The following is a 56,066-nucleotide window of genomic DNA, read 5'->3' as shown; positions in this document are numbered from 1 at the left end:
CGGCTGGCGACGGTGTTCGACACCGTCGTCGACGAGGCGCGGGCGTGGGCCGAGCAGATGGTGCGACCGAACTTCTTCTTCTCGGAGGCCGATCTCCCCGACGGCTACGTCCCGGAGCCGATCGGCGACCCGGACGTCCCGGTGGTCTACGACATCGAGCTCGTTCCCGTGGGCGGCGCGTGGCACCGGGACCTCGGCCCGCACCGGCTGCTCGTCAGCGTCCAGACATGGGAGGACCCGGCGGTGATGGACGCGCTCCTGAGGCCGCGGATCGAGCGGCTGCAGAGCCGTGTCAGCGCTGCACCTCGGAGGTCACCTCAGGTGTGGCACCTGACGGTCGACGGTCAGGAGTTCACGGTCACCGACAGGCCCCACGAACCCGGGAGCTACGACTTCTCCTGGCGGAACGGGCCGATCGAGGGATATGGGTTCTCGATCGGTAGCTCGAGGGGAGAGCCGATGACCGAGGACGACCTGCGACGGGAGATCCGAGGCTTCGTCGAGGGCTACGAACCCTGACGGTTCGCGGACCCGTCCGGGCTTCCAGAGTCCTCAGGGGCAGACGGCAGCGGTGCTGCCTTTCCGTAACCGGGGCGGCGTTTGCCGGCCCGCTCGGCGAAGTCGTCGAGTGCGCCAAGGATCTGCAGGGCTGACCACACGACGCCCTTGCGGTGGACCCGTGTCTCAGTGACGATCCCGGCTTGGGTGAGCGGGTCCATGTGACGCCGGACATTCGTCGGCCCGATCCCAAGCACCTCTTTCAGGACCTGTGCGTTGATGATCGGCTGGCGGGTGAGGAGGTCGGCGACCTCGTAGGTACGCGCACCCCGGCGCGCCGTGATTCGAGAGTCCCACTCGGCACGGATCGAGCGAACTTCCTGTACGAGGCGGCGTCCGTTGTCGACCGCGCGAGCGCTGGCGTGGACGAACTGACTGATGAGGTCCTCCGGGTGCCCTTGCCGGTAGGTATCGAGTGCGGCGTAGTACGAGCCGACGTCCGCGAGGAGGCCCGCGGACAGTGGCATCGTGACATTCCGTGTCAGACCGGAGCTGTGCATCATCGCTTGGACAAGAGCGCGCCCGGTGCGCCCGTTGCCATCGGTGAAAGGATGGATCGTCTCGAACTGCGCATGGGCTATCGCGGCGTGTGCCAACGGAGGGACATCGTCACGCTTGATGAATGCGATGAGGTCGTCGATTGCCCCCGGCACCCGCTCGTGGTGCGGAGGGACGAAGTCGGCTCCCGCCGGCGAGTGGTCTACTCCGCCGATCCACACCTGCTCAGTCCGCCAACGCCCTGCCTGTTCTGGGTCGTCATGCTCCATGAGGGCGTGGTGCATGTGCAGGACCGTGTCCTGGTCGGGCTGGTGGGCCAACGCGAGTGCTGCGCGCATCGCGCGCGTGTTGGCAACGATGACGGGCGCGTTGGATCCAAATCTTGCCGCTCCGAGCTCGGCCATGGCGATCTGGCGGGCGGACGCAGTCAGTCGTTCGATCTTGGACGACGCGGCGGACTCGCTGCGCAAGAGGACTGCCGTGAAGGGGGCGAGCTCGCTGCCCATCTCAGTGTCGAAGCGCGTGATCTCACGGGATGCGTCCTCGACCTCGGTGGAAAGAGGGGCGGGGAGCACTACGGGCAGCTCGGCGATCGGTGGGACGATTGAGGCTGTGTAGCGGCGCGCAGGTCTCCTGCCCGTCGTGCTCTCGCGTACGGAGAGCCACTCAAGTTGTTCGGCGGCCAGCGAGGGCCAGCGCATCTGATAACTCACCACCTCGATAAGTTATCACTTACGCGGTAACTGATAACTCACGGACAGGTCGATGATCAGTTGACGGTCACGCACGGCCGTCCCCAGGGTCCTCCTCACCGCCTCCACCGTGCACCTTGACCTCAACCCTGGTTGAGGACGTACCGTCGAAGCGTGCGGCTGCCGACCCCGGCGTGGACCGCCCCTCCCCTCCTCGACCGGAAGGCGTTCTTTCCTGTGAGCAGCTCTCGTCCTTTGCGTGTCGCCATTGTTGGCGCTGGTCCTGCTGGTATCTATGCGGCGGACATTCTGTCGAAGACGGGTGTCGAGGTCGGTATCGACCTGTTCGAGCGTCTTCCTGCGCCGTTCGGGTTGGTGCGGTACGGGGTGGCTCCGGATCATCCGCGGATCAAGCAGATCATCGTGGCGTTGCACAAGGTGTTGGCGCGTGGTGATGTGCGGTTGTTGGCGAACGTGGAGTACGGGGTGGATCTCAAGCTGGATGATCTGCGGCAGTTCTATGACGCGGTGATCTTCTCGACGGGGTCGATCCGGGATGCGGCGTTGGCGGTCGAGGGGATCGATCTGCCGGGTTCGTTCGGTGCGGCGGACTTCGTGTCCTGGTACGACGGTCACCCTGACGTGGCGCGCACGTGGCCGTTGGAGGCGCAGCAGGTCGCGGTGCTGGGGGCGGGGAACGTGGCGTTGGACGTGGCGCGGGTGCTGGCCAAGCATGCTGATGATCTTCTTCCGACGGAGATCCCGGAGAACGTGTACCGGGGGCTCAAGGAGTCGCCGGTCACGGACGTGCACGTGTTCGCGCGCCGTGGTCCGGCGCAGGCGAAGTTCTCCCCGCTCGAGCTGCGTGAGCTGGGGCACGTGCCGGACGTGGACGTGATCGTGTATCCGGAGGACTTCGAGTTCGACGAGGGGTCGATGGCGGCGATCAACTCGTCGAACCAGACGAAGCAGGTCGTCAAGACCCTGACGGACTGGACGTTGAAGGACCCGTCGGAGTTCACGGCGTCGCGGCGGTTGCACCTGCACTTCTTGCACGCGCCGGTCGCGGTGCTGGGGGATGGCAGGGTCGAGGGGTTGCGCACCGAGCGGACCCGGTTGAACGGGGACGGGACCGTCAGCGGGACGGGGGAGTTCTTCGAGTGGCCGGTGCAGGCGGTCTACCGGGCGGTGGGGTACTTCGGGTCGCCGTTGCCCGAGATCCCGTTCGACGATCTCAAGGGTGTGATCCCCAACCGTGAGGGTCGGGTGATCGACATCGACGGTGCGCAGATCCCGGGTGTGTACGCGACGGGGTGGATCAAGCGTGGCCCGGTCGGGTTGATCGGGCACACCAAGTCCGACGCGTCCGAGACCGTCCGCCACCTCGTCGAGGACCTCGCCGACTCCCGCACGGCCGCCCACCCCGAGCCGGAGAGCATCGTCGAGTTCCTGACCGAGCGCGGGGTGGACGTGGTCCAGTGGGCCGACTGGGAGGTCCTGGACGCCCACGAGCGCACCCTCGGGGAGCCGCACGGGCGCGAGCGCATCAAGGTCGTGCCCCGCGAGGACATGATCCGCATCGCCCGCCGCCAGACCGAGGCGGCTACCGAAGCCTGAGGCAGCCACGCACCTCGACGGCGCCCCGCCCACCCGGGCCGGGCGCCGTCGTCGTCCCTGCGAAGCCCGCCGCGCTCAGGCCTGACGCCCCGCCAGTCCGAGCAGCCTCGTGAGGTCGGACGCGTCGTCGGGCACGGGGAGCGGACCCGCGAACAGGCGGCTCGCCGCGAACATGCCCTTGCGGCGCCGGGCGTAGCCCAGGACGAACGACACGAGCTGCGGGCCCAGGTCCGCGTCGACGCCGATGCCCTGCGCGAGGTCCCACGCGTGGACCGTGAGGTCGAACGTCATCTGGTGCGCGTACTCGGTCGCCGGGGCGTCGCCGTACGACAGGTGCACCACCCGGTCCAGGGCGCCTGGTGCGAGGAACGCCTCGCGCGACTGGGTCGACGCGTCGATCCACGCGTCGACCGGGTCGTCGCCCAGGACGTCGCCGTCGAAGACCGTGCCGACATCGGCGACCGTCCGGCCCGCGAGGAGCTCGGGCGCCCAGAGCTGCTCGGAGACCAGGTGGTTGACGAGGTCGTGGACGGTCCACTCGTCGTCGGGCGTGGGCAGGTCCCACTGGTCGTCCTGGACCCGCCGGACCAGGTGGTCGAACGCCCCGATCGCGTCGCCGTGCGCCGCCAGGAGGTGCTCGTGCGACGAGACCGCGGTGCTCACAGGTTGCTCAGGATCGCGAGGACGTTGCGCGCCGGGTCCTTGAACCAGGCGATCGCCGGGCCCTCGGGGCCGCGGGCGATGCCCTTGTCGTCCTGGTCGAACCCCACGTAGCGCTCGAACTCGACGCCCTTCGCGGCGAGCTCGTCGACGGCGGCCTCGACGTCGTCGACCCCGAAGTTGAGGACCGTGAACGACGCTGCGACGTGGTTCTTCTTGGGGTAGACGAACACGTGGCCGCCCGACCCGAGGCGCAGGTCGAGACCCATGGGCGTCTGGTCGACCTCGACGCCCACGACGTCGGCGTAGAACGCCCGCGCGGCGTCCAGGTCGTTCACCGAGAAGCTGCTGAATGCGTTCGTCGTCGAGACCATCGGGTGCTCCTTGTCCACGGCAGATCCACAGGGGGTGGCGTCGTCGGCGCCTCTTCCACGATGGCACGGAACGCCGACGGTGACGAGGGGAGCGCCTCCGCTTGCGACGGACCCCGTCGGCGCGCGAAGGTACGCGGGTGCCTTCGACCCCCCTCGTCCGTCATGTCCTCTTCCCGGGACGCCACCACCTCGTGACCCGTTTCCAGGTCGACTACCTGCGGGCGCTGCGCGCCGGGCTGGTGAGCGACCTCGACGGCGTGCCTGTGCGCTGCTCCCCGGACGCGGTGGTGGTGTGGGCCGTGACGTCCGCGAACCATGCGGGCACGCGCCGGAACCCGGTCCCGGGGCACCGGCGCGAGGCGCTCATCGAGCACGTGACGGCGGTCGAGCACCTGCCGAGCCTCGTGGTCCCGGTCCCGGACGTGGCGCCGCACCCGCGGTTCGCGCACCTCGTCGCGACCACCGTCGAGACGGCGACCGGTCACGCCGTGACGCTCGACCCGCACGACACGGTCGTGGCCTGCTCGACCCCGGAGGTCATCGCGGCCTACCAGGAGCTCGGGTTCCGGGTCGTGGGCGTCGAGCTCGACGCGACCGACGCCCAGGGCGAGGGGCCCGCCCGCCCGTGGGACGCCGTCGGGCGCCTGGCTGCGGGGGACCCGACGTGGACCGACGTCGCGCACCCCGTCGTGCCGGGCTTCTTCCGGCGCTACGGGCTCGAGGCGCAGATCGCCCAGGTCTTCGCCGACCCGGTCGTCTCGGGCGACGGCGACCTCACTGCGACGCGCGACTACCGGACGTACGCCGCGGCGTTCGAGGACGCCTCGCGCCGCAAGTGGGAGCAGGTGCGCCCGTACGTGCTCCCCGGGCGGATCGTCGACATCGGCTGCGCGACAGGAGGGCTGCTCGAGCTCGTCGCGGCCGAGCCACGCCTGCACGAGTCGGACCTCTTCGGCGTCGACGTCGCGCGCCACCTCGTGGCCGAGGCCGAGCACAAGAAGACGCAGGGCGTGTTCGCGAACCCCAACGTGTGGTTCGTGCAGGCCAACATCCTGCGCGGTGAGGTCATGCCCGAGCGCAGCGTCGACACGACCGTCACGATCGCGCTCACGCACGAGATCTCCTCGTACGGCGAGGGCGTCCTCGACGTCGGACGGTTCGCTCACCGCACGTTCGTCCACACCCGCCCGGGCGGGGTCTGGATCAACAGCGACGTGTGCGGCCCCGCGGGCGGCGCCCGCGTGGTGCACCTGACCCTCCGGGACGACGACGGCGCGAGCCCGGGCGTCGTGACGGACCTCGACGAGTGGGCGCGGCCCGACGTCGCCGCGCACGTCCGGGCGTTGTCGACGGCTTCCAGGATGCGCCAGTTCGCCGTCGACTTCCCGCGCCTGTCCGGTGCGTCGTTCGCGGTCGAGGAGGTCGAGCCCGCGACGTTCCGGCTCACGCTGCGCGACGCCATGGAGTTCCTCACGACCAAGGACTACGCCGACAACTGGCTGTCCGAGTGCCACGAGCGGTTCTGCGACCTGGACGGCGACGCGTGGGCCGACCTGCTGGCGGGTGCGGGCTTCGAGCTGGGGCCCGAGAGCGGTGCGTGGCGCAACGAGTGGCTCGTCGAGCACTCGTTCGCGCCCGTGGCGACGCTGACGGACGCAGCGACGGGTGAGCCGGTCGACTGGCCCGACACGCACGTGCTGACGGTCGCGCGCCGACCCGTGCTCGGCGCGTAGGGGTCAGTCGGCCCTGCGCGCGCTGACGACCTCGACCGTCCCGACGGCGGCGGCGAGGGCTGCCACGACGGCCGCGAAGACGAGGCCCGCCTCGCGGAGACCGACGACGCTCGTGAGCAGCCCGACGCCGATCGCCGGCACGGCGAGCATCAGGTAGAGGCCCGCGAAGAAGGACGAGGAGACCTCGCCGCGCTGGGTGGGAGGGACCTGCTCGACGGTCGTGGCGATCCCCGCGTTCAGGCACAGCCCACCGGAGACGCCCAGCACGGTCGCGGCGACGATCAACGGGACCAGCGTCGCACCGGCGAGCGCCGTCGCGAGGGCTGCGGACGCCAGGACGAGCCCCGCGCACCCCACCGGAAGCGCGACGCGGGGCCGCATCCGTCGGGCGACGAGCTGGCCGACCGCCATGCCGGCGAAGGCGAGGAACACGACGGATCCGGCGAGTGCGTGGCTCTCGAGATGCAGCTCCCTGGCCAGGAACAGCGCCGTGACGGCGGTGAGCACGCCGGTGACGGCGAATCCGGTCCCGGCCGCGAGCACCGCGCGGGCGAACGCACCCCGGATCGAGGCGGGGACGCGGAGGCGGCGCGGTTGGACGCGCAGGCGACCGAGGTGGGCAGGGGCGGGTGCCCAGGCCAGGAGGCCGACGAGCGCCACGACGCACAGCACGAGATGGACGGCGTACGGAGTCGTCAGGGGCGAGGGGGCGGCGGAGGCGAGGACGCCCGCGAGGAGCGTGCCCAGTGCGAGCCCGCCGGTGTTCGCGGCGACGGCGAGCGTCCCGGCCGCAGCCTTCTTCTCCGCCGGGAACAGGTCGATGACCGTAGCGGTTCCCGTGCCGCTCATGAGCCCTGCGCCGAGGCCCGAGATCACGCGTGCGACGACGAGCAGCGGGAGCGATGGTGGCAGGAGGAAGAGGGCCGCGCTGAGGAGCGCGAGGCCTGCGGCGACCAGGAGCACGGGGCGCCGACCGACGTCGTCGGAGAGTCGGCCGAAGAGCGACAGGGCACCGACGACGCCGACCGCGTACACCGCGAAGAGCACGGTCACGGTCAGGGGGGAGAACGCGAGCTCGGCCGAGTAGATCGAGTAGAGCGGGGTGGGAAGCGTGGTTCCCATCATCGTGACGAGGAAGGCGAACGCCGTCGCGGTGATCGCGCGCCGGGACGGTCCGCGCGCGGGCTCTGCCGTGGTGGGTGACATGGACGGCACTCCTTGGTATCGAGTCAATGTGTCTCGAAAGGCTAGCAGGTTTCGATACACCGAGTCTCGTTATGGTGGGTCGGACTGCTGTCGTCGAAGTTTCGGTACAGCGAGCATCGAAACTGGTAGCGTCGGTGCATGGTTGACCCCACGCGACCGCTCGGCCGCCCACGCAGCGAGGACGCACGCCTGGCCGTGCTCCGCGCCGTCGACGACATGCTCGTCGAGGACGGCTATGCCGCGATGACGATGAAGGGCATCGCCGAGCGGGCGAAGGTCGGCCGCCAGACCGTCTACCGCTGGTGGTCGTCGAAGGCCGAGATCCTCCTCGAGGCGAGCGCGGCCGACGCCGCTCGCGAGCTCTCGGTGCCGCCCGGTCCCGACGCCGAGACCCAGGTCACCAGCTTCCTCGCTGCGCTCTCCGCCTTCCTGACGGGCTCGGACGCCGGGCTCGCCTACCGTGCCCTGCTGGGCGAGGCGCAGCACGACCGGCAGGTCGCGGAGCTGCTGCGCGGCACCGACGTGCTGGGCGACGCCGCGCGTGCGGTCATCCGTGACGCACAGGAACGCGGCGCCCTGGACGAGAGCGACGACGTCGGCGCGCTGGTCGCCGAGCTCGTCGGGCCGCTCGTGTTCCGCATCCTCTCCGAGGACTGGAGGGCGGAGCAGGGCGAGCTGCAGGCGATGGCCCAGCGCTTCCTCGGCCGTTGACCCGGCGGCGCGGCCCCAGGCGTGATACTCCTGATCCCTCCCGTCTCTCGCACCCCCGTCGCTTGGAGTCCTCTGCATGAGCGCGACCCTGCCCACGCGCTGGACCGCCACGCTCGACCGCGACGCGCCGCTGCCCGAGTACCCGCGCCCGCAGCTCGCCCGCGACAGCTACCTCAACCTCAACGGGGTGTGGGAGTACGCCGTCACGGCGCAGGGTCCCGGTCCGGCGGGCTCGCTGGGCGGCACCGTGCCCGACGAGTTCGACGGCGAGATCGTCGTGCCCTTCTCGCCCGAGTCGCCGCTGTCCGGGGTGGGGCGCCAGCTCCAGCCCGACGAGGCGCTCTGGTACCGCCGCGACCTGTCGCTCCCGGACGGGTTCGTGCCCGACGACGGCCGCGTCCTGCTGCACTTCGGTGCGGTCGACCAGTCGTGCCGCGTCCTGGTCGACGGCGTCGAGGTGGGGCGTCACACCGGCGGCTACCTGCCGTTCGCGTGCGACGTCACGGACGCCCTCGCCGGTGCGCCGGGCGCGGCGCACGAGCTCCTCGTCGAGGTCACCGACGTCAGCGACACCAGCTTCCACGCGCGCGGCAAGCAGAACCTCGCGCGGGGCGGCATCTGGTACACGGCGCAGTCGGGTATCTGGCAGACCGTGTGGGTCGAGGCCGTGCCCGCCCTGCACGTCGCACGGCTCACGCTCGTGCCGGACCTCCCGGGCGGCCGCCTCGACGTGACCGTCCACGCGGGCGAGACGCCCGCCGGGGCGGGCGGCGGCGTCGGGCAGGACACGCCCGTGGCGCGCATCCAGGTGCACGACGGCGCCACCCTCGTCGCGCAGGTCGACGCGCCCGTGGGCGTGGTCGCCCGCGTCCCCGTGCCCGACCCGCACCTGTGGACGCCCGCGGACCCGCACCTGTACGACGTGACGGTGACCCTCGGCGACGACGAGGTGCGCAGCTACGCAGGGCTCCGGTCGTTCGGCGTCGGCCCCGACGCGCAGGGGGTGCCGCGCCTGCTGCTCAACGGCGAACCGTACTTCCACGCCGGGGTCCTGGACCAGGGGTACTGGTCCGACGGGCTGCTCACCGCACCGTCGGACGAGGCCATGGTCCACGACATCGCGACCATGAAGGACCTCGGGTTCACCATGCTGCGCAAGCACATCAAGATCGAGCCCCTGCGCTGGTACCACCACTGCGACCGGCTCGGGATGCTCGTGTGGCAGGACATGGTCAACGGGGGCGGCCCGTACCGGCCCGCGGTCGTCAAGGCGCCCGTGCTCCTGCCGCTGCGACTGAGCGACCGGTTCCACGCCCTGTTCGGCCGTGGCGACGCCGAGGGGCGCGAGGAGTTCCTCCGCGAGGTCGACGCGACCGTCGAGCACCTGCGCGACGTCGTGAGCCTCGCGGTCTGGGTGCCGTTCAACGAGGCCTGGGGGCAGTTCGACGCGGCCAAGGTCGCGGCCCGCGTCAAGGCCCTCGACCCGACGCGGTCGGTGGACCACGCGAGCGGCTGGCACGACCAGGGCGCGGGGAACCTGCGGAGCCTGCACGTGTACCTCAAGCCGTTCCGCGTACCGCCACGGCGTGACCGGCGGGCGCTCGTGCTCTCGGAGTACGGCGGCTACAGCCTGCGGGTCGAGGGGCACGTCGCCGGGGAGAAGGACTTCGGGTACGCGACGTACGCCGACGCAGGCGCGCTCGGCGCCGCGTTCGAGGCGCTGCACCGCGAGCAGGTCGTGCCCGCCATCGCGCGCGGCCTGGCCGCGACGGTCTACACCCAGGTCTCGGACGTCGAGGACGAGACCAACGGGCTGCTGACCTACGACCGGGAGGTCGCCAAGCTCCCGGCCGACCTGGTGCGCGCGGTCAACGTCGAGCTGCGGCTGGGCTGACGACGGTTCAGCCCGCGGCATCCGGGAGGGGCTGCGGGCAGGTGCCGCCCGGCGTGGTGGCCAGCTCGAAGTGCCACATCTCGTTGGCGTACGTCTGGCACAGCCCGTACCGCGCGCCCTTGCGGATCGTCCAGTCCGCGCCGTCGGTCGGCCCGATGTCGACCGCCCGTCCCTGCACGTGCTCGGACGTCTCGGGCGTGCTGACGAACTTCCGGGCCTCGGCGAGCGAGCCGTACCGGTCGACCGCACGGTCGAGGAGGCTCTGCTGGTAGTTGGTGCTGCGCCACCCGGACGTGACCCAGAAGTCGACGCCCGCCGCCTGCGCGTCGCGTGCCGCGGACTGGAGCGCTGTACGCAGGTCCTCGTCGAGCCCGGCGATCGCGGGGTGCTGGTCGTCGAACGGGTCGATCGTGTCGTCCTCCTGGCGCGGGTCGTCCTGGGCGGGGAGGTCCGGCGCGACGCCGGCCCCGGGCTCGGCGCCCGCTGCGCCGGCCCCGGTACCCGCGTCCTCGGTGCCGAGCGTGTCGGCGACGAGCGTGCGCAGGCCGCGGTCGGCGTCGGGCAGGAAGGCCCACGTGAGCGCCGCCACCACGGCGAGGACCGTGACGGCCGTGGCGAGGACGGCGGTGCGGCGCCGGCGGGCGCTCGGGCGGGGAGGTCGGGGCGCGCCGTCCTGCGGCGGTGCGGGGGTGGGCACCGGGGCGAACGAGGGCGGTGGGGTACGTGTGTCCATGACCACCACTGCACCCGTCGGCATGTTGTCCCGGCGTCTCACTTTTCGCAGACGTTTTCGACACACCCCACTTCCTAGACTGGCGGGGCGGGCCCGCCGTCGGAGGGGCCGGGCCGACGAGCGGGTGGAGGATCGATGCGGGTGCTGGTCGTCGAGGACGAACCGTTCCTGGCCGAGGCCGTGCAGACCGGGCTGCGGCGCGAGGCCGTCGCCGCCGACGTCGCGCTCGACGGGGAGGTGGCTCTCGAGATGCTCGGCCACACCGCGTACGACGTCGTGGTGCTCGACCGGGACCTGCCCGGGGTGCACGGCGACGACGTCTGCCGGTCGATCGTGGCCCGAGGCCTGCCGACCCGGGTCCTCATGCTCACCGCGGCGGGCACGCTCGACGACAAGACCCGAGGCTTCGGGATCGGCGCCGACGACTACCTGACCAAACCCTTCCTGCTGCCCGAGCTGATCCTGCGCGTGCGGGCCCTGGGGCGCCGCCCGGCTCCGCTCCCGCCCGTGCTGGAGGCCGCCGGTGTGCGGCTCGACCCGTTCCGCCGGGAGGTCTACCGGGACGGCGAGCACGTGCGCCTGAGCCGCAAGCAGTTCGCCGTCCTGGAGGTCCTGCTGGCCGCCGACGGCGGCGTGGTGAGCGCCGAGGACCTGCTCGAACGCGCGTGGGACGCGAACGCCGACCCGTTCACCAACGCCGTGCGCGTCACGGTCTCGACGCTCCGCAAGCGCCTGGGCGACCCCTGGGTCGTGCACACGGTGCCAGGCGTGGGGTACCGCGTCGGCGCGCCGAGCGGCGAGGCGTCGTGAGGTTCCTGCGCCAGACCGCCCGGCTCCGCCTGACGCTGAGCTATGTGGCCTTCCTGCTCGCCGCGGGGCTCGCGATGTCCGTCATCGTGTACGCCGTCATGCGCTTCGTCCCGAACTACCCGCTCACGGCGGCGAACCCGTCGGACGCCCATCTCTTCATCGCGTCGCGGGGCCAGATCCTGGACTCGCTGATCCAGGCCTGCGTCGTGGCGATGGGCGCGCTCGCCGTCGTCGGGACCGTGGGTGGGTGGCTCGTGGCCGGGCGGGTGCTGCGTCCGCTCACGGACCTCAACACCGCCGCGCAGGCTGCGGCGTCGGGCGACCTGTCGCACCGCATCTCGGCCCGGGGCACCAGGCGCGGACGGGACGAGTTCACGGACCTGGCCGACACGTTCGACACCATGCTCGAACGGCTGGAGCGCGCGTTCGCCGCGCAGCAGCGGTTCGCGGCCAACGCGTCGCACGAGCTGCGGACACCGCTCGCGGTCACCCAGACCATGCTCGACGTCGCGCGCGAGGACCCCGACGCCGTCGACCTCCCGCGCCTGCTCGAACGCCTCGACGTGACCAACCGACGCGCCACGGACCTCGTCGCGGCCCTCCTGCAGCTCGCGGCCCTCGACAGGTCGCCGATCGTCCGAGCGCCGTTCGACCTCGACGTCGTCGTCGAGGACGCCGTCGACGACGTCGCGCGCGAGGCCACCGAGCGCGGCGTCCGCGTCGAGGTGGACGTCGCGCCCGCGGTCGTGCCGGGCGACGAGGTCCTCCTCGCCCGTGTGGTCGACAACCTGCTGCGCAACGCGATCAGGCACAACCTGCCCCAGGGCGGGTGGGCCCGCATCGCGCTGGTCGACGCGGGGCTCGTCGTCCTGACCGTCGAGAACAGCGGCCGCGTCCTGACCGACGACGAGCTCAGGATCGCCCTGGAGCCGTTCGCCCGCCAGATCGGCTCCGTCGCGAGGACCCGCGACGACGTGGTGACCGACCGCAGCAGCAACGGTCTGGGGCTCGCGATCGTCTCCCGCATCGTCGAGCTGCACGGCGGGAGCCTGAGCCTGACGCCCCTTCCCGGCGGGGGAGTGAGCGCGCGGGTCGTGATCCCTCGCGGGGCGCGTCCGGTCGCCGCGGTCCGCGCCGCTCCCTGAGGCCGCGTGCGGCGGCCGGCAGGCCTGGCGCGCCCCTGCGCGCCGCGGCCCGTCTTCGTACCCTGGAGGCATGCTGCTCACCCGGCAGACGCTCAGCGGGCTCGAGGACGGCACGGTGTCCCTCGCGTACCGCCGCTGGCTCGCGCCGCGCGTGCGCGCGGGCGGCCGGATGAGGACGCGGATCGGGGTCGTGGAGGTCACGTCGATCGACCGGGTGGCGGAGGTGGACGGGGTCCCCGTCCTGCCCGACGACGACGCGCGCGCCGCAGGGTTCCGCTCGGCCGACGCGGCGCTCGCCTGGGCCGCCGCCAAGGGCGAGGGGGACCTGTACCGGATCGGGCTGCGGCACGTGGGGGAGGACCCGCGCGTCGCGCTGCGCCAGGAGGCCGACCTGTCCGCCGAGGAGGTCGAGGCGCTCCGGGAGAAGCTCGCCCGCATGGACCGGGCGGCGCCCGAGCCGTGGACGAGGGACTACCTCGACCTGATCGTCGCCCGACCCGAGGTCGTGGCTCGCGAGCTCGCGACCTCGATCGGCGTCGAGCGCGACTACTTCAAGATCCGGGTCCGGCGGCTCAAGGAGCTCGGTCTCACCGAGAGCCTGCCCGTGGGCTACCGCATCTCGCCGCGTGGGCGGGCGTACCTCGACGCGACGTAGGTCAGGCCAGCGGCGCGATGTCCACGCCGGGCAGCCCGTCGATGCTCGTCGCGTTCTTCTTCTGCCAGTACGCGTCGAAGTACTCGGGCTCTCGCCGGTCGTGCGCCCGGTCCAGGACGTCACGGTCCGCCACGAAGTCCATGAGCGGCACCGAGAACCCGCACGAGTCCGAGACCCGGTCCACCTCGACCACGACGATGCCGCGCTGCCCCGACTCGCGCTCCTTGGCGAACAGCGGGCGCAGGTCGTCGAACTCGTGCGTGCGGGCGAGGACGTACCGGCCCCGGCCGTGGAAGCGCACGATGTTCGGCGGTCCCTCGAAGGCGCAGAACATGACCACGATGCGCCCGTTCTCCTGCAGGTGAGCCGCGACCTCGGCCCCCGAGCCCGTGTAGTCGAGGTACGCGACCCGGTGCGGGTCGAGCACCACGAAGGTGCCCCCCATGCCCTTGGGTGAGACGTTGACGTGCCCGTCACCCGCGAGCGGGGCCGTGCCCACGAAGAACACTGGCTGGGACAGCACGAAGCGGGAGAGCCGGGGAGTGATCTCGTCGTGGACGGTCGCCATGGCGGCAGTCTGGCACCGAGGCGAGCGTCGCGAAGGTGCTGTCCACGTCCGAGGTGAGCGGCGCCGTCGGGCCTGCGGAGACCCCGTGCGGCTACCAGCGCTGCCGTGCCTCCTCGGCCCAGCCGACCAGCCCGTCCAGGTCCACCCACGCGCCCTCGTCCGTGCGCGCATGGCCCGACCACGTGCCGAAGCACTGGTGCGTCTCGCTGCCCACGACGAGCAGCTCGGTGCGTGCCACCCGCTCGTGGAAGGGCGTGAACACCGCCTCGACCCCGTCGCCCGAGACGTGCCACGGGGCGAGCCAGTCCGTGCGGTCGTACGTCCAGTCGAGCGTCGCGCCGATCTTGTGGATCCGCCCGTCCACCAGGAGCGCGTTCTCCGTGGCGCCCGTGCCGTCCGTCCACCCGCCGCCGAGCTGGATGCCGCGGCCGTGCCCGCTGCCCGCGGCCCAGTTCCACGTCATGGCGTAGGGCCATCGGCCGCGACCGTGGTCGAGCACCGCGAACGAGTCGTCGGCGCTGACGTCGTGCCGTGTGCCGCGCACCGTGAGCGCGCCGTGGACCGGGCGGGCGACGTCCTTGACCGTGTACTGGAACAGCCGGTCGCTCCACGGGACGACGACCCCCAGCGACTCGTGCCCGGGCGGGAGCGGGACGGTCAGGTCGAGGCTCACGTCGCGCGACGCCGCCCTGATGCGGGTGGACCCGGGGCGCTGCTCGATCACGATCGCGAGGTCCTTCGCGCGCGCCCCGACGCGGCCGACGCCGCTGCGCCCCGGCATGAGCACACCCCGCGCAAGAGGCACGACGACGTCGGTCACCGTCTCCTCGCCCGTCGCCCGGTCCAGGACGTACAGACCGTGGACGCCCGCGTAGTCGATCGAGGACGCGACGATCCCGACCACGTGGGTCGGCGTCGTCACGCCCCAGTACTCCCAGCGCTTGGTCCGCCCCCACCCGCGCAGGTTCGCGCGGTGCAGCGGGGTGCGCGTCCACCCGACCGCGTCCGGGTTCAGCCGGCCGTCCGGCAGGCACAGGTCGACCGAGGACGTGATCTCGCGCTCGTGCGTCGTCATGCGAGGAGGCTACTGGCCGGTGGCCGGCCGGAGCGTCGTGCGGACGACACCTCGATGTCCTGCGCTCGCAACACGGACGAAACGACAGTGCTTCAGGATCGACACCACGGCCCCGGCAGCGGGGCGGTGACGACCCGAGGAGAGCCCATGAGCACCCAACGCCCCTACTTCCTCGCCCCGAGCACCCCGCACCGGCGCTCCCGGTCCACGCGGGCGGCCGGCGCACCCGGCATGCCCCGCACCGTCGAGTCCGGCGACCGCGCAGGCAAGCCCGTGCGCCGCGCCAACCCCGGGGACGAACGGACGATCGACCCCGCGGACCGCAAGCGTCGGGCGCTCGCGGCCCTCGGAGACCTGACGCGGGGGAACGCGGGGCTCGGCAGCTGAACCCGCTCGACCACGCCGGCGCTGACGCCGGTGGCTCGGCCGGGGTGTCAAGGGCGACACCTCTCCACCCGGCCCGACGGCGGCGCTCCCGTCCGGGCGGTCAGCGCGGCTTGCGCGCGTCGACCAGGAAGCGCGTCGTCGTCGCGACGAAAGGCCCCTCGGCCTCGACCTGCTCGTGCAGCGAGGCGAGCTGCGGGCGGTACTCCTCAGGAAGTAGATCACCGCGCCGACGTCGAAGAACTCGGTGCGCAGCTCCTCGAACCGCAGGTCGACGACCTCGAGCCCGGCCGCCTCCGCCGCGGCACGGTCGTCGTCGGGGTGGCGGCCGTTGCGGACCTCCTCGGGCTGCGGGCCCAGGAAGTGCTCGACGAGCTCGAACACGCTGTACGGGCCGACGTGCTGCGCGAAGTACGTACCGCCCGGGGCGAGGACGCGCGCGATCTCGGACCACCACGGCTTCACGGGGTGGCGGCTCACGACGAGGTCGAAGGCCTCGTCCGCGAACGGCAGGGGCGGCTCGTCCGCGTCGGCGACGACCGCGACGCCGAGCGGGTGCAGGAGCCGAGTGGCCTGGGTGACGTTCGGGGGCCAGCCCTCCGTCGCGACGGCCAGTCGCGGGAACCGAGGGACCGAGGCGAGGACCTCGCCGCCGCCCGTCTGGAGGTCGAGGGCGGCGCTCGCGGTGGCCATGCGCTCGCCCATCGAGCGGGCGTAGCCCCAGGACGGACGTTGCTCGGTCGCGCGGCCGTCGAGCCAGGAGAAGTCCCAGCCGTCGACGGAGACGGAGGCTGCTTCGGAGACGAGGTCGTCGAAGGATCGCTTCATGCGTTCGATCCTGACAGGTCGGAGCAGGAGGTGGTCAGCTCATTCGGAGGTCAGCTGTTGTTGACGATGAGCGCGATCGTGGTGATCACAGCTCCCCAGAAGGCGATGCCGGCGCCGAGGGCGATGCCCATGCCGTGACCGCCGGAGCTGGAGTGCCCGCGCTGCTCACCGGCACGCACGGCCCACGCGGCGCGCACGGCGAGCGATACGCCGAGCACCACGAGAACCAGCCCCACCGTAACCCATACCATTGTCCCACTCTGCACATAGGAGGCCGCTGCCCGCAATTCGAAGAACCTCCTGGTACGTGGTGTTTTATGCCACACAGGGGGCGGGCGTAGGGCAAACCCTAGGTGTCGATCCTGGGAATGCCGACGGTGCTCACTGAGTGGGACGTCACCCCCTCTATGCATGGGACGTGCGAGTCAGTCGTCATGCGCGCACGGTCCCGGCCGGAGCCTGGTCAGAAGCCGAGCCACGGGCTCGTCGCGGCCCAGATCGCCGATGACGAGGGGAGTCCCGACGTCGAGCGCGAGGGGCGAGATCGGAAGGAGTGCGTCCGATCGCCCGCCATCCGAACGCGGTTCGTCACCACCCGCTCGTAGGGGGTAATGTCTTCCTCGGTGGCGCGAAGTACCCCCTGCATCGCGCCACCACCTAACGTTCACGAAGCCCCTGCTCAGCCCCGGCCGGCAGGGGCTTCGTCGTTCCCGGACCGGTTCGCTGCGCACGGATCGTGCCCGCTCGACGGGCGGTGCGCCGTCGGGCCGTCCTCGCAGGTGAGGCAACGGATCCGGGCTAGTATCACCGAGGAGTCTGGAAGTAGGCCCGCTCCTTTCCCATGCCCTGGGGGCCTACTTGACCACTTCGTACAACCCGTCTCGCCGATTCGACCCCGAGCTCGCCGAGGCCCTGCTGCGCGGTGCGCCACAGATCGTCGGCCAGTTCATCCTCGACCTGTCCGACCAGAGCTGGTGGTGGTCCGACGAGCTGTACGCCATGCACGGCTTCCGGCCCGGCGAGATCATGCCCACGACCGCGCTCATGCTCGCGCACAAGCACCCCGAGGACCGCGAACGCGTCGAGGACGTCCTGCTCGCCGCCGTCGCAACGGGCGAACCCTTCAGCTCCGTCCACCGCATCGTCGACGCACAGGGACGGACGCGGACGCTCGGCGTCGTCGGACGCGGACGGCTCGACCGCCGCACCGGCGAGACCACGCACGTCTCGGGCTACTTCATCGACCTCACGACGACCCAGCGCGAGCTCGCCCAGCGCGAGGCCACGGCCGCGATCCGGGCGTCGTCCGCGAGCCGCTCCACGATCGAGCAGGCCAAGGGCGCCGTCATGGCGATCTACGGTCTGCCCGCCGACGAGGCGTTCGACCTCATGTGCCACCACTCGAGCATCAACAACGAACCCCTGCGCGACCTGTCACGGCGGCTCGTCGCAGAGCTCACCGCCGGCGGGGTCGCAGGTGCGCTGCGTCGGGCAGACCTCGACCGGTTCTTCGAAGGGAAGCGGCCGGTGCGGTGACTCAGGACGGTGGGCCCCGTGGGACTCGAACCCACAACCTACGGATTAAAAGTCCGCAGCTCTGCCATTGAGCTAGAGGCCCGGGCACCGTGCGCGCGCCTCGTCCGAGGCGGCACCAAGGCCCGCGCAGAGTCTACGCGCCGAGTCCCCGCCCACGGCGAGGTGCCCACGGGTGGTGCGCGGCGCCGTCGGGCCTGGTGAGTCCCGGCGGCGCGTCCGCGCGGGGCGCGCACCCTACGTGCCCCGCGGGCGCCTGTCGCGCTCGATCCCACTGGGTGAGAGACACGCCGTGAATCGGCCCCCGACCTTGCGATCGGGCCCGATCCTTGTTTGGTTGGAGGCAACCGAAAGGCGCACGCCGAGGGTTCGTCGCAAGACTGCCCGTGCGTCCCCAGGCAACCGAGAGGAGCTTCCATGCTCACCCTGACCGACAACGCCCGCGATGCAGTCCAGGACCTCACCACGCGGGCCGGAGTGCCCGACGGTGGCGGCCTCCGGATCGCCGAGTCGGCGCCGCAGTCCGGCGACTTCGAGCTGGCCCTCGTCCCGAGCCCGCAGCCCGACGACACGGTCGTCGAGAGCGGCGACGCGCGAGTCTTCGTCGAGCCGACCACCTCGATCGCGCTCGCGAACCTCACGCTGGACACCGACCCTCGCGCGACCGAGGGACCTGGGTTCGTCCTCACGCCGCAGGCCTGACCGGCCCGGCACCACCTGCGGGGCCTGACAGCCCGCACCACGTCTCGACCGGCTGCGCGGCCCGCCCGTCCCGGGAGCCGACCCCCTCCTCCTCGGAAGGTTCCCGGCCCGGCCAGGGCTACGCACCCGATCACCCCGACGGGCCGTCCGCGCACAGCGGGCGGTCCGTCGTCGTGCGCTCTGACGACGTCGACGGCGAGGGGCGCTCAGCCGTGCCGCGCGACCCCCAGCGCCCACGCCACGAGCGGCACCTGGACCGGTAGGCGTCCCCAGGCCACGACGGGCTTGCGGGCCCACGACCGGGCTCCGGGGTGCGAGTCGAGCGCCATCTTCACGTTCCCGGGGAAGACGGCGACCAGCAGTGCGGCGCTCGCGAGGCCGCCGGCGCGACGCGTCGCGGGGACGAGCAGCGCCGTCGCGCACGCCAGCTCCGCCACGCCGCTCCACGTGACCCACGGGCCAGGGGGCCCGAGGGCGTCGGGTATCAGCGGCTCGAAGACCTGCGGGCGCGCCAGGTGCACGACGCCGGAGGAGCCGAGCAGAGCGGCGAGCGAGACCGCCGAGAACGCGGGGGAGAGAGCCATGCCCCGATGCTAGGCAGGGTGGGTGAGGCTCGCTCTGGGGGCCGTCACCCGCTGCGGTGGGCCATCAGGCTCACGCAGCCGCCGGCGACACGATCCAGTACCCGCCCAGGACGGCCGCGCCGACGGTCACGAGCAGGAACACCCCGACCCACACGAGCCCGGGGATGCCGGTGAGCCGCGCGAGCATGTCAGCGTCGGACTGGCGGGCCTTGCCGCGGCTGCGGGAGATCTGCAGCTCCAGGACGGGCCGGATCGCGCCCAGCAGCAGGAACCACGTCACGGCGTACGCGACCGCACTCTGGACGGGCGGCGTCGCGGCCCACGACACGACGACGAGCGCCACACCGCTCACCAGCACCGACCACAGGCCGAACCAGTTGCGGATCTGCAACAGCATCAGGGTCAGCAGCAGCACCAGGAGCCACAGGAGCCCGACGGCGTAGCCCGCCCGCAGCAGGGCGGCCGCCCCGAGCCCCACGAGGCCCGGGCCGACGTAGCCCATGAAGGCCGTGAGGACCATGCCGAAGCCGCGCGGCTTGCCGTAGGAGACCGTGAGGCCCGACGTGTCGGAGTGCAGGCGGATACCCGTCAGGCGCCTCCCGGTGAGCAGCGCCGCGATGGCGTGCGCGCCCTCGTGCGCGATCGTCACGACGTGCCGAGCGACCCGCCACACGGGCGTGAACACCACGACGATCAGCGCGACGAGCGACATCGACAGCACGACCGCCGAGGCCGGTGCGGGCACGGGGGTCGTGGCCGCCGACCAGATCTGACCGATGACGTCGCCCACGGAGCTCATGAAGTCCACGGGCGACATTCCACCACGCCCGCACGTGCGGGAGGTGAGAGGTCCGGGCGAGCCCCTGGGTGAGCCACCGGGAGGTGAGGGATCGGTGAGGGATGTGGAGACGTCGATCACCATCGACGCACGTGCGCCCCAGTCATGAGAGAGTGGTGACCGTGGCTGCGCATCTCTGCGCGCCCAGCGTCGTGGAGTTCCCTGGATTTCTTGCGGCGAACCCCGACCCTACGCCCGAGAGGCAAACCCTTGAACAACCCCATCCGTGCTGCCGTGCGCCCGAACGCCGCAGCCCCCCGCACCAGCTCGTCGCAGGGACAGCAGTCCCGCGACACCAACCGCCCGGCTCGTGACGACCGGGCCCGTCCGGCCCGCGACTCCCGCGACGAGCGTGACAACCGTGACTCGCGTCCCGCCAAGGTGACCCGCGACGGTCGCCCGGTCCGTGAGCGCGACTCTCGCGACGGCCGCGGCGCCGGCCAGGGCCGCCCCGCCGGTGGCAACCGCGAGCAGCGCGCTCCCCGTGAGCAGCGCGAGCAGCGTCCCGCCCCGGTGCGTTCGTCGGTCCCGACCGTCGTGCCCGAGGGCCTGACCTTCAACGACTTCGCGATCCCCACCACGGTGGTCCGCGAGCTCTCCAGCCAGGGCATCGAGTCGCCGTTCCCCATCCAGGTGGCCTCGCTGCCGGACACGCTCAAGGGTCGCGACGTCCTGGGCCGTGGCCGCACGGGCTCGGGCAAGACCCTCGCGTTCTCGCTGCCGGTCGTCACGCGCCTGTCCCAGTCGGACACGCGCCGCGCCGCCCGTCGCCCCCGCGCCCTGGTCCTGTGCCCGACGCGTGAGCTCGCCAACCAGATCAACGCCACGATGGAGCCGCTCGCGAAGGCCCTGGGCCTGAACACGACGACCATCTTCGGTGGCGTCGCGCAGAGCCGTCAGGTCAGCGCGCTGAACGCGGGTGTCGACATCGTCATCGCGTGCCCGGGCCGCCTCGAGGACCTGCTCAACCAGCGCGTCCTGTCGCTCGACGGCATCGAGATCACGGTCCTCGACGAGGCCGACCACATGGCCGACCTGGGCTTCCTGCCCGGCGTCAAGCGCATCATGGACAAGACCCCGACGCGCGGCCAGCGCCTGCTGTTCTCCGCGACGCTCGACAACGGCGTGGACCAGCTCGTCAAGCGGTACCTGAGCAACCCGGTGAGCCACTCGGTCGACTCGGCCGAGTCGCCCGTCTCCAACATGACGCACCACATCTTCGCGGTCCGTGACGCGGACGCGAAGAAGGACGTCGTGCAGCAGCTCGCGTCGGGCACGGGCCGTCGCGTCCTGTTCACGCGCACCAAGCACCAGGCGAAGAAGCTCGCGAAGCAGCTCACGGCACAGGGCATCCCCTCGGTCGACCTGCACGGCAACCTCGGCCAGGGCGCGCGTGAGCGCAACCTCGAGGCGTTCTCGAACGGGTCCGTCCGCGTGCTCGTCGCGACCGACATCGCCGCGCGTGGCATCCACGTCGACGAGATCGAGCTGGTCGTCCACGTGGACCCGCCGGCCGAGCACAAGGCGTACCTGCACCGCTCGGGCCGTACGGCTCGCGCCGGCTCCGAGGGCGTCGTCGTGACCGTCATGCTCCCCGAGCAGCGCAACGACGTGAAGGACCTGACCCGCAAGGCGAAGATCACGGCACAGCCGCAGCCCGTCGCCCCCGGTGACGCGGCCATCACGGCGCTCGTCGGCCAGGTCGCCGAGTACGTCCGTCCCGCGGACATCACGCCGCCGCAGACGCAGGCCAAGCGCGGCACGCCGTCGCGCAACGGTGGGTCGCGTGCGGCCCGCACGTCGGTCCCGGCCAAGTCCGCAGGCCCGACGGCGCAGCGCGCCCAGGGTGGTCGCGGCCAGTCGGCGCAGGGCGGTGAGGGCGGCGCTGGTGCGCAGGCTCGTCGTCGTGGCGGCCGTGGTCGTGCGCAGCGCGGCGGCGGCTCGGCGACGGTGTACTCGTCGTCGTCGTACTGACGGCCGGTTGCTCGTCGCTCGCTCGCCCGCCGAGGGTGACGCGTTCTGTCGCCGAGGGTGACGGACCAGCCCGCCGAGGGTGACGACACGACTCAGGACCCCGGTGGTGATCTTCGGATCACCACCGGGGTCCTCTGCGTCCCGGCCGAAGCGCACCGTCGAGCCCCGTCACCGTCGGCGACCGTCAGCGTCACCCTCGGCAGGCAAGTCCGTCACCCTCGGCGACGGGTTGACGGGAACACCCGGACATCCGTCACGGTTGTCGCAGTCGGAGGTGGAGCATGACCAACGAGACCCACGACACGACCGGAAGCCTGTTCTCGCAGAAGGTGTACCCGGTGGCCAAGCCCGACGCCCAGTGGCGAGAGGAGCTGGCTCCTGACGAGTACGCGGTGCTCCGGCAGGCCGGCACCGAGCGCCCCTGGACGGGCGAGCTCCTCGACGAGAAGCGCGAGGGCGTCTACCGGTGCCGGGCCTGCGGGCACGAGCTGTTCCGCTCGGACACCAAGTTCGACTCGCACTGCGGGTGGCCGAGCTTCTACGCGCCCAAGGAGTCGGACGCGGTCGAGCTGATCCAGGACCGCAGCCACGGCATGGTCCGCACCGAGGTGCGGTGCGCCAACTGCGGCTCGCACCTGGGTCACGTGTTCGACGACGCGCCGCAGACCCCGACGGGCGACCGGTTCTGCATGAACAGCCTCAGCCTGACGTTCGAGGACGCCGGCGCCTGAGCAGCAGGACCCCAGTCAGAGCGAGCGTGACCCCGGGGTCACGCTCGCTCTGACACCCGCGAGGTTCTGACGGCTACGAGCACGTCGAGACCGACCGCGAGCAGCGCACCCAACAGGTAGAGCACCAGGTCGCGCGGGTTGAACGTGCTCCCCAGCACCCAGGCGGCCGCGGGCACCACGTCCAGCACGGCCGCCACGACGGGCGTCGCCTGCAGGATCTCCACGAGCCAGCACCACACGAGCACCACGGCTCCCGCGACCCACGGCCGCAGCCGAGGAGCCACGAGCACGAGCGCCGCGTAGACCGCGACGGCGTACAGCAGGTCCCCGACCACGTCACCGACAGGGTCGGGGACCTGCGTCGTCACCACGAGGCCCAGGGCGACCACGGCCGCGAGGACGGCCAGGACGCGAGGGCGGCTGCGCCGTCGGGCAGGCCAGGGCGACAGCGCGCGACCCGGCCGCCCCGCCGGTGCGTCCCCCGACGTCATGTCAGCGCGACGCCTGCCAGCGCACGACGTCCTCCGAGTACCGGTGGAGCAGGGCGGCGAGGGCCGCGACGTCGTCGGGTGACCAGTCGCTCAGCGCCTGGGAGATGGAGTCGACGCGACGCTCGTGCGTGGTCCGCAGCAGCGTCTCCCCGGCTTCGGTGAGGGTGATGATCTGGCCGCGGGAGTCGTCGGGGTCGACCTCGCGGTCCACCATCCCGACCGACTCGAGCCGTGCGAGCTGCCGCGAGATGGTCGCGCGCCCCACCCCGAACTGCTGGGCGAGGTCCGACCCGCGCACGCCCGGGTTGGCCCAGATGTGGGCGAGGAGCGGGTACGCGCTCGCGTCGAGGTCGGGGTGGATGCGCTTCGCCATCGCGTTCGCGGACGAGCCCGCCCGGCGCGTCAGGACGCGCAGCTCGCGTTCGAGCGCGTAGAGCGGCGAGTCGTCGGCGGCGGGCGTGGTGGGCGTAGAGGACACAGTCGGCTCCGGCTGGTCGGTCGGCGAGGGCGGGATCACACGCCCCATCATGGCGTGCGGCGGGGCCGCCGTGGAACATGCATCCACGACGGCCCCGGGTGAGGTCCTGCGAGAGGAGGTCAGCGCGAGGTGCTGCCCCCGCGAGCGGGGCCGTCGGCGGCCCGCTCGGTGCCCTGCGACGACGAGGCGCCCGGTGCGCCCGCCCCCGCGAGGACCGAGCCCTCGGCGGCCGCGAAGTCGCCCTCGTGCTCCTGCTCAATCTCGTCGGTCAGGTCGGGCAGACCGGCGGCGAGCTCGCGCTCGAGGCGCTCGTCGAGGCCGGACTTGGTGCCGAGCGGCACCTCCTTGAGGAACAGCACGCAGATCAGGCCGATGACCGCGAGGGGCACTGCCACGAGGAAGATCTCCGCGATGCCCTCGCCGTACGAGCGCTCGACGAGGTCGCGCATCGGGGCGGGGAGGGTCGAGACGTCCGGCACGGTGCCGCCGGTCCCGTCGCTCGGCACGCCCATCTTGGCCAGGCCCTCCTGGATGGAGCTCGTGACCTTGCTCGCGAGGACCGCGCCCAGGACGGAGACGCCGATCGCGCCGCCGAGCGTGCGGAAGAACGCGACGGTCGAGGTGCCGGCGCCCATCTCGGACACGTCGAGGGTGTTCTGGACCGCGAGCACGAGGTTCTGCATGAGCATGCCCATGCTCGCGCCGAGGAAGAACAGGTAGACGCTGATGAGGACGAAGCTCGTGTGGTAGTCGATCGTCGAGAGGGCGAACAGCGACCCGACGAGCAGCACGCCGCCCGTGACCATGAAGGCCTTGTAGCGACCGGTGCGCGTGATGAGCTGCCCGATCAGGGTCGACGCGACGAACGTCCCGACGATCATCGGGATGGTCAGCAGACCCGACTCGGTCGCCGTCTTGCCGCGCGCGACCTGCATGTACTGGCTGAGGAAGACCGCGGTGCCGAACATCGCGACGCCGACCGCGACGCTCGCGAGGACCGCGAGGACGAACGTGCGGTTCTTGAACAGGTGCAGCGGGATGATGGGCTCGACCGCGCTCTTCTCGACGAGAACCGCCGCGACCAGGGCGAGCAGCGACCCGATCACCATGACGGCGCTCTGCCACGAGACCCACTCGAAGTTGTTGCCCGCGAACGTGACCCACAGCAGCAGGGTCGAGACGCCGACGCTGATGAGCAGCGCACCCCAGTAGTCGATCTTCACGACGCGGCGGGGGATGGGCGGCAGGTGCAGCGTCCGCTGGAGCACGACGATCGCGGCGATCGCGAACGGCAGGCCCACGAAGAAGTTGAGCCGCCAGCTCACGGTGTCGGTCAGGACGCCGCCGAGGAGGGGGCCACCGATCTGGCTCACGGCCATGATCGCGCCCATGAGGCCCATGTACTTGCCGCGCTCTCGCGGGGAGATGATGTCGGAGATGAGGACCATGGCGAGCGCCATGAGCCCACCGGCGCCGATGCCCTGGAGGGCACGGAACGCGATGAGGGTGCCGACGTTCTGCGACAGGCCGGCGAGGGCCGACGCCACGACCGAGACGACCAGCGCGAGCTGGATGAGGACCTTGCGGTTCGTCAGGTCGGCGAGCTTGCCCCAGATGGGCGTCGAGATGGTGGTCGTCAGCAGGGTCGCGGTGACGACCCAGGTGAACGACGACTGCGACCCGTTCAGGTCGTTGATGATCTTGGGCAGCGAGCTCGAGACCACGGAGGTCGCGAGGATCGAGACGAACATCCCGAGGAGGATGCCGGACAGTGACTCCAGCACCTCTCTGCGGGTCATGGTGGTGGTAGCGCTCATACGGGACTCACATTCATAGGTCGTGCTTTGTCGTCGAAAGGTCGTGGCAGTGCCCGACGGCGAGGCCGGGCAGGGTGGCCGGGTCGCCCTGGGTGTGGTGCGGGGGCGCGGGAGCGCTGCGGTCAGGCGCGCGAGAGCGCCTCGGTGAGACGCCCGAGCTGGTCGATCGATGCGCGCAGGTCCTCGGCGGTCCAGCCCGCGAACGTCTCGGCCGTGCGGCTCATGAGGAGGCGGAAGGTCTCGTCGACCTTCTCCCGGCCCTCGGGCGTGAGGGTCACGCTGCGGGCGCGCCGGTCGTCGTCGCACGCCGTCCGCTCGACCAGTCCCGCGTCGACGAGGTGCGTGACCTGTCGGCTCGCGACCGACAGGTCGACCTTGAGGTGGTGCGCGAGCTCGGTGACCTGGAGGGGGCCGCAGCGCTGCAGGAGGCGCAGCGCGCCGAGCGACGCCCGGGGGAAGTCGAGCTCGCGCGCCAGGCGGGCCGAGACCTCGCGCTGGGCGCGGTTGAGCTCCTCGAGGGCGACGGTGAGCTCCTTGACGGGGAGGTCGAGGACCTGCTCGTGGGGGGTGCTCGTGGACTCCGAGGGGGATGCCGTGGGGACGGCGGACGGGGTGACGGGGGCGTCGAGGGACGGGCTGGGGGAGAGGGGCACGCGAGAGATCTCCTTAGTTGCTGCAAGCAACCATAAACCCAGATGGTTGCTGAGGGCAATAGTTGCAGCGAGCACGTTCTTGGGACATCTGTACCGGTCGTGGTGGGCGAGCGCCTCACGGGCGTCCCGGCGTCCGGCTCCCTGCGTACGATCGAGAGGTGAGCGAACAACCGGCCCCCAGTCACCGCCCGCGCCGCCCCGCGATGCTCGACCCGCGCGAGGCCGACGAGCTCCCCGGCGACCTCGACCCCGCGCTGCGCGACCAGATCGCCCACACGACCGCCGCCGCGATCGTGCACGGCGCCCGCGCCGCCGAGGACCCCGAGGTCGTCGACCGCCTCATCCGCCTCGTCGAGACCGAAGGCCTCGACGTCGTGTCCGGCCTCTGGGCCGACTCGGCCCCCGCGACCCTGCCCGGCGCGCTCTGGCGCCTGTACGTCCTGCGCGAGTGGGTGCGCCGCGACCCGCAGACCGTGGCGCTGCGGTACCGCCTCGGCGTCGACGCTGCCCCCGTCCAGGAGGTCGTCGCCGGCGTCGTCAGCCCGCCCGGTCCCGAGGACGTGCGCGAGCTCGCCGACGCCGTGCTCTCAGGCGTCTTCGCCGGCGACCTCGCCGTGGCCCTCGAACGAGCCGCCGCGTTCTGCCGCATCCTCGCCACGGGCGCCGCGTTCGACGCCGACGCGCGCGAGGCCGGCGACCCCGACTCCGCGCTGCGCATGACGCGCGGCGCCTCGTCGCTGCTGCGCACGGCCGAGGAGCTCGAGCACTCCGCCGCGCTGTGGCGGGCCGACAAGCTCGACTGACGCGGCGCCGTCGGGCCGGTGCGCGTTCCCTGTGCGCTGAAGCACCGCGAGGGCTCTCCCGATGGCTCGACGTGCCCTCTGACCTGCGGGTTCGAAGCCTCCGGGACGCGGGCGTACGATGGTTCACGACGTCGGGTCGCGGTAGCCCCGGGCTCCAACATCAGCCGCTTCGAGCGGCCTTCGCGCCGACAGGCGCTCCCGGCCCGGCGTCGCCCCCACCACGACGTGAGCGCCGTCCGGCGTGCCCACCCAGGGCCCCTCGGACGCTCCCGCCGGTCGCCGAGAGCGATTGAACGTTCAGGCGACAGTTCGGCTACATTTGACGAGCGTTAGAGATGCGTTAACGCGCCCTCTGGCGCCACTCACCACAGCGTCACCTTCCAACAGAACACCTGTGACATCCGGGTGACGATCGCTCCGTGCGGTCGTCATCTGCCTGTGAAAACCCACCAGCGTCCAGCCCTTTCGGAGCCTCCCGTGCGCTTGCGCCTCACCCCGCGCGATACCTCGTTCTTCGACCTCCTCGCCGACTCCGCTCAGCACCTGGTCACCGGGGCGAACCTCCTGGCCGAGCTGCTCGGCGCAGACCGCCCGACCCGCAAGGAGCTCGCCAAGAAGCTCGCGGAGACCGAGCACCTGGCCGACGACGCGACGCACACGATCATGCGACGCCTCAACCAGACCTTCGTCACGCCGTTCGACCGCGACGACATCTACGGGCTGGCCTCCGCGCTCGACGACTGCATGGACTACATGGAAGAGGCCGCGGACCTCATCGTCCTGTACAAGATCGAGGAGCTGCCCGCCCGCGTCGGCGAGCAGGTCCAGGTCCTGCAGCGCGCCGCCGAGCTGACGGCCGAGGCCATGCCGCGCCTGCGCTCGCTCAACGACCTCGCCGAGTACTGGGTCGAGGTCAACCGCCTCGAGAACCAGGCCGACAAGATCCACCGCAAGCTCCTCGCCGAGCTCTTCGACAACGTCTCCGACCCGATCCTCCTCATCAAGCTCAAGGAGGTCATCGAGATCCTCGAGCAGGCCGCCGACGCGTTCGAGAAGGTCGCGAACATGGTCGAGACCATCGCGCTCAAGGAGTCCTGAGCCCCGTGGAATTCGCTCTGGTCGTCCTCGTCGTCGCGCTCGCGCTGAGCTTCGACTACACGAACGGATTCCACGACGCGGCCAACGCGATCGCCACATCCGTCTCGACGAGGGCCCTCACGCCGCGTGCCGCGCTCATCATGGCAGCGGTCATGAACTTCGCCGGCGCGCTCCTCGGGACCGAGGTCGCCGAGACCATCGCGACCTCGATCGTCGACCTCGAGGACGTACCACCGCACACGGCACTCGTCGTGGTGCTGTGCGCCCTGGTCGGCGCGATCGTGTGGAACCTCATCACGTGGTGGTTCGGGCTCCCGTCGTCCTCGACGCACGCGCTGATCGGTGGCCTCGTGGGTGCCGGGCTCGCCGGCGGGCTCGCGATCTACGGCGCCTCGATCGTCGACAAGGTCGTCCTGCCGATGATCTTCTCCCCGCTCGTCGGCTTCGGCCTGGCGTTCATCGTCATGGTGGGCCTGCTGTGGGCGTTCCGCCGCGCGGCCCCCTCCAAGACCACGCGCCGTTTCCGCCTCGCGCAGACCGTGTCCGCAGCGGCCATGGCCCTGGGCCACGGCCTGCAGGACGCGCAGAAGACCATGGGTGTCATCTTCATGGCGCTCCTCACGGTCGGCTGGGCAAGCCCCGACGAGGGCATCCCCCTGTGGGTCAAGCTCGCCGCGGCCGCCGCGATCTCCGCCGGGACCTACTCGGGCGGCTGGCGCATCATGCGGACCCTCGGACGCAAGATCATCGAGCTCGACCCGGCGCGCGGCTTCGTCGCCGAGTCCGTCTCCGCGATCGTGCTCTACGTCAACGCGTTCGCGCTGCACGCGCCGGTCTCCACGACGCACACCATCACGTCCGCGATCATGGGCGTCGGCGCGACCAAGCGCCTGTCGGCCGTGCGCTGGGGCGTCGCGAAGAACATCGGCATCGCGTGGGTCCTGACGATCCCCGCCGCCGCGCTCGTGGCCGCGATCATGTACTGGATCCTGTCGCCGATCCTGCTCTGAGGACGGTCCCCTCTCAAGTTCTTGTCAGGACGAGCGTGGCCCGGAGGCCACGCTCGTCCTGTTCTCACGACCTGGTGCCGACCACAGGGGTGCCAGAGTCCGTGTGCACCCAGGGTCACGCTCGTCCTGACAGCACCGCCTCAGTGCAGCGGCGGTGCGACCTTCTCCGCAGCGAGCACCCTCGGCCCCCGGGACGTGTCCGCGACGTGCGCCACGAGCATCTCGCCCGGCTCCAGGAACGGGTCCTTGCTCGGCAGGGCGTTCGCGACGGGGCGTCGCGAGTGCTGGCCCAGGACGTCGAGCACCGTGGGCAGGACGGGGCGGTGCGTGCACAGCACGGTCGACCGCTCGGACTCGAGGAGCTCGCGCACCGTGCGGGCGACGCGCGAGGGCGACCGCTCGTGCTGCGCCTCGGACAGGTGGTCGATCGAGATCCGGTCCAGCCGCGCGGCCTCGGCGTACGGCGAGATGGTCTGCTCGCAGCGGTTCCACCGGCTCGTGACCACGGCATTGACGCCGTACGCCGCGAGCACGGGCACGAGCGCGACCGACTGTGCGTGACCCGCGGGCGTGAGGGGCCGGTCCTCCTCGGCGCCGTGCCACGCCGCGCGGATCACCGCCTTGCCGTGGCGGGCGATCACGACCACGCGGGTCGCGAGGCGGTCCTGGGTGAACTCCTCGGCCAGCGCCGTGAGCGGCCCGCGGTCCGCCTTGCGGGTCACGCGCCGAGCCGCGTCCTCGACGCCGAGCCACACCGCGTCGTCGATCTCGTCGACCGACACCGGGGGCACGGGCGCCCGCGCGGCGAGCGGTCCCGCGTCGCGGACCCGCTTGGCCTGCCGTGCAGCCCAGTAGTGCACGCGCTTCACACGGCCCTCGGGCGTGAGGTACTGGAGCCCCGGCAGCGGTACGCCGAGGACAACGGGCCTGCCCGTCTCCTCGGCGACCTCGCGCACGGCGGCCGTCTGGAAGGCCTCGCCCGGGTCGAGCTTGCCCTTGGGCCAGGACCAGTCGTCGTAGCGCGGCCGGTGCACCAGCTTGACCTGGAGCTCACCGTCACGCACCCGCCACACGAGCCCGCCCGCGGACTCGATCACGGGGGCGTGGGGGACGTGCGTGGGGCCGAGCGTGTCCACGAGTGGGGCGAACGAGGACGAGCTCATCGACCCATGCCCAGCCGCCGGCGTTGTCGGGTGATGAGGGTCGACTGGATGTCCATGAGCGGACCGTCGGGGCCGGTCGCGTGCCGTTCCCACGACCCGTCGCTCTGCAGGTGCCACGAGGCCGTGCCGTCGTCCATCGAGACGTCGATGAGGTCGATCAGGTCCGAGACCTGCTGGGGGTCCACGAGCCGCACCAGGGTCTCGACGCGGCGGTCGAGGTTACGGTGCATGAGGTCGGCCGACCCGATGAAGACCTCGGGCCCGGACTCGGGGCCGTCGGCGATCGCCGGGCCGCCCGAGTTGGCGAACGCGAAGATGCGCGAGTGCTCCAGGAACCGGCCCAGGATGGACCGCACCCGGATGTTCTCGCTGAGCCCCGGCACCCCCGGGCGGATCGCGCAGATCCCGCGGACCACGAGGTCGACCTTCACACCGGCCTGCGAGGCCCGGTACAGGGCGTCGATGATGGTCTCGTCGACGACCGAGTTGACCTTGAACTTGACCCACGCCTCGCGCCCCTCGCGGGCGGCGACGGCCTCGCGCTCGATCCGCTCGACGAGCCCCGAGCGCACCGAGCGGGGCGCGACGAGGAGCCGGTGGAACCGGGACTGGGGTGCGTAGCCGGACAGCTGGTTGAACAGCCGCGTGAGGTCCTGGCCGACCTCGGGGTCCGCGGTGAGCAGCCCGAGGTCCGTGTACAGGCGTGCGGTCTTGGGGTTGTAGTTGCCCGTGCCGACGTGGCAGTAGCGCACGAGGCCCTCGGGCTCCTGGCGGACCACGAGCGAGAGCTTGCAGTGGGTCTTGAGCCCCACGATCCCGTACACCACGTGCACGCCCGCCTGCTCGAGCTTGCGGGCCCAGGAGATGTTGGCCTGCTCGTCGAAGCGGGCCTTGATCTCGACGAGCGCGAGGACCTGCTTCCCGGCCTCGGCCGCGTCGATCAGTGCGTCCACGATGGGGGAGTCACCCGACGTCCGGTACAGCGTCTGCTTGATCGCGAGCACGTTCGGGTCGGCCGCGGCCTGCTGCAGGAACGTCTGGACCGAGGTCGAGAACGAGTCGTACGGGTGGTGCAGCAGGATGTCGCGGTCGCGGATCGCGGCGAACACGTCGGTCGGGCTCGCGCTCTCGACCTCCGCGAGGAAGCGGTGGGTCGTCGGCACGAAGCGCGGGTAGTGCAGGTCCGCGCGGTCGAGGTCCGCGATGAGGTTGAGCCCCGTGAGGTCGAGCGGCGCGGTCAGCTTGAAGACCTCGTCGTCGGCCACGTCGAGCTCTCGCACGAGGAGCTGGCGGATGCGAGGACTGATCCCGTCGGCGATCTCGAGGCGCACGGGCGGGCCGAACCGGCGGCGCAGGAGCTCCTTCTCCATGGCCTGGAGCAGGTTCTCGGCGTCGTCCTCCTCGACCTCGACGTCCTCGTTGCGCGTTACGCGGAACGTGTGGTGCTCGCGCACCTCCATGCCGGGGAACAGGTGGTCGAGGTGCTGCGAGATGACGTCCTCGAGCGGCACGAACGACGTCGGGCCCTTGTCCGGGTCGGCGGCCTGCGAGCTGGGTGCGGACGGGCGCCCGCGCGAGTCGACCGCGATGAAGCGCGGCAGCAGCGGCGGCACCTTGACGCGCGCGAAGTGCTCCTTGCCCGTCGTCGGGTTGACCACGACGACCGCGAGGTTGAGCGAGAGCCCCGAGATGTACGGGAAGGGGTGCGCCGGGTCCACCGCGAGCGGCGTGAGGACGGGGAAGATCTGCTTGCGGAAGAACTTGTGCAGGCGCTCCTGCTCGCGCGTGTCGAGCTCTTCCCAGCGCAGCAGGGAGATGCCCTCGGTCGCGAGCGCGGGCTGCACCTGGTCGGAGAACACCGCGGCGTGGCGGGCCATGAGCTCGTGCGCGCGCTCGCTGATCGCGTCGAGGACCTGGCGCGGCGTCAGCCCGGACGCGGCCGTGACCGCGAGGCCCGTCGCGATGCGTCGCTTGAGTCCTGCGACGCGGACCATGAAGAACTCGTCGAGGTTCGACGCGAAGATCGCGAGGTAGCGCACGCGCTCCAGCAGGGGCTGCGTCTCGTCCTCGGCGAGCTCGAGCACGCGCTGGTTGAACGAGAGCCAGCTCAGCTCGCGGTCGGCGAAGCGGTCGGCGGGCAAGGGCTCGGCGTCGAGCACCTCCACGTCGATCGTGCCGGTGACCGGTTCCTCCTCGGCGATGTGCTCGGCGATGTGCGCTGCGAGCTCGGGGTCGAGGACGGCTCGCGGGCTGGACGCGCGCACGGCCTCCGGCTGCTGGTCCGGGCGCGCGGAGGTCCGGACGCCGGGACGGACGGTGGAGTCGGTCATGACTTCATGGTGGCATCACTCGGTGAACTTTGGGTGACGGGGTTCACTGCCGGCGGCCCGTACTGGACGTCGACCGTGTCCTTGCCGAAGCCGGCCCCGAGGTAGGTGCGGGTCGCGGCGGCGTTGTCGCCGTCGACGTAGAGGACCGCGCGGTCGAGCCCGCGTGCGGCGAGGTGCGCGAGCCCGACGGCGGTCAGCACCTTCCCGAGCCCCTGGCCCTGGGCGTCGGGGTCGACGCCGACGACGTAGATCTCGCCCTCGCGTACGTCTCCGGTCTGGTCGGTGGGCACCTTGGTCCACAAGGAACCGGCGAGCGAGCCGTCCTCGCGCTCGAGGAGGAAGAAGCCCTCGGGGTCGAACCAGTCCTCGGCGACGCGTGCGTCGAGGTCGGCCTGGCCGAGGCGGCCCTGCTCGGGGTGGTGCGCGAAGGCGCGCGCGTTGACGAGGAGCCAGGCGGCGTCGTCGGGCCCGGGGCGGAACGTGCGCAGGCGCAGGCCCGCGGGGACCTCGGGACGCTCCCACGTCCCGGACCGCAGGTCGAGCCCCATCCTCCACAGCTCGCGCACGACGACGAGCCCCGCATCGGCCGCGAACGCCCGCGCCGCGGGGAGGTCGCCGTGCGCCCACACGTGCAGGACGCCGCCGTGCTGGCCGGGCTCGCCCGAGCGCGCGGGCAGGGTCGCGTCGCGCTGCGCGGTGCGCAGCAGCATGCGGCCGGTCCGACGGCGGCGCGCGGCCGGGTGCACCACGAGCTCGGCGCTCGCGACGTCGCCGCCGCGGTCGACCTGGGCGTACCCGGTGACCGTTCCCTCGTCGTCGTACGCGACGACGTGCGTGAGGTCCTCGTCGTCGACGCCCAGGCGCAGGAGGGGCTGCTCGGAGAGGGGGGCGACGCCGTCGGACTCCTGGGCGGCCACGGCCAGGGCACGGACCTCGTCCGCGGTGGCCGGGTCGAGCGGGCCGATCTCGAGGGGGGAGCGCATGGCTCCATCCCATCACGTCGGGTGCGCGGTCACCGAGCTGTCGGCGGGTCGTCGAGCGCCCGGCTCAGGGCTGCGCCAGGTGCTCGGAGAGGAACATCAGCCCGTACGGCAGGCCCACGTGGACCATGGCCCACGTGTGCCCCTGGCCCTTCTCCTCGCGCAGCTCGACGGTCTGGCCGCGCTCGGTGAGCACCGCGGCGAGCCGGCGGTTGGCCTCGCGGTCCTTGTGCGGCGACTCGGTGCCGCCGTCGAGGAACACCGCGACGGGCTCGGGGAAGTCCATGGTCGGGAGGTAGCGGCTGGGGGAGTTGGCGTCGAACTCCTCCTTTGTCGCGAGCATCCGGCGGCCGCCGTCTCCCGGGTCGCCGTACGGCTCGAGCGCCATGATCGCGCCGAACGTGTCGAGGTGGCGCAGTCCCAGGTTGAGCGCGCAGAAGCCGCCCGACGACATCCCGCCGATCGCACGGTGCTCGCGGTCGGGCACGGTCGGGAAGCTCTTGTCGACCCACGGGATCACGACGTCCGTCACGTACGTCTCGACCTGGGCGCCGCCCGTGGTCGAGTCGAGGCACTCGGTGTCGCGCGCCGAGGGGCCCTGCCCGTTGACGTCGACCGCGACGAGGATCATGGGCTCGACGAGGTGGGCCTCGAGCAGCGTGTCCATGACGTTCGCACTGTCGGCCGCGGCGAACCAGTCGCTCGGCTGGCCGGGGCTGCCGTGGAAGAGGTAGACGACGGGGTAGCGCGTGGGCGCCGCAGGGTCGAAGCCGGGCGGCGTGTAGACCCAGGTCGTGCCGTCGGCCATGCGCAGGTCCGGGGCCGTGACGGGCGTCGAGGTCACCGACCCCGCCGCGGAGGACCCGTCGCGCTCCGACGGCTCGTCCCGGTGGCTGGGCGGCGGGTCGACGAGCCCCCACCCGGCCATCGTGGTGCGCAGGGCCGCGGTGTTGGGCACGTAGCCCGCGTACGCGTTGACCGCGACCGTGACGGACAGGATCACGAGGAGCCCCGACGCGATCGTCCCGACCCAGGCGCGCCAGGCCCCGGTCCGGCGGCCCCTGCCGTCGTTCTCGCCGTCGTCCGCCCGGCGGGCCGCCGCACGACGTCGCCGGTCCCACGCGACGAGGACCGCGACCCCGACCGCGGCGGCCGCGAGCAGGACGACCGTCCACCACGAGGACATCCAGTCGCCGCGTCCCGCGAGCTCGCGCAGCACCGCGGGCGGCAGGGTCGCGGCGGTCTCGGGCTCGGGGAGCGGCACGGTCGCGGACAGCAGCGAGGCGCCCGGCAGGGGCCCGCCGGCAAGGGCGTCGAACGAGGTCACCCCTCCAGGGTGCCCGCCGCGCACAGGTCGCACCGGGCGGACACCCAGGAGGCCGCCAAGGTCCACGGGACGTTCACGGGGTTTCCCCACCGTGCCCGCCCTGCTGTGCGGCGCGTCACGGGCGGTCCCGGATGGGTCCCGGCGCGCGCGGGGTTGGTACGGGAGTGAGCACCTCGCCCGGACCCGCCCAGCCCCTCGACGTCGACGTCCTCGTGGTGGGCGCCGGACAGGCCGGGCTCTCGGCCGCGTTCCACCTGCGGCGGCGGGGCTTGGTCCCGCTCGGGAGCGACGGCCTCCCGTCGAGCAGGCCCGACGGCGGAGCGTCCTCGGGTGCCCTGCGCACCTTCGTGGTGCTCGACGCGGCGCCAGCCCCGGGTGGCGCGTGGCAGTTCCGCTGGCCGTCGCTCACGATGGCCCAGACGCACGCGGTGCACGACCTGCCCGGCCTGGCCCTCGACGCGGGCGACCCGCACGAGAGCGCGAGCACCGCCGTCGGGCGGTACTTCGGTGCGTACGAGCAGGTCAACGACCTGCGGGTGCTGCGGCCCGTCGCGGTGCGCGAGGTGCGCGACGACCCGTCCGGTGCGCTCCTCGTCGAGGCGACCACGCCCGACGGGCCGGTGGCCTGGCGTGCGCGGACGCTCGTCAACGCGACCGGGACGTGGACCAAGCCGTTCTGGCCCTGGTACCCGGGCCGCGAGACGTTCGCGGGCACGCAGCTCCACACGCACGACTTCGGTGCCGCCGAGGACTTCGCGGGCAAGCGCGTGGTCGTCGTGGGCGGCGGCGCGTCCGCGACGCAGTTCCTGCTCCAGATCGCCCCGCACGCGGCCTCGACCACGTGGGTCACGCGCCGTGAGCCCGTGTGGGTCGGCGGCCCGTTCGACGAGAACCGGGGCCGCGACGCGGTGGCCCTCGTCGACGAGCGCACGCGCGCAGGCCTGGCCCCGGAGAGCGTCGTGTCGGTCACGGGCCTCCCGCTCACGCCCGCGTACGAGGCGGGCATCGCCTCGGGCGTCCTGCACCGCCTGCCGATGTTCTCGCACGTCGTGCCCGACGGCGTCGCATGGGACCCCGGCGCCCGTCCCGACGGCGTGACGCACCAGGGCGCCGACGTGATCCTGTGGGCCACGGGATTCCGGGCGGCGCTCGACCACCTCGGACCGCTCGGGCTGCGCGGGCCCGGAGGTGGGATCGTCATGGACGGGCCGACCGTGGTCGCCGACCCGCGCGTCCAGCTCGTCGGGTACGGGCCGAGCGCGTCGACGATCGGGGCGAACCGGGCCGGGAGGGAGGCGGTGCGGGCCGTGCTGCGGGTCCTGGACGCGGAGGGGGCAGAACCCGCGAGGGCCCCGGGGCGCGCTCCTTCTGACAGCTCCGTGACGGCGCCCGCCACTAGGCTGCCGAGGTGACCCCCGAACCCCTGCCCGAGCCTGCCGACCGAACGGTCGACCCGCCCGTCGACCGCGTCCAGCGGCGGACCGTCTCGGTCCTCGCCGCGAGCCAGGTCTTCGGCGGGATCGGGGTCGCGACCGGTATCTCGGTGAGCTCGCTCATCGCGTCCGAGCTCTCGGGCTCCGACGCGATCGCGGGACTCGCCCAGACCACGGCCGTGGTCGGCGCCGCGATCGTCGCCCTGCCGCTCTCGCGCCTCGCCGAACGCCACGGCCGACGCCGGTCCCTCACCACCGGGTACGTCGTCGCGTTCCTGGGCGCGCTCCTCGCGGCGACCGCGACCTTCCTCCAGACCTGGCCCCTGCTGCTCGCCGGGATGCTCCTCTTCGGGGCCGGCTCCGCGACCGGCCTCGCGTCGCGCTTCACCGCGACCGACCTCGCCCGCCCCGAACGCCGGGCCACCGACCTCTCGGTCGTGATCTGGGCGACGACCATCGGGTCGGTCCTCGGGCCGAACCTTGCCGGGGCGACCGAGAAGCTCGGCCTCCTGCCCGGCCCGGCCGGGGAGCACGGTGCGCACGGCACGTCCGCCGCACCGCTGCTCGTCGCCTCCCTCGCGTTCGCCGCGGCCGCAGCCTCCGTCTGGCTGCTCCTGCGCCCCGACCCGCTCCACGTGGCCGCGGCGCGCGCGGTGGCGGGGACGAACCGGACCCCCGCCCACGCACCCGAGGACGCGGCGCCGTCGGGCCTCGTGGATGCCCCCGGCACCACCCGCACCCCGGCGCCGCCGCGCCCCGGCTTCCGCGCCGGGCTCGCCGCCGGGTGGGCCGTGATCCGCGCGTCCGCGACCGCGCAGCTCGCGCTCGCGGCGATCGTCGTGAGCCACCTCGTGATGGTCGGGCTCATGTCCATGACCCCCGTGCACATGGGGCACGGCGGCGCGAGCCTACAGATCATCGGGATCGTCATCAGCGCGCACATCGCGGGCATGTACGTGCTCAGCCCCGTGATCGGGTGGGCCGCGGACAGGGTCGGCCACTCCCGCGTGCTCGTGGTGGGCGGAGCGATCCTGCTCGCCTCGGCCGTGATCGTCGCCGGGGCGCCGAGCGACGACTCGGCACGACTGACCGTCGGGCTCGTGCTGCTCGGCGTGGGCTGGTCGTGCGGGCTCGTGGCCGGTTCCGCGCTGCTCATCGACGCGACGCCCGCGACCGACCGGACCCAGGTCCAGGGGCTCTCCGACTTCGCGATGAACCTCGGCGGAGCCGTCGGCGGGGTGCTCGCCGGGATCGTCATCGCGGTCTCGTCGTACTCGGCGCTCTCCTGGGGCGCCGCGGCCCTGCTCGTGGCATACCTCGTGCTGGTCGCGAGCAGGCTCCTGAGGAAGGATGGGCCGCGATCCCCCGGACGCCGGCCGACCCGATCGTGAAGGAAGCACCCACCCCGTGACAGCATCCGCCCTGCCCGAGACCCGCACCGCGCTCGACGTCCTGACGACCGTCTTCGGGTACGACCACTTCCGGGGCGACCAGGCGGAGATCATCGACACCGTGCTCCGCGGGCAGGACGCGCTCGTCCTCATGCCCACGGGCGGCGGCAAGTCGCTGTGCTACCAGATCCCCGCGCTGCTGCGGCCCGGGACGGGTGTGGTCATCTCGCCCCTGATCGCCCTCATGCAGGACCAGGTGGACGCGCTGTCCGCCCTCGGGGCACGGGCCGGGTTCCTCAACTCGACCCAGTCGGTGCCCGAGCGCCGCGCGGTCGAGGACGCCTTCCTGGCCGGAGAGCTCGACCTGCTGTACCTGGCCCCCGAGCGCCTCGGGGTGCCCGAGACCGTGCGCCTCCTGCAGGCGGGGAAGGTGTCCCTGTTCGCGATCGACGAGGCCCACTGTGTCTCGGCCTGGGGCCACGACTTCCGACCCGACTACCTGCGGCTGACCGTGCTCGCCGAGACGTGGCCGGACGTCCCGAGGATCGCGCTCACCGCGACCGCGACCCGGCAGACGGCCGACGAGATCGTCCGACGGCTCGAGCTGCACGACGCCCGCACCTTCGTCTCGAGCTTCGACCGCCCCAACATCACCTACCGCATCGCACCCAAGGACTCCCCGCGCACCCAGCTCGTCGACCTGATCCGGGCCGAGCACACCGGGGACGCGGGCATCGTCTACTGCCTCTCGCGCGCCTCGGTCGAGACCACCGCCGAGCACCTGAACGCGCACGGGATCCCGGCGCTGGCCTACCACGCGGGCATGCCCGCACCACTGCGCGCAGCGAACCAGTCGCGCTTCCTGCGCGAGGACGGCATCGTCATGGTCGCGACCATCGCGTTCGGCATGGGCATCGACAAGCCCGACGTGCGGTTCGTCGCGCACCTCGACCTGCCCAAGTCGGTCGAGGGGTACTACCAGGAGACGGGCCGCGCAGGGCGCGACGGGCTGCCGTCGACCGCGTGGCTCGCGTACGGGCTCCAGGACGTCGTCCAGCAGCGCCGCATGATCGACACGTCCGAGGGCGACGCAGCGCACAAACGGCGCATGGGCGCGAACCTCGACGCGATGCTCGCCCTGTGCGAGACCATCACGTGCCGCAGGGTCCAGCTCCTCGCGTACTTCGGCCAGGACGGGCCCGCGTGCGGGAACTGCGACACGTGCCTCGCCCCGCCCGAGTCCTGGGACGGGACCGTCGCCGCGCAGAAGGTCCTCTCGACCGTCCTGCGCCTGGAACGTCAGGGGCAGCGCTACGGCGCCGGGCACGTCGTCGACATCCTCACCGGGAAGCCGACGCCCCGGATCACCTCGCTCGGGCACGACCAGCTGCCGGTCTTCGGTGTCGGCGCGGACCTCAGCGCCACCGAGTGGCGCACGGTCGTCCGGCAGATCCTCGCGCAAGGCCTGCTCGGCGTCGACAGCGAGGGCTACGGGACCCTGAGCCTGACCGAGGCCGCCGACCCGGTGCTCGGCGGCAAGCAGGAGGTCCGGCTGCGCCGGGACGTGCGGACCAAGACGTCCCGGACCCGCAAGCCCGCAGCCGCGGCGGCCGACGCGGAGCTGACCCCCGACGCCGCAGCACGCATGGAGAAGCTGCGCGCCTGGCGGGGTGCGACCGCGAAGGAGAGCGGGGTGCCGGCCTACGTCGTCTTCCACGACGCGACCCTGCGGGCGCTCGCGCAGCGCAACCCCGTCTCGATCGACGACCTGTCCGACGTCAGCGGGATCGGCGCGGCCAAGCGGGAGCGCTACGGCGCGGCGATCCTCGAGCTCCTCGCCGAGGGGTAGCGCGCGCCGTCAGCGTGCGCCGAGCTGCTTGTAGAAGATCGTCGTCGACACGAGCGCGCCGCCCGCGACCCTGGCGAACCCGGGGACGGCGCCGACCTCGGTCCACCCCCACCGGCGGTACAGGGACTCGGCCAGGCTGCCCGTCTCGGTGTCGAGCGTCAGCAGCGACAGCCCCTCGGTGCGTGCGAAACGTTCGATCGTCGCCATGAGCCCCGGCGCGAAGCGGTGCCCGCGAGCCTGACGGTGGACCAGGAGCTTGACGACCTCGGCGCGGTGCGCGCCGTTGTCCTTCGAGGTCAGGGCGAGCGAGGCGGTCGCGACGATCCTCCCCGAGTCGTCGCGACCGACCCACGTGCGGTGCTCCGGGTCCGCGAGGAACGCGGACCACCAGGCCGTCGCGGCCTCCTTGGTCGGCGCCTTGACCCAGCCGACGCTCGCACCGCCCTGGACGCAGTCGATCAGCACGTCCGCGAGGTGCGACAGGTCGGCAGTCCTGGCGGCGAGGCTGTCGAGCAGCGAGAGCCCGGCAGGGGCGCTCGGACCGGGGCGGCCCGGCGTAGGTCGGCCGTCCTGGCCGGGCCTGCCGGATCCTCCCGGCCGGCCGGGCCGGACCGCGGACCCGCCGCGGGAGGGCGGGGAGACGAGCGCGCCGCCACCGGGCGCGGGGAAGGTGAGGGGTTCGATGCGCATGGCCGTCACGGTAACCACGGTGCGTTTCGCCCCCGTGAACGGCAGGGGCCGCCCCTGTGTCCGACCGGTCGGCACAGACGGGGCCCGACGACGCGGGGCGACCGTGCGGGCGGGTCGCCGCGCGACGCACGCCCGCGCCGGGAAGACTGGGGGCTCCCCGCGTCCCGAGACGCGCACCCTCAGGAGGTCCCGTGTTCCTCAGCCTGCTCGCTGCCGTCGCCGCCGCGATCGGCTACGGCGTCAGCACCGTCATGCAGGCCGTCGCGGCCCGCCGCGCCCAGGGGCTCGCGGTGGTGCGGCAACCGCTGGTGATCCTCGCGTTCACGGTGGACCTCGTCGCGTGGCTGTTCTCGCTCGTCGCGCTCGACCACCTGCCGCTGTTCGTGGTCCAGGCCGTGCTCGCGAGCTCGCTCGTCGTGACGGTCCTGCTCGCCAGGGTGTTCCTGTCGGTGCCCATGCGGCGGATCGACGTCGCGGCCATGACGGCGATCGTGGCGGCGCTCGTGGTGCTCGGGATCGCGGGCGGCGAGCAACCCGCTCCCGTCCCGCCGGACTGGTTCGCACCCGTGCTCATCGGGGTGGCCGTGGGGCTCGCGGTCCTCGCGCTGGTGTTCTACAAGGCCGGGAGCCCCGTGCTTCTCGCCGTGATCGGGGCCCTCGGGTACTCGGGCGCGGCCGTCGCGGCGCGCGGTGCGCACGCCTCGGGGGACATCTGGGACACGATCTTCCAGCCGCTCGCGATCGCGATCGTCGTGTTCGGGGTCGTGGGCGCGCTCGCCTACCTGCGGTCGCTCGAGCACGGCAAGGTCGGGACGAACGCCGCGATCCTGTCGGTCGTCGAGGTCGTCGTCCCGGGGGCCGTGGGCATCGCGGTGCTCGGGGACACGATCCGCTCGGGCTGGGACCCGGCCGTCGCCGTCGCGGCGCTCGTCGCGCTCGCGGGCTGCGTGGTCCTCGCGACGAGCCCCGCGAACGAGGCGGCCGAGGCGGGGGACGCGAGCGACGGCGTCGGGCCGTCCAAGGACGCAGCGCCCGAGCCGGCCTGACGAGCGGCGGCCGGACCCGAGCGGCGTCCGGCAACCGGACCCGGTTGTCGGACGCCCCTCAGGGCTCAGTCCTCCGAGCCCGCCGGCTTCGCCAGACCCGACGCGATGAGCGTCATGACGGACGAGTCCGCGAGCGTCGTCGCGTCCCCGACCGCGCGGTTCTCGGCGACGTCGCGCAGCAGGCGGCGCATGATCTTGCCGGACCGCGTCTTGGGCAGCTCGGGGACCACGAGGATCTTGCGGGGCTTCGCGATGGGCCCGATCTCCTTGGCCACGTGGTTGCGCAGCTCGAGCTCGACCGCGGCGGCCCCCTCCGGGTCCGCCGCACGGGCCGCGTGCTCGCCGCGCAGGATGACGAACGCGACGACGGCCTGCCCGGTCAGCTCGTCCGTGGCGCCCACGACCGCGGCCTCGGCGACGAGCGGGTTCGAGACCAGCGCGGACTCGATCTCCGTGGTCGACAGGCGGTGGCCCGAGACGTTCATGACGTCGTCGACACGGCCGAGGAGCCAGATGTCGCCGTCCTCGTCCTTCTTGGCGCCGTCGCCCGCGAAGTAGATGCCCTGGAAGCGGGACCAGTAGGTGTCCTTGAAGCGCTCGAGGTCTCCCCAGATGCCGCGCAGCATGGACGGCCACGGCTCCGACAGGACGAGGTAGCCGCCGCCACCGTTCGGGACGGGCTGCGCGTTGTCGTCGACGACGTCCGCGACGATGCCCGGCAGCGGGACCTGGGCCGAGCCCGGCTTGGTCGCCGTGACGCCCGGCAGAGGCGAGATCATGATCGCGCCGGTCTCGGTCTGCCACCACGTGTCGACGATCGGGGCCTTGTCGCCGCCGATGACGCGGCGGTACCACATCCAGGCCTCGGGGTTGATGGACTCTCCGACGGAGCCCAGGACGCGCAGGCTCGTGAGGTCGTACTTGTTCGGGATCTCCTCGCCCCACTTCATGCAGGCGCGGATCGCGGTGGGGGCCGTGTAGAAGATCGAGACCTTGTACTTCTCGATGATCTCCCACCAGCGGCCCTGGTGCGGGGAGTCGGGCGTGCCCTCGTAGATGACCTGGGTCGCGCCGTTGAGCAGCGGTCCGTACGTCACGTAGGAGTGACCCGTGACCCAGCCGATGTCCGCGGTGCACCAGTAGACGTCGGTCTCGGCCTTGAGGTCGAACACGTTCTTGTGCGTGTACGACGCCTGCGTCAGGTAGCCGCCCGTCGTGTGCAGGATGCCCTTGGGCTTCCCGGTGGTGCCGGACGTGTAGAGGATGAACAGCGGGTGTTCGGCCTCGACCCACACGGGCGTGTGCTGGACGTCGGCCGCCTCGAGGGCGTCGTGCCACCAGACGTCGCGTCCCTCGGTCCACTCCACGTCCTGCTCGGTGCGCCGCACCACCAGGACGTGCTGGACCGTCGTGGCCTCGGCGCCCTCCTTGGGTGCGAGGGCCTCGTCGACTGCGGGCTTGAGGGCCGACGCGGCACCACGGCGGTAGCCGCCGTCCGCGGTGATGACGACCTTGGCCTCGGCGTCCGCGATGCGGCTGCGCAGCGCGTCGGCCGAGAACCCGCCGAAGACCACGGAGTGCGGGGCGCCGATGCGGGCGCAGGCCAGCATCGCGACGACGGCCTCGACGATCATGGGCAGGTAGATGACGACACGGTCGCCCGTGGTCACGCCGAGAGCGCCCAGGGCGTTGGCCGCGCGCGAGACCTCGCGCTGCAGGTCCGCGTAGGTGACGGTGCGGGTGTCGCCCGGCTCGCCCTCGAAGTGGATCGCGACGCGGTCGCCGTTGCCGGCCTCGACGTGACGGTCCACCGCGTTGTACGCCGCGTTGAGGGTGCCGTCGGCGAACCAGCGGGCGACCGGGGCGTTCGACCAGTCGAGCGTCTCGGTGAACGGGGTCCTCCACGACACGAGGTCGGTGGCCTGGCGTGCCCAGAACGCGAGACGGTCTGCCTCGGCCTCCTCGTACAGCGAGGCCTGGGCGTTGGCCTGGGCGGCGAACTCGGGGCTGGGCGGGAAGCTGCGCTCCTCGTGGAGGAGGTTCTCCAGACCCGGCGACTCGGGCTGCCCGTCGACCTGGTTCTCGGTGGTGGTCACATTCTCAGGCACTCTTACCTCCGGTGCGCATCGACTCTGGTGCGGGGCTCGTGACGTGAGATCCCCTCCGCCCGCGAGGCGGCGGAAGGGTGCGAGACACGTCGAGCGACGGGGCCTGTCCTGCCCCGACTGGGCGAGTCTAGACCCCATCGGGTGACCGGGGTCACTGTTTCTCGAAATGGGAGAAGGTGCTGACAAAAGCCCACAAGTCGTCGCACTCGTGTCCGCCCTGCGGGAACCGCCACGGGAGGAAGGGCATCGGGCCACGCCGAGTGTGCACCTCGGGCTGTCCCCAGGCGCGAGCAAGAGCCCGAACTGCACACTCGGCGAGCGGGCCCGTGTCGACGCGTGCCGTCAGGACGCGGCGGCCTCCTCCGCACGGGCCGCGGCCTCGACCGCGGCCGCCACGACCGTCGTGACCTCGGGGTTGAACACGCTCGGCACGATGTACGTCGGGTTGAGCTGGTCCTCGTGGATCGTCGACGCGAGCGCGCGGGCCGCCGCGAGCAGCATGGTGTCGGTGATCTTGTGCGACTGGGCGTCGAGCAGGCCGCGGAACACCCCGGGGAACGCGAGCACGTTGTTGATCTGGTTCGCGAAGTCGCTGCGGCCCGTGCCGACGATCGCGGCGTGCTGCGCGGCCTCGACCGGGTCCACCTCCGGGGTGGGGTTGGCCATCGCGAACACGATCGAGTCCGGTGCCATGGTCGCGATGTCGTCGCCCGTGAGGATGTCCGGGGCGGAGACGCCGATGAAGACGTCGGCCCCCGCGAGCGCCTCGACGAGCGTGCCGCTCACGCGACGCGGGTTGGTGCTGATCGCTGTCCACGCGAGCGCGGGCGACAGGCCCGGGCGGTCGGGGTGGACCACGCCCTCGACGTCCGCGACCACGACGTCGTGCGCGCCCGCGGCCAGGAGCAGCTTGAGGACCGCCGTGCCCGCGGCGCCAGCGCCCGAGAGCACGATCCGCACCTCGGCCAGGTCCTTGCCCACGACCTTGAGCGCGTTCGTCAGCGCGGCGAGCGCGACGATCGCCGTACCGTGCTGGTCGTCGTGGAACACGGGGATGTCGAGCTCGGCGCGCAGCCGGCGCTCGATCTCGAAGCAGCGCGGCGCCGAGATGTCCTCGAGGTTGATCCCCGCGAAGACCGGCGCGATGGCCTTGACCGTGCGCACGATCTCGTCGGTGTCCTGCGTGTCGAGCGCGATGGGGAACGCGTCGATGTCCGCGAAACGCTTGAAGAGCGCGGCCTTGCCCTCCATGACGGGCAGTGACGCGAGCGGTCCGATGTCCCCGAGGCCCAGCACCGCCGACCCGTCCGTGACGACCGCGATCGTGTTGCGCTTGATCGTCAGGCGGCGCGCGTCCTCGGGGTGGGCCGCGATGGCTTCGCACACGCGCGCGACGCCCGGCGTGTAGATCATCGACAGGTCGTCACGGTTGCGGATCGGGACCTTCGACTCGATCTGGAGCTTCCCGCCCAGGTGCAGCAGGAACGTACGGTCCGAGACCCGCTCCACGCTGACCCCGTGCAGCACGCGCAGGGCCTCGACGATCTCCTCGGCATGCGACTCGCCGCGCGTCGCGACCGTCACGTCCACCGAGATGCGCTCGTGGCCCGACGCCGTGACGTCGAGCGCCGAGACGATCCCGCCGGTCTGCTCGATCGCGGTCGTGAGCTCGCTGACCGCGGTGGGCCTGGCCTCGACCTGGAGGCGGACGGTGATGGACGAGGAAACGCTCGGCGCTGAGGTCATGGAGCCAGGGTATTCGGCGCGGGGCCCGGACACGGGAACGGCGCCCCCGGAGGGACGCCGTGCTCGCCAGCGGGGCGAGGGTTAACAAGCGTGCTGCGAGGGTAGGTGCTGCAACGGGTCAAGCCCGGTCAGCCAGTCCTATGCGTGGACTTCTCGCGCGTGGGTTCCGCCCGCCCCTGGTGCTGTTGTCCCTCTTTGATACGCCTGCCCCCGGTGCCGCGCAAGGGGTGGGGAGCGGATCGCGGGAACCTCCACGAGGTGTTCGATCCCGAGCCGGGAGGACCCGGACAACGAGGACTCGGTTCGAACGCCGACGCCGTCGGGCGCCCCGCGCGACGCCCGGTGGTGAGCGGGTCTCGCGACCCGTGCTCCGCCGTCGGGCACGGGCTTCCTACGCGGCGGTGCCCTCCTGCGACGCGCCGCCCGACCGCCCGCGCACGGCCCGCCACACGAGCCACGCGACGACCACGGCCGTCACGGCGCCGCCGACCACGGCCGCGGTGCGCGGCGGGGAGAGCTGGGTGCGCAGCGTGACGGGGCGCGTGAAGGTGAGGGTGCCCCAGCCGCTCTCGCCCGCGAGGCGACGCAGGGTGCGGTCGGGGTTGACCGCGAACCCGTGCCCGACCTCGGCGAGCATGGGCGCGTCCGTGATCGAGTCCGAGTACGCGTAGGACGCGTCGAGGTCGTAGCCGTGCACCTCGGCGAGCTCACGGATCGCGATGGCCTTGTTCTCGCCGTACGCGTAGAAGTCGATCTCGCCCGTGTACCGTCCGTCGACGATCTCCATGCGGGTCGCGACGTAGTGGTCGGCGCCCAGGACCGCGGCGATGGGCTCGACGACCTCCGACCCCGAGGCGGACACGATCACGACGTCGTGGCCCCGGTCGTGGTGGCTCACGATGAGGTCGACGGCCTCCGCGTACACGACCGGGTCGATGTACTCGTGCAGCGTCTCCTCGACGATCTGGGACACGGTCCGCACGTCCCAGCCCGTCACGAGCGCGCTCAGGTGCGCGCGCATGCGCTCGGTCTGGTCGGCGTCCGCTCCGCCCACCATGTAGAGGAAGTGCGCGTAGGCGCTGCGCAGCACGTCGCCGCGGCTGATGAGCCCGCCCGCGTAGAAGGGCTTGGAGAAGGCCGCGGTCGACGACGTCGCGATGATCGTCTTGTCCAGGTCGAAGAACGCGGCGACCTTCCGCGGGCGCCCCTCGCGGGCGCCGGTCGTGGGGCGGTGGCCGGGCTGCGGTGAGTCCTGGGGATGGGTCACCCGGCGAGCCTAGCCGCAACCGGCGACCGGTGGGGCGGAATGTCCCGGTTCCAGGGTGGTCCCGAGGTGAGCGGATGTCGTGCGCACCGGGGCGCGGTACGTTCGCCGTGGACGGCTCCGCGGCACCGAGGCCGCGTCGCCGGTCACCCCTGTGACCCGGCCCGCTGGAGGCACGCATGATCACGCTCGCCGAGCTCCGCGCCGTCTCGATGTTCGAGCCACTGCCGCCCGAGCCGCTCGAGTTCCTCGTGGGCGCGGTCGAGGACATCCGCCTCCTGCCGGGGGAGTACTTCGCGCACGAGGGCGACGAGAGGGCGTTCTTCGTCGTGATCGAGGGCAGGGCCGAGGTCACCAAGATGGTGGGTGGCACCGAGCGCGTGATCGGGGTGCGCACCCCCGGCATGTTCTTCGGCGAGGTCCCCATGACGTTGAGCACGGCGTTCCCCGCGAGCGGGCGGGCGACCGAGGCGTCCCGCATCATCAAGCTCGAGGCCGCCGTCTTCTACACCCTCGCAGCCATGGCGCCCTCCGTGCCGGACCACGTGGCGAGCCTCGCCCGCTCCTACCTCGACGCGCTCCAGGCGCACGCGTCGGAGAAGCCCGTCGCGGAGGCGTGCGTGATCGGCCCGCGGTTCGACGCGCGGGTCCGGGACCTCGCGACGTTCCTGACGCGCAACCACGTCCCGTTCGACCGGGTCGTGGTCGAGCCGGCGGACGAGCCCGACGGCCTCGCGCACCCCGTGCTCGAGCTCCGCGACGGGTCCCGGCTCGCCGACCCCGCGATGAGGGACGTCGCCCGCGCGGTGGGGCTCGCCGTCGAACCGGCGCACGACGAGTACGACGTCGTCATCCTGGGGGCCGGTCCCGCAGGGCTGACCGCGGCGGTCAACGCGGCCGCCGAGGGGCTGCGCACGCTCGTCGTCGAGAGCCTGGCCCCGGGCGGCCAGGCCGGGACCTCGACCCGCATCGAGAACTACACGGGCTTCCCGTACGGCATCTCGGGGGACGACCTCGCGAGCCGCGCCCTCACCCAGGCGCAGCGCCTCGGGGCGGAGATCGTCGTGACGCGCACGGTCGGCGCGATCGACCCGGGCGCGCACCAGGTCGTCCTCGACGGCGGCGACACGCTCGTCGCTCCCGTGGCGATCGTCGCGACGGGCGTCGAGTGGCGCTCGCTCGCCCTGGCGTCGGTCGACCGCTTCCTCGGCAACGGCGTGTACTACGGGGCAGCACGCAGCGACGCCGCGCTCGCGCAGGGGCAGGACGTCTGCATCGTCGGGGCGGGCAACTCCGCGGGGCAGGCAGCGATCTTCTTCTCGCGGCACGCCCGGTCGGTCACGATGCTCGTGCGCGGGCCGTCCCTCGGGGCGAGCATGTCGCGATACCTGATCGACCAGATCGCCGCGAACCCCGGCATCCGCGTCGAGACGCGGCACCAGATCACCGACCTGCACGGCGACGGGGCCCTCGGGTCCCTCGACGTGCTGGACTCCGCGACGGGGACCACGACCCGGCGCGCGCTGCCCGTCGTGTTCGTCATGATCGGCGCCGACGCGGTCACGGGCTGGCTCCCGCCCGAGGTCGCGCGCGACACGCACGGGTTCGTCCTCACGGGCGGGGACGCGGCGGCCGCGCCGGGGTGGACGGCCGACCGGCGACCGTTCGCGCTCGAGACGAGCGCTCCAGGGGTCTTCGCGATCGGCGACGTGCGCTCGGGCTCGGTCAAGCGCGTCGCGGCGGGGGTCGGCGAGGGCGGGATGGCGATCGCGTACGCGCACCAGTACCTCGCGCTCGAGCGCTGAGTCCGGGGCGTCCCGCGCGGTCGACCACAGGTGCCGCGCGGCCCGGGTTTTCCACAGGTCCGACGACGCAGCCCCCACGTGCAGGATTCTCGCCCCAGGATGGACCCGGCCCGGTCCCGGGCCGGCGACAGGGGGGAACGTCCATGGGCAGGGCAGTGGCAGCCGTGGTGGGTGCGATCGGCGCACGTGGCGGGGCAGGGACGAGCACGGTGACAGCGGCGCTCGCGGACGGGCTGCGGCGGGCAGGACGGCGCACCGTGCTCGTGGACCTCGAGACACGAGGCGGCGGGATCGACGTGCTGCTCGGCATCGACCACCGGGACGGGCCCCGCTGGTCCGACCTGCGCGACGCGCGCGGCGCCGTCGACGGTCCCGCGCTTGCCGGGCTCCTTCCCACGTGGCGGCACGTACCGGTCCTCAGCGCGCACCGCGCCGACCCCGTGACCCTCGACGACGGCGTGGTCGTGGACGTCTGCTCGGCCCTCGCCGACGCGTGCGACGTCCTCGTCCTCGACCTGCCGCGCTCGGTGCTGGACGGGGACGGGGCCGACTCCGCCGGCACCGGGAACGCGGCCCTCGTGGGGGCCTGCGACACGCTCCTCCTCGTGACCCCGCTCGACCTGCCGTCGGTCGCCGGGGCCGTCGCGACCGCGGCGCTCGCGACCCGGCACGGCGCCGGGCGCGCCCTGCGCCTCGTAGCACGGCGACCCGCACCCGGGCGCCTCGACCCGTGGGACGTGAGCGACGTCGTCGGGCTGCCGCTCGCCGCGGTCGTCCCCTGGGACCGTGGGCACGCCGCGCGTGTCGAGCGCGGCGAGGGACCCGACGTCCGGGCCCGGCGACCCCTCGGCCGTGCCGGGGCCGAGCTGGCCGTCGCGATCGGTGGGGCCGGCGTCGCGTCGCGGGGCGCCGCGTGACCGGCGACGCGCTCGACGACGCCCTGCTCGCCGAGGTGCGCGGGCAGCTCGTCGGGGGCGCCCCGGCAGACGACGCCCAGCTCCACGCGGCCCTGCGCGGCTCGGGCCGGGTGCTCGGCAGCACCGCGCTCGCGGACCTGACCCGGCGCGCCCGCGCCGAGCTCTACGGTGCCGGGCCGCTCCAGCCCCTGCTCGACGACCCCGAGGTCACCGACGTCCTCGTCAACTCACCCGCGGAGGTGTGGGTCGACCGTGGTGCGGGGCTCGAACGGGTCCCTCTGCACCTGGGGAGCCCCGCACAGGTGCGGGCGCTCGCGGTCCGGCTGGCCGCCGCAGGCGGGCAGCGGCTCGACGACGCGAGCCCGCTCGTCGACGCCCGGCTGCCAGACGGCACGCGCCTGCACGCCGCGATCGCGCCCGTGTGTGAGTCCGGGGCCGTGATCTCGCTGCGCGTGCTCCGCTCCCGGGCTTTCACGCTCGACGAGCTCGTCGACTCAGGAGGCCTGCACCGGTGCTGGGCGCCCGTGCTCCGACGCCTCGTGACGGAACGCGCCAACATGCTCGTCTCGGGCGGCACGGGAACGGGCAAGACGACCCTGCTCGCGGCGCTCCTGTCCCTCGTCCCCGGGCACGAACGGATCGTGTGCGTCGAGGAGGCCCGCGAGCTCGTGCCCGACCACCCGCACGTGGTACCCCTCACCGCCCGACGCCCTAACGTCGAGGGGGCCGGTGCCGTCGACCTCGCCGACCTGGTCCGCAACGCGCTGCGCATGCGACCCGACCGCATCGTCCTGGGCGAGTGCCGCGGCGCCGAGGTCCGTGAGGTCCTCATGGCGCTCAACACGGGGCACGACGGCGGCCTCGCCACGATCCACGCCAACGCGGCGGCCGTGGTCCCCGCACGCCTCGAGGCGCTCGCCGCGCTCGCGGGCATGCCGCGCGAGGCCGTCGCGGCCCAGGCCGCCGGTGCGCTCGACGTGGTCCTGCACCTGCGGCGGTCCGGGCGGGTGCGGTACCTCGCCGAGATCGGGGTCGTGCGGCGCGACGCCCGCGGAGAGCTCGTGGTCGACCCCGTCGCGACCTGGGACCGCGAGCAGGACCCGGTCTACGGGGCCGGGTGGGACGCGTTCGTCGACCGGTGGGGCGGGGCGTGAGCCTCGGCCTGCTCGTCGCGTGCGTGGTGTGGGTCGGGCTCGCGCCGCCCGGGCGGTCCGCGGTGGAGGTCGCCGGTGGGCGTCCGGCCCGCGGAGTCCGAGGAGCCCGGCTGTTCGCGTGGCGGCGCACGGCAGCGACGTCCTCGGTGCGTCTCGTCGTCGCGCACGTCGCCTCGCTGCTGCGTGCAGGGGCCGCCCCCGGAGCCGCCTGGGTCTCGGCCGCCGGGGTACGCGTCGACCAGCAGGGGGTGCCCGACCGCGGCGACCTGCTCGCCGTGGTGGGGGCCCGCGGATCGGTCGAGGCCGAGGGACAGGTCGCCGCGGTCGTCGGGGCGAGCCGACTGGCCGCCGACGTCGGCGCGCCGCTCGGCGAGGTCCTGGAGTCGATCGCGCGGGCGCTCGCGGCCGAGTCCGAGGCCCGGGCCGACCGAGAGGCCTCGCTCGCGGGACCCGCCGCGACGGCGCGCGTGCTGCTGTGGCTGCCGCTCGTCGGGGTGCTGCTCGGGGTCGCGCTGGGGGTGGACCCGCTCGCGACGGCACTCGGCGGGGGCGTGGGGTCTGCCGGGCTGCTCGCGGGCGCGGTGCTCCTCCTCGTCGGTCGTCGGTGGTCGGGGCGTCTCGTGGCACGAGCCCGTGCGGTGGGGGCGCCGCCGTGAGCGCGTGGTCCCCGGTCGTCGACTGGCCCGTGGTCGTCGCGGTCGCGTGCGGGTGCCTCGTCGCGTCGAGCGCGTGGTGGGTCGCGCGGGCGGGTGTCGGGGTGCGGCTCGACGAGCTCACGAGGGGTGGGCGTGCGGCGGGGAGCCGGACAGGGCCCGCGGGCCCCGTGGAGATCGGAGTCCTGCTCGAGCTGCTCGGGGCCGCGGTCCGGGCCGGGACGAGCGTCCCGCGTGCGCTCGGGGCCGTGGGGCAGGCCATCGGAGGGCCCGACGGCGCCGCGCTCGCCCGCGCGGGGGCTGCGGTCGTGCTCGGCGCAGGGTGGGCCGAGGCGTGGGTCGGCGCGCCTGCCCGGTTGGCCGTGGTGCAGTCTGCGCTGGGGCTCGCGTGGGAGCAGGGAGCGGCGCCGGGGGAGGCGTTGCGCGCGGCGGGCGAGCAGCTGCGCAGCGACCAGCAGGCCGCTGCGCGTCAGGCCGCGGCGCGGCTCGCGGTGCACCTCGTGCTGCCGCTCGGCGTGTGCTTCCTGCCGGCGTTCGTCCTCATCGGTCTGCTGCCCGTGCTGCTGTCGCTGGGGGGCGGGGTGCTGGGGAACTGAGCGGCTAGGGGTCACCGACGCGGCGCATGCAGGGATCACCGCCGTGCGGCCGCGCGCACCTCGGCCAACCGCCGCGCCAGGTGCTCACGCTCGGCCGCGTTGCCGCAGCGCCGGACGGCCTCCTCGAAGAACGCGGCGGCCTCCGCCGGCCGGGCGGCCCGCGCCAGCAGCTCGGCCCGCGTCGCGGGCAGCCGGTGGTTCGTCCGCAGGACCTCGTCGATGCCCTCGAAGTCGTCGATCAGTGCGAGGGCGGCGACCGGCCCCTGGGCCTCGGCGACCGCCACCGACCTCGCGAGCCGCACCATGGCCGAGCCCGTGGCCACCTCCAGCTCCGCGTACAGGTCGGCGATCGCACCCCAGTCGGTGTCGGTGGCACGTCCCGCGACAGCGTGCGCGGCGGCGATCGACGCCTGGAGGCGGTACTCGTGCGCGAGGCCCGCGACGTCGTCGGGCACGGACGCGAGCAGCGCGAGGCCCGACGTGATCTCCTCACCGTGCCACCGCGACCTGTCCTGGTCCGCGAGCAGCACGAGCGACCCGTCCGCCGCGGTCCGTGCGTCCCGGCGCGAGTGCTGGAGCACCATGAGCGCCAGCAGCGCACGCACCACCGGGCGGTCCGGCAGCAGCTCGTCGAGCAGGCGACCCAGGCGGATCGCCTCGCCCGCGAGCGCGACCCGCAGGACGTCGGTCCCCGTGCCCGGCGCGTAGCCCGCGGTGAAGGTCAGGTACAGGACCGAGGCGACGTCGTCGAGCCGCTCGCCCAGCCGCTCGGGCGGCGGGACCTCGAACGGGATGCCCGCCGCGACCAAGCGCTTCTTCGCGCGCGTCAGGCGAGCGGCCATGGTCGAGTCCTGGACCAGGAAGAGGCGCGCGATGTCCGGGACCGGCAGACCCGCGACGAACCGCAGCGTCAGCGCCGTGCGCGCCTCGACAGACAGCGCCGGGTGGCAGCACGAGAACACGAGCCGCAGCCGTTCGTCGGGCAGGTGCGCGCCGTCGTCGGGCGGGCCGGGCACTCGCTCCGAGGCGTCCGCCGCGGACCTCGCCGCCACGATCATGAGCGGGACCTTCTGGACGGCGACAGCCTCCGCGCGCAGCCGGTCGAGGACCCGCCGCCCGGCCGCGGTGCGCAGCCAGGCGGCGGGGGAGTCCGGCACGCCGTCGGCGGGCCAGGTGCGGGCCGCAGCGGCGAACGCGTCCGCGAGCGCGTCCTCGGCGAGGTCGGGGCGGCGGTAGCGCGCGATGAGCATCGCGAGCAACCGCGCCCAGTGCTCCCGCCAGGCGGCCGAGAGCGCGTCGCCCGCCTCCGTCACCCGTGGTCTCCGAGGCGCCGGCTCACAGGTCGTCCACGTCCACGACCGGGCGCAGCTCGACCGTGTACTGCGGCAGGAGGGCGACGGCCTCGATCGCGGTGTCGATGCTGGGCAGGTCCGCGAGGTAGAACCCGCCGAGCTGCTCGGTCAGCTCGGCGTACGGGCCCTCGGTCACGACGACGTCGCCACCGCGGCGCCGGACCGTGGTCGCCGCCGAGACCGTGCTCAGCGCCTCGGCGGCCTCCAGCGTCCCGCGCTCATGGAGGAACGCCGCGAACTGGTCGTGCTGCACCATGTACCGGGACCGCTCCTCCGCGGAGGCCGCGGCCCAGACCTGCTCGTCCTCGTACAGCAGGAACATGACCTTCACGGGTCAGACCTCCACGCCGGCGGTCGACGCGACGGCAGCCTCGGGGTCGGTCGCGCCGTCGGTCCCGCCGTGGTCGACCGTGGGGCGGATCTCGTACGTGCAGCCGTCGCCCGCGAACACCTCGTCGATGATCGTCGCGAGCCCGGGGAGGTCGTCGCTCACGACCAGGTAGAGGCCGCCGATCTGCTCGGCGAGCTCGGTGAACGGGCCCTCGGTCGTCCCGACGCCCGGGCGGACCAGGGTCGCCGTCCCGGCAGCCTCGAGCTCGACGCCGCCCGTGATGCGGTGCCCCTCGGCGACGACGCGGCGCGAGAACTCGTCGTGCTGGGCCATGATCTCCGCGGCCAGGTCCGGACGCATGGCGGGCGTGCCGTCCTCCGGGGCGTGGATGAGGATCGCGTACTCGGTGCTCATGATTCCTCCAGATGAGTGGGTGGTGGGTCCTTCATCACGATGACGCGTGACCACCGACGGAATCGACAGCCGCTGCCGACCAGTCTCGCGGGAAGAGGTGGCGGTCGCGCGGAGAACCGGACACGGGTTGACCGGTACCCGTGTGCACCATGGCGGCATGAACCCACCGAGTCACCGTCTCCCCGACTTCCCCGAGCCCACCCTGGTAGCCGTCAACGGCGTGGAGCTCGAAGTCTTCGAAGCAGGCAGGCACAACGCGGGGCGGCCCGTCGTGCTGTGCCACGGCTGGCCGGAGCACGCCTACTCCTGGCGCCACCAGGTGCCCGCACTCGTCGCCGCGGGCTATCACGTCATCGTCCCGAACCAGCGCGGCTACGGCGGCTCGTCCCGGCCGGCCGACGTGACCGAGTACGACATCGAGCACCTGTCCGGAGACCTGGTCGCGCTCCTCGACCACTACGGCTACGAGGACGCCACGTTCGTCGGTCACGACTGGGGAGCGTTCGTCGTCTGGGGGCTGACCCTGCTGCACCCCCACCGGGTCAACCGGGTGATCAACCTGAGCCTGCCCTACCAGGAGCGTGGTGAGCGGCCTTGGATCGAAGTCATGGAAGAGGCGCTGGGCGGGGACTTCTACTTCGTCCACTTCAACCGCCGGCCGGGCGTCGCGGACGCCGTGCTCGACGAGAGCGCGTCCCGGTTCCTGCGGAACCTGTACCGGAAGAACGAGCCGCTCAGAGCGCCCGAGCCGGGCATGGCGTTGATGCAGCTCGCCAGGGCGGAGGTGCCGCTCGGCGAGCCCGTCATGAGTGACGCCGAGCTGGCCGTCTTCGTGGCCGCCTTCGAGGCGACAGGCTTCACGGGCAGCATCAACTGGTACAGGAACCTCGACCGCAACTGGCGCCTGCTCGCTGACGTGGACCCCGTCGTCAAGCAGCCCGCGCTCATGATCTACGGCTCCAGGGACATGGTCGCGAGGTCGGAGAGGCTCGCCGAGCTCGTGCCCGACGTGGACGTGGTCGACCTGGACTGCGGTCACTGGATCCAGCAGGAGCTGCCGGAGGAGACGAACCGGGTGATCCTCACCTGGCTGGCACAGCAGGACGCAACCTAGCGGCTCGGGAGGGGCCTGGTGGGAGGGGCCTGGCCGTCCACAGGCCGTCTGCGGGGCCCTCGCTCCACAGCGGCGCCGCTCGGTCCAGCGGGCCGGGTCTCGGGCCCGCCACAGTGGGCGGCACGGCGCGCGACAGGCGGGCCACGGACCCGGAGGAGACACCCATGAAGGCTGTGCACGGAGCGAGAGCGGGGTGGGCGGGGCTGCTCGCTCGCGTCCGCGGCGAAGACCCGGAGGCCGGTCTCGCGACCGCCGAGTACGCGGTGGCGACCATCGCGGCGGTCGGGTTCGCCGGGCTGCTCATCGCGATCCTCAAGAGCGGCGAGGTGCGCGAGATGCTGCTCGGCATCATCCAGCGCGCCCTGTCGATCGGATGAGGGTGACGGCCACCAGTGCGCGGTGGCGGCTCGGGCGCAGGTTCCGCGACCGTGAGCGCGGCACCGTGACCGCCGAGCTCGCGCTCGCGCTGCCTGCGGTCGTCCTCGTGCTGGTGGCCGTCCTCACGCTCGCCGCGGCGGCGAACGCACAGCTCCAGGCAGCCGACGCCGCGCGCGCCGCCGCCCGGGCCGTCGCGATCGGCGAGGACGACGCGGCGGTGCGCGCCGTCGTCGGGCAGGTGGCCGGGCCCGACGCCACGGTGACCGTGGCGCGCGGCGACCCGTGGGTCGAGGTCCGGGTCGCCCAGCCCGTGGTCGGCGGCTGGTTGTCGCGCTCGCCGCTCCAGGCGCGCGGGGCGGCGGTCGCGTGGAGCGAGCCGTGAGGCCGCGCGACCGCGGCTCGGGAACCGTGCTGGCGCTCGGCCTCATCGCGGTCGCCCTGGTGCTGGGGCTCGCCCTCACGGCGCTCGCCTCGGCCCAGGGGGCCCGCGGCAGGGCGCAGGCGGCGGCCGACCTCGCAGCGCTCGCCGCGGCGACCGCCCTCCAGCGAGGGTGGGAGGCCTGCCCGACGGCGCGGGAGACCGCGGAGCGCAACGGCGCCGTGGTCGTGGCCTGCGACGAGCAGGGGGACGGTGTCGTCCGGGTCGACGTCACGCGCGAGGCGAGGGGGTGGGCCGGGGTGCTGGGCACCGCGCGGGCCGCGGCACGCGCGGGACCCGCGTCGGCGCGGTGAGCGGTCGCCGACCGGTGAGTGCATGACTCGGCTGCGACACACCCGGCGAGTCGTGGCCGAATCATGCACTCAGCGCACGAGGCGTCAGTCGGACGGCGCGTAGGCGAGCACCGCGTCGAGCAGGCGGACTGCAGCGGCCTTGTCGAGCGGGTTGTTGAAGTTGCCGCACTTGGGTGACTGCACGCACGCCGGGCAGCCGTCCGCGCAGGGGCAGCGTGCGATCGCGGCCCGGGTCGCGCGCAGCCACGTCGCGCCCAGGTGGAACCCCCGCTCGGCGAAGCCCGCACCGCCGGGGTACGCGTCGTACACGAACACCGTCGCCTGCTCGGTGTCCACGTGCATCGCGGTCGAGACCCCGCCCAGGTCCCAGCGGTCGCACGTCGCGAGCAGGGGCAGGAGCCCGATCGACGCGTGCTCGGCCGCGTGCAGCGCTCCCGGCG

At 72.7% G+C, this 56,066-nt stretch carries 55 protein-coding genes and 1 tRNA gene (2 of these 56 cut by a window edge); 28 read left to right on the top strand and 28 right to left on the bottom strand.

Annotated features, from left to right (window positions below):
- Positions 1-519 carry the 3' portion of a hypothetical protein gene (locus tag WFH32_RS06835; RefSeq protein WP_336706665.1) on the top strand. Its footprint begins 246 nt before the window's first position, so only the last 519 of its 765 coding nucleotides appear in the window; its start codon lies beyond the left edge, outside the window; the stop codon is at positions 517-519.
- Here the strand turns inward: WFH32_RS06835 and WFH32_RS06830 are convergent.
- The gene (locus WFH32_RS06830) at positions 507-1,772 is read right to left on the bottom strand and encodes a Fic family protein (protein WP_336706663.1); all 1,266 of its coding nucleotides are present in this window, start codon (positions 1,770-1,772) and stop codon (positions 507-509) included. The two genes, WFH32_RS06835 and WFH32_RS06830, sit on opposite strands and share 13 nt — an antisense overlap.
- Before the next feature lie 213 nt (positions 1,773-1,985).
- Between WFH32_RS06830 and WFH32_RS06825 the strand changes: the two genes are divergently transcribed.
- Positions 1,986-3,365 (top strand): FAD-dependent oxidoreductase, encoded by a 1,380-nt coding sequence (locus tag WFH32_RS06825; protein ID WP_336706822.1) that lies wholly within the window; start codon positions 1,986-1,988, stop codon positions 3,363-3,365.
- Between the two features lie 75 nt (positions 3,366-3,440).
- Here the strand turns inward: WFH32_RS06825 and WFH32_RS06820 are convergent, their stop codons facing one another.
- Positions 3,441-4,028, bottom strand: a complete 588-nt coding sequence (locus WFH32_RS06820) for a TIGR03086 family metal-binding protein (protein ID WP_191795800.1) — start codon at positions 4,026-4,028, stop codon at positions 3,441-3,443.
- Complete coding sequence (locus WFH32_RS06815; RefSeq protein ID WP_336706662.1) at positions 4,025-4,399, bottom strand: VOC family protein; 375 nt, start codon at positions 4,397-4,399, stop codon at positions 4,025-4,027. The genes WFH32_RS06820 and WFH32_RS06815 overlap by 4 nt, the downstream gene beginning before the upstream one ends.
- A 137-nt stretch (positions 4,400-4,536) precedes the next feature.
- On the opposite strand from WFH32_RS06815, the gene WFH32_RS06810 reads away from it, so the two are divergent.
- Positions 4,537-6,132 carry a methyltransferase domain-containing protein gene (locus tag WFH32_RS06810; protein WP_336706661.1) on the top strand — a complete coding sequence of 532 codons (1,596 nt, stop codon included), beginning with the start codon at positions 4,537-4,539 and terminating at the stop codon, positions 6,130-6,132.
- A gap of 3 nt (positions 6,133-6,135) precedes the next feature.
- On the opposite strand, the gene WFH32_RS06805 is transcribed toward WFH32_RS06810, so the two are convergent.
- Positions 6,136-7,338: an MFS transporter gene (locus WFH32_RS06805; protein WP_336706659.1), complete on the bottom strand. Its 1,203-nt coding sequence runs from the start codon at positions 7,336-7,338 to the stop codon at positions 6,136-6,138.
- Positions 7,339-7,476: 138 nt separating this feature from the next.
- Here WFH32_RS06805 and WFH32_RS06800 point away from each other — a divergent pair, with 138 nt between their 5' ends.
- Both WFH32_RS06800 and WFH32_RS06795 read left to right on the top strand, forming a co-directional pair.
- The gene (locus tag WFH32_RS06800; RefSeq protein ID WP_191795803.1) at positions 7,477-8,049 is read left to right on the top strand and encodes a TetR/AcrR family transcriptional regulator; all 573 of its coding nucleotides are present in this window, start codon (positions 7,477-7,479) and stop codon (positions 8,047-8,049) included.
- Positions 8,050-8,125: 76 nt separating this feature from the next.
- Entirely contained in the window at positions 8,126-9,943 is a 1,818-nt protein-coding gene (locus tag WFH32_RS06795) for a glycoside hydrolase family 2 protein (protein WP_191795804.1), read from the top strand.
- A 7-nt stretch (positions 9,944-9,950) separates the two neighbouring features.
- Here the strand turns inward: WFH32_RS06795 and WFH32_RS06790 are convergent, their stop codons facing one another.
- Complete coding sequence (locus WFH32_RS06790; protein WP_191795805.1) at positions 9,951-10,676, bottom strand: M15 family metallopeptidase; 726 nt, start codon at positions 10,674-10,676, stop codon at positions 9,951-9,953.
- Positions 10,677-10,811: 135 nt separating this feature from the next.
- Between WFH32_RS06790 and WFH32_RS06785 the strand changes: the two genes are divergently transcribed.
- From WFH32_RS06785 to WFH32_RS06775, 3 genes are all read left to right on the top strand, one after another.
- On the top strand, positions 10,812-11,486 hold the full coding sequence (locus tag WFH32_RS06785; RefSeq protein ID WP_191795806.1) for a response regulator transcription factor: 675 nt from the start codon (positions 10,812-10,814) through the stop codon (positions 11,484-11,486).
- Positions 11,483-12,631, top strand: coding sequence for a sensor histidine kinase (locus WFH32_RS06780; protein ID WP_336706657.1), 1,149 nt, complete (start codon positions 11,483-11,485; stop codon positions 12,629-12,631). The genes WFH32_RS06785 and WFH32_RS06780 overlap by 4 nt, the downstream gene beginning before the upstream one ends.
- Before the next feature lie 70 nt (positions 12,632-12,701).
- The gene (locus tag WFH32_RS06775; protein ID WP_191795807.1) at positions 12,702-13,286 is read left to right on the top strand and encodes a hypothetical protein; all 585 of its coding nucleotides are present in this window, start codon (positions 12,702-12,704) and stop codon (positions 13,284-13,286) included.
- A 1-nt stretch (position 13,287) separates the two neighbouring features.
- Here WFH32_RS06775 and WFH32_RS06770 read toward each other — a convergent pair whose 3' ends face one another.
- The 4 genes from WFH32_RS06770 to WFH32_RS06755 all read right to left on the bottom strand — a co-directional run bounded on the left by WFH32_RS06770 (position 13,288) and on the right by WFH32_RS06755 (position 16,392).
- Positions 13,288-13,854, bottom strand: a complete 567-nt coding sequence (locus WFH32_RS06770) for a pyridoxamine 5'-phosphate oxidase family protein (RefSeq protein WP_336706656.1) — start codon at positions 13,852-13,854, stop codon at positions 13,288-13,290.
- A gap of 91 nt (positions 13,855-13,945) precedes the next feature.
- Positions 13,946-14,929, bottom strand: a complete 984-nt coding sequence (locus WFH32_RS06765) for a DUF2804 domain-containing protein (RefSeq protein ID WP_336706655.1) — start codon at positions 14,927-14,929, stop codon at positions 13,946-13,948.
- Positions 14,930-14,938: 9 nt separating this feature from the next.
- Entirely contained in the window at positions 14,939-16,141 is a 1,203-nt protein-coding gene (locus WFH32_RS06760; RefSeq protein ID WP_336706653.1) for a class I SAM-dependent methyltransferase, read from the bottom strand.
- Between the two features lie 50 nt (positions 16,142-16,191).
- Positions 16,192-16,392 carry a hypothetical protein gene (locus WFH32_RS06755; protein ID WP_191795812.1) on the bottom strand — a complete coding sequence of 67 codons (201 nt, stop codon included), beginning with the start codon at positions 16,390-16,392 and terminating at the stop codon, positions 16,192-16,194.
- 607 nt (positions 16,393-16,999) lie between these two features.
- On the opposite strand from WFH32_RS06755, the gene WFH32_RS06750 reads away from it, so the two are divergent.
- Positions 17,000-17,677: a PAS and ANTAR domain-containing protein gene (locus tag WFH32_RS06750; RefSeq protein WP_191795813.1), complete on the top strand. Its 678-nt coding sequence runs from the start codon at positions 17,000-17,002 to the stop codon at positions 17,675-17,677.
- Positions 17,678-17,687: 10 nt separating this feature from the next.
- Here the strand turns inward: WFH32_RS06750 and WFH32_RS06745 are convergent.
- Positions 17,688-17,759: transfer RNA gene (locus WFH32_RS06745), tRNA-Lys, on the bottom strand.
- Positions 17,760-18,091: 332 nt separating this feature from the next.
- Here WFH32_RS06745 and WFH32_RS06740 point away from each other — a divergent pair.
- On the top strand, positions 18,092-18,376 hold the full coding sequence (locus WFH32_RS06740; protein ID WP_191792120.1) for an iron-sulfur cluster biosynthesis family protein: 285 nt from the start codon (positions 18,092-18,094) through the stop codon (positions 18,374-18,376).
- Positions 18,377-18,582: 206 nt separating this feature from the next.
- Here WFH32_RS06740 and WFH32_RS06735 read toward each other — a convergent pair whose 3' ends face one another.
- Both WFH32_RS06735 and WFH32_RS06730 read right to left on the bottom strand, forming a co-directional pair.
- Entirely contained in the window at positions 18,583-18,960 is a 378-nt protein-coding gene (locus WFH32_RS06735) for a DoxX family protein (RefSeq protein WP_336706652.1), read from the bottom strand.
- A gap of 70 nt (positions 18,961-19,030) precedes the next feature.
- On the bottom strand, positions 19,031-19,777 hold the full coding sequence (locus WFH32_RS06730; RefSeq protein ID WP_191792122.1) for a M50 family metallopeptidase: 747 nt from the start codon (positions 19,775-19,777) through the stop codon (positions 19,031-19,033).
- 534 nt (positions 19,778-20,311) lie between these two features.
- Between WFH32_RS06730 and WFH32_RS06725 the strand changes: the two genes are divergently transcribed.
- Together WFH32_RS06725 and msrB are read left to right on the top strand one after the other, a co-directional pair.
- Positions 20,312-21,772 carry a DEAD/DEAH box helicase gene (locus WFH32_RS06725; RefSeq protein WP_404822006.1) on the top strand — a complete coding sequence of 487 codons (1,461 nt, stop codon included), beginning with the start codon at positions 20,312-20,314 and terminating at the stop codon, positions 21,770-21,772.
- A 281-nt stretch (positions 21,773-22,053) separates the two neighbouring features.
- Positions 22,054-22,503 carry a peptide-methionine (R)-S-oxide reductase MsrB gene (gene msrB, locus WFH32_RS06720; RefSeq protein WP_051703022.1) on the top strand — a complete coding sequence of 150 codons (450 nt, stop codon included), beginning with the start codon at positions 22,054-22,056 and terminating at the stop codon, positions 22,501-22,503.
- Positions 22,504-22,541: 38 nt separating this feature from the next.
- On the opposite strand, the gene WFH32_RS06715 is transcribed toward msrB, so the two are convergent.
- The 4 genes from WFH32_RS06715 to WFH32_RS06700 form a co-directional block, all read right to left on the bottom strand.
- A complete protein-coding gene (locus WFH32_RS06715; protein ID WP_336706649.1) occupies positions 22,542-22,994 on the bottom strand; it encodes a ribosomal maturation YjgA family protein in 453 nt (150 codons plus the stop codon).
- Between the two features lies 1 nt (position 22,995).
- Positions 22,996-23,472, bottom strand: a complete 477-nt coding sequence (locus WFH32_RS06710; RefSeq protein WP_318244046.1) for a MarR family winged helix-turn-helix transcriptional regulator — start codon at positions 23,470-23,472, stop codon at positions 22,996-22,998.
- 119 nt (positions 23,473-23,591) lie between these two features.
- On the bottom strand, positions 23,592-25,289 hold the full coding sequence (locus WFH32_RS06705; RefSeq protein WP_225227934.1) for an MDR family MFS transporter: 1,698 nt from the start codon (positions 25,287-25,289) through the stop codon (positions 23,592-23,594).
- A gap of 122 nt (positions 25,290-25,411) precedes the next feature.
- Entirely contained in the window at positions 25,412-25,942 is a 531-nt protein-coding gene (locus WFH32_RS06700) for a MarR family winged helix-turn-helix transcriptional regulator (RefSeq protein ID WP_336706647.1), read from the bottom strand.
- A gap of 203 nt (positions 25,943-26,145) precedes the next feature.
- Between WFH32_RS06700 and WFH32_RS06695 the strand changes: the two genes are divergently transcribed.
- The 3 genes from WFH32_RS06695 to WFH32_RS06685 all read left to right on the top strand — a co-directional run bounded on the left by WFH32_RS06695 (position 26,146) and on the right by WFH32_RS06685 (position 28,853).
- Positions 26,146-26,745: a hypothetical protein gene (locus tag WFH32_RS06695; RefSeq protein WP_138827537.1), complete on the top strand. Its 600-nt coding sequence runs from the start codon at positions 26,146-26,148 to the stop codon at positions 26,743-26,745.
- Positions 26,746-27,222: 477 nt separating this feature from the next.
- Positions 27,223-27,843 carry a DUF47 domain-containing protein gene (locus WFH32_RS06690; RefSeq protein WP_030151734.1) on the top strand — a complete coding sequence of 207 codons (621 nt, stop codon included), beginning with the start codon at positions 27,223-27,225 and terminating at the stop codon, positions 27,841-27,843.
- Positions 27,844-27,848: 5 nt separating this feature from the next.
- Positions 27,849-28,853: an inorganic phosphate transporter gene (locus WFH32_RS06685; RefSeq protein WP_138826192.1), complete on the top strand. Its 1,005-nt coding sequence runs from the start codon at positions 27,849-27,851 to the stop codon at positions 28,851-28,853.
- Between the two features lie 140 nt (positions 28,854-28,993).
- Here WFH32_RS06685 and WFH32_RS06680 read toward each other — a convergent pair whose 3' ends face one another.
- From WFH32_RS06680 to WFH32_RS06665, 4 genes are all read right to left on the bottom strand, one after another.
- Positions 28,994-30,016 carry an NUDIX hydrolase gene (locus WFH32_RS06680; RefSeq protein ID WP_336706643.1) on the bottom strand — a complete coding sequence of 341 codons (1,023 nt, stop codon included), beginning with the start codon at positions 30,014-30,016 and terminating at the stop codon, positions 28,994-28,996.
- The gene (locus WFH32_RS06675; protein WP_191795819.1) at positions 30,013-32,346 is read right to left on the bottom strand and encodes an RNA degradosome polyphosphate kinase; all 2,334 of its coding nucleotides are present in this window, start codon (positions 32,344-32,346) and stop codon (positions 30,013-30,015) included. Before WFH32_RS06675 ends, WFH32_RS06680 begins: the two co-directional genes overlap by 4 nt.
- Positions 32,343-33,329, bottom strand: a complete 987-nt coding sequence (gene mshD / locus WFH32_RS06670) for a mycothiol synthase (RefSeq protein ID WP_336706641.1) — start codon at positions 33,327-33,329, stop codon at positions 32,343-32,345. Before mshD ends, WFH32_RS06675 begins: the two co-directional genes overlap by 4 nt.
- Before the next feature lie 64 nt (positions 33,330-33,393).
- Complete coding sequence (locus tag WFH32_RS06665; RefSeq protein WP_336706640.1) at positions 33,394-34,653, bottom strand: alpha/beta hydrolase; 1,260 nt, start codon at positions 34,651-34,653, stop codon at positions 33,394-33,396.
- Between the two features lie 164 nt (positions 34,654-34,817).
- On the opposite strand from WFH32_RS06665, the gene WFH32_RS06660 reads away from it, so the two are divergent.
- Genes WFH32_RS06660 through recQ form a run of 3 tightly spaced genes read left to right on the top strand, consistent with a single transcriptional unit; the run spans position 34,818 to position 39,326 of the window.
- A complete protein-coding gene (locus tag WFH32_RS06660; protein WP_336706638.1) occupies positions 34,818-36,065 on the top strand; it encodes an NAD(P)-binding domain-containing protein in 1,248 nt (415 codons plus the stop codon).
- A complete protein-coding gene (locus WFH32_RS06655) occupies positions 36,062-37,477 on the top strand; it encodes an MFS transporter (RefSeq protein ID WP_318244048.1) in 1,416 nt (471 codons plus the stop codon). The genes WFH32_RS06660 and WFH32_RS06655 overlap by 4 nt, the downstream gene beginning before the upstream one ends.
- Positions 37,437-39,326 (top strand): DNA helicase RecQ, encoded by a 1,890-nt coding sequence (gene recQ / locus WFH32_RS06650; protein ID WP_191795823.1) that lies wholly within the window; start codon positions 37,437-37,439, stop codon positions 39,324-39,326. Before WFH32_RS06655 ends, recQ begins: the two co-directional genes overlap by 41 nt.
- A 9-nt stretch (positions 39,327-39,335) precedes the next feature.
- Here the strand turns inward: recQ and WFH32_RS06645 are convergent, their stop codons facing one another.
- Complete coding sequence (locus WFH32_RS06645; RefSeq protein ID WP_336706636.1) at positions 39,336-40,016, bottom strand: GNAT family N-acetyltransferase; 681 nt, start codon at positions 40,014-40,016, stop codon at positions 39,336-39,338.
- Between the two features lie 191 nt (positions 40,017-40,207).
- Between WFH32_RS06645 and WFH32_RS06640 the strand changes: the two genes are divergently transcribed.
- On the top strand, positions 40,208-41,062 hold the full coding sequence (locus WFH32_RS06640) for a hypothetical protein (protein WP_191795825.1): 855 nt from the start codon (positions 40,208-40,210) through the stop codon (positions 41,060-41,062).
- Positions 41,063-41,127: 65 nt separating this feature from the next.
- Here the strand turns inward: WFH32_RS06640 and acs are convergent, their stop codons facing one another.
- The 3 genes from acs to WFH32_RS06625 all read right to left on the bottom strand — a co-directional run bounded on the left by acs (position 41,128) and on the right by WFH32_RS06625 (position 46,183).
- Entirely contained in the window at positions 41,128-43,158 is a 2,031-nt protein-coding gene (gene acs, locus WFH32_RS06635) for an acetate--CoA ligase (RefSeq protein ID WP_191795826.1), read from the bottom strand.
- 354 nt (positions 43,159-43,512) lie between these two features.
- Positions 43,513-44,916, bottom strand: a complete 1,404-nt coding sequence (locus WFH32_RS06630; RefSeq protein WP_191795827.1) for an NAD-dependent malic enzyme — start codon at positions 44,914-44,916, stop codon at positions 43,513-43,515.
- Between the two features lie 391 nt (positions 44,917-45,307).
- Complete coding sequence (locus tag WFH32_RS06625; protein WP_336706634.1) at positions 45,308-46,183, bottom strand: HAD family hydrolase; 876 nt, start codon at positions 46,181-46,183, stop codon at positions 45,308-45,310.
- Between the two features lie 176 nt (positions 46,184-46,359).
- Here WFH32_RS06625 and WFH32_RS06620 point away from each other — a divergent pair, with 176 nt between their 5' ends.
- The 5 genes from WFH32_RS06620 (at position 46,360) to WFH32_RS06600 (ending at position 51,305) form a co-directional block, all read left to right on the top strand.
- Entirely contained in the window at positions 46,360-47,985 is a 1,626-nt protein-coding gene (locus tag WFH32_RS06620) for an FAD-dependent oxidoreductase (RefSeq protein ID WP_336706632.1), read from the top strand.
- A gap of 143 nt (positions 47,986-48,128) precedes the next feature.
- On the top strand, positions 48,129-48,902 hold the full coding sequence (gene ssd / locus WFH32_RS06615; protein ID WP_336706631.1) for a septum site-determining protein Ssd: 774 nt from the start codon (positions 48,129-48,131) through the stop codon (positions 48,900-48,902).
- Positions 48,899-50,056, top strand: coding sequence for a TadA family conjugal transfer-associated ATPase (locus tag WFH32_RS06610; protein WP_336706630.1), 1,158 nt, complete (start codon positions 48,899-48,901; stop codon positions 50,054-50,056). Before ssd ends, WFH32_RS06610 begins: the two co-directional genes overlap by 4 nt.
- Positions 50,053-50,712 (top strand): hypothetical protein, encoded by a 660-nt coding sequence (locus WFH32_RS06605; RefSeq protein WP_318244049.1) that lies wholly within the window; start codon positions 50,053-50,055, stop codon positions 50,710-50,712. The genes WFH32_RS06610 and WFH32_RS06605 overlap by 4 nt, the downstream gene beginning before the upstream one ends.
- Positions 50,709-51,305 carry a type II secretion system F family protein gene (locus WFH32_RS06600; protein WP_318244050.1) on the top strand — a complete coding sequence of 199 codons (597 nt, stop codon included), beginning with the start codon at positions 50,709-50,711 and terminating at the stop codon, positions 51,303-51,305. The genes WFH32_RS06605 and WFH32_RS06600 overlap by 4 nt, the downstream gene beginning before the upstream one ends.
- A gap of 35 nt (positions 51,306-51,340) precedes the next feature.
- On the opposite strand, the gene WFH32_RS06595 is transcribed toward WFH32_RS06600, so the two are convergent.
- Genes WFH32_RS06595 through WFH32_RS06585 form a run of 3 tightly spaced genes read right to left on the bottom strand, consistent with a single transcriptional unit; the run spans position 51,341 to position 53,402 of the window.
- Positions 51,341-52,618 (bottom strand): RNA polymerase sigma factor, encoded by a 1,278-nt coding sequence (locus WFH32_RS06595; RefSeq protein ID WP_318244051.1) that lies wholly within the window; start codon positions 52,616-52,618, stop codon positions 51,341-51,343.
- Between the two features lie 22 nt (positions 52,619-52,640).
- The gene (locus tag WFH32_RS06590) at positions 52,641-52,979 is read right to left on the bottom strand and encodes a YciI family protein (protein WP_336706821.1); all 339 of its coding nucleotides are present in this window, start codon (positions 52,977-52,979) and stop codon (positions 52,641-52,643) included.
- Positions 52,980-52,991: 12 nt separating this feature from the next.
- On the bottom strand, positions 52,992-53,402 hold the full coding sequence (locus tag WFH32_RS06585) for a YciI family protein (RefSeq protein WP_191795832.1): 411 nt from the start codon (positions 53,400-53,402) through the stop codon (positions 52,992-52,994).
- A gap of 157 nt (positions 53,403-53,559) precedes the next feature.
- Here WFH32_RS06585 and WFH32_RS06580 point away from each other — a divergent pair, with 157 nt between their 5' ends.
- From WFH32_RS06580 to WFH32_RS06565, 4 genes are all read left to right on the top strand, one after another.
- A complete protein-coding gene (locus WFH32_RS06580) occupies positions 53,560-54,516 on the top strand; it encodes an alpha/beta fold hydrolase (protein WP_336706629.1) in 957 nt (318 codons plus the stop codon).
- Between the two features lie 164 nt (positions 54,517-54,680).
- Positions 54,681-54,893 (top strand): DUF4244 domain-containing protein, encoded by a 213-nt coding sequence (locus WFH32_RS06575; RefSeq protein WP_138826155.1) that lies wholly within the window; start codon positions 54,681-54,683, stop codon positions 54,891-54,893.
- A gap of 2 nt (positions 54,894-54,895) precedes the next feature.
- A complete protein-coding gene (locus WFH32_RS06570) occupies positions 54,896-55,276 on the top strand; it encodes a TadE family type IV pilus minor pilin (protein ID WP_318244052.1) in 381 nt (126 codons plus the stop codon).
- Positions 55,273-55,626 carry an Rv3654c family TadE-like protein gene (locus WFH32_RS06565; RefSeq protein ID WP_336706627.1) on the top strand — a complete coding sequence of 118 codons (354 nt, stop codon included), beginning with the start codon at positions 55,273-55,275 and terminating at the stop codon, positions 55,624-55,626. Before WFH32_RS06570 ends, WFH32_RS06565 begins: the two co-directional genes overlap by 4 nt.
- 84 nt (positions 55,627-55,710) lie before the next feature.
- On the opposite strand, the gene WFH32_RS06560 is transcribed toward WFH32_RS06565, so the two are convergent.
- Positions 55,711-56,066, bottom strand: the 3' portion of a protein-coding gene (locus WFH32_RS06560) for a DEAD/DEAH box helicase (RefSeq protein ID WP_336706820.1). It continues 2,347 nt past the right edge of the window; the window shows 356 of its 2,703 coding nt (coding positions 2,348-2,703); its start codon lies beyond the right edge, outside the window; it ends in the stop codon at positions 55,711-55,713.

The sequence above is a fragment of the Oerskovia sp. USHLN155 genome, from assembly GCF_037145535.1.
Classification (GTDB): domain Bacteria; phylum Actinomycetota; class Actinomycetes; order Actinomycetales; family Cellulomonadaceae; genus Oerskovia; species Oerskovia rustica.
The sequence above is the reverse complement of the archived record's forward strand: the minus strand, read 5'-3'. Positions and strand labels throughout refer to the sequence as shown.

Coding starts and splice junctions, on each gene's coding strand:
- WFH32_RS06815 (WP_336706662.1), bottom strand. CDS start 4,399: ATGGTCTCGACGACGAACGCATTCAGCAGCTTCTCGGTGAACGACCTG.
- WFH32_RS06805 (WP_336706659.1), bottom strand. CDS start 7,338: ATGTCACCCACCACGGCAGAGCCCGCGCGCGGACCGTCCCGGCGCGCG.
- WFH32_RS06800 (WP_191795803.1), top strand. CDS start 7,477: ATGGTTGACCCCACGCGACCGCTCGGCCGCCCACGCAGCGAGGACGCA.
- WFH32_RS06795 (WP_191795804.1), top strand. CDS start 8,126: ATGAGCGCGACCCTGCCCACGCGCTGGACCGCCACGCTCGACCGCGAC.
- WFH32_RS06790 (WP_191795805.1), bottom strand. CDS start 10,676: ATGGACACACGTACCCCACCGCCCTCGTTCGCCCCGGTGCCCACCCCC.
- WFH32_RS06785 (WP_191795806.1), top strand. CDS start 10,812: ATGCGGGTGCTGGTCGTCGAGGACGAACCGTTCCTGGCCGAGGCCGTG.
- WFH32_RS06775 (WP_191795807.1), top strand. CDS start 12,702: ATGCTGCTCACCCGGCAGACGCTCAGCGGGCTCGAGGACGGCACGGTG.
- WFH32_RS06770 (WP_336706656.1), bottom strand. CDS start 13,854: ATGGCGACCGTCCACGACGAGATCACTCCCCGGCTCTCCCGCTTCGTG.
- WFH32_RS06765 (WP_336706655.1), bottom strand. CDS start 14,929: ATGACGACGCACGAGCGCGAGATCACGTCCTCGGTCGACCTGTGCCTG.
- WFH32_RS06760 (WP_336706653.1), bottom strand. CDS start 16,141: ATGAAGCGATCCTTCGACGACCTCGTCTCCGAAGCAGCCTCCGTCTCC.
- WFH32_RS06755 (WP_191795812.1), bottom strand. CDS start 16,392: ATGGTATGGGTTACGGTGGGGCTGGTTCTCGTGGTGCTCGGCGTATCG.
- WFH32_RS06740 (WP_191792120.1), top strand. CDS start 18,092: ATGCTCACCCTGACCGACAACGCCCGCGATGCAGTCCAGGACCTCACC.
- WFH32_RS06735 (WP_336706652.1), bottom strand. CDS start 18,960: ATGGCTCTCTCCCCCGCGTTCTCGGCGGTCTCGCTCGCCGCTCTGCTC.
- WFH32_RS06730 (WP_191792122.1), bottom strand. CDS start 19,777: ATGTCGCCCGTGGACTTCATGAGCTCCGTGGGCGACGTCATCGGTCAG.
- msrB (WP_051703022.1), top strand. CDS start 22,054: ATGACCAACGAGACCCACGACACGACCGGAAGCCTGTTCTCGCAGAAG.
- WFH32_RS06715 (WP_336706649.1), bottom strand. CDS start 22,994: ATGACGTCGGGGGACGCACCGGCGGGGCGGCCGGGTCGCGCGCTGTCG.
- WFH32_RS06705 (WP_225227934.1), bottom strand. CDS start 25,289: ATGAGCGCTACCACCACCATGACCCGCAGAGAGGTGCTGGAGTCACTG.
- WFH32_RS06695 (WP_138827537.1), top strand. CDS start 26,146: ATGCTCGACCCGCGCGAGGCCGACGAGCTCCCCGGCGACCTCGACCCC.
- WFH32_RS06680 (WP_336706643.1), bottom strand. CDS start 30,016: ATGAGCTCGTCCTCGTTCGCCCCACTCGTGGACACGCTCGGCCCCACG.
- WFH32_RS06675 (WP_191795819.1), bottom strand. CDS start 32,346: ATGACCGACTCCACCGTCCGTCCCGGCGTCCGGACCTCCGCGCGCCCG.
- mshD (WP_336706641.1), bottom strand. CDS start 33,329: ATGCGCTCCCCCCTCGAGATCGGCCCGCTCGACCCGGCCACCGCGGAC.
- recQ (WP_191795823.1), top strand. CDS start 37,437: ATGGGCCGCGATCCCCCGGACGCCGGCCGACCCGATCGTGAAGGAAGC.
- WFH32_RS06645 (WP_336706636.1), bottom strand. CDS start 40,016: ATGCGCATCGAACCCCTCACCTTCCCCGCGCCCGGTGGCGGCGCGCTC.
- WFH32_RS06630 (WP_191795827.1), bottom strand. CDS start 44,916: ATGACCTCAGCGCCGAGCGTTTCCTCGTCCATCACCGTCCGCCTCCAG.
- WFH32_RS06620 (WP_336706632.1), top strand. CDS start 46,360: ATGATCACGCTCGCCGAGCTCCGCGCCGTCTCGATGTTCGAGCCACTG.
- ssd (WP_336706631.1), top strand. CDS start 48,129: ATGGGCAGGGCAGTGGCAGCCGTGGTGGGTGCGATCGGCGCACGTGGC.
- WFH32_RS06590 (WP_336706821.1), bottom strand. CDS start 52,979: ATGTTCCTGCTGTACGAGGACGAGCAGGTCTGGGCCGCGGCCTCCGCG.
- WFH32_RS06585 (WP_191795832.1), bottom strand. CDS start 53,402: ATGAGCACCGAGTACGCGATCCTCATCCACGCCCCGGAGGACGGCACG.
- WFH32_RS06580 (WP_336706629.1), top strand. CDS start 53,560: ATGAACCCACCGAGTCACCGTCTCCCCGACTTCCCCGAGCCCACCCTG.
- WFH32_RS06575 (WP_138826155.1), top strand. CDS start 54,681: ATGAAGGCTGTGCACGGAGCGAGAGCGGGGTGGGCGGGGCTGCTCGCT.